The 57,671-nt window shown below is 37.2% G+C and carries 50 protein-coding genes, 1 pseudogene and 1 riboswitch (2 of these 52 running past the window's edge); of the genes and pseudogenes, 23 read left to right on the top strand and 28 right to left on the bottom strand.

Annotated elements, in window-relative coordinates; all coding sequences use genetic code 11:
- Positions 1-507 carry the 5' portion of an RNA polymerase sigma factor gene (locus ESZ36_RS09125; RefSeq protein ID WP_425457379.1) on the bottom strand. The gene continues 108 nt to the left of window position 1, outside the view, so the window shows 507 of its 615 coding nt (coding positions 1-507); its start codon is at positions 505-507; its stop codon lies beyond the left edge, outside the window.
- 232 nt (positions 508-739) lie between these two features.
- Here ESZ36_RS09125 and ESZ36_RS22515 point away from each other — a divergent pair, with 232 nt between their 5' ends.
- On the top strand, positions 740-877 hold the full coding sequence (locus ESZ36_RS22515; RefSeq protein ID WP_170235812.1) for a hypothetical protein: 138 nt from the start codon (positions 740-742) through the stop codon (positions 875-877).
- Positions 878-913: 36 nt separating this feature from the next.
- Here the strand turns inward: ESZ36_RS22515 and rpmE are convergent, their stop codons facing one another.
- The gene (gene rpmE / locus ESZ36_RS09120; RefSeq protein WP_146787350.1) at positions 914-1,126 is read right to left on the bottom strand and encodes a 50S ribosomal protein L31; all 213 of its coding nucleotides are present in this window, start codon (positions 1,124-1,126) and stop codon (positions 914-916) included.
- A 318-nt stretch (positions 1,127-1,444) separates the two neighbouring features.
- Here rpmE and priA point away from each other — a divergent pair, with 318 nt between their 5' ends.
- From priA to ESZ36_RS09095, 5 genes are all read left to right on the top strand, one after another.
- Positions 1,445-3,655 (top strand): primosomal protein N', encoded by a 2,211-nt coding sequence (gene priA, locus ESZ36_RS09115; RefSeq protein ID WP_146786638.1) that lies wholly within the window; start codon positions 1,445-1,447, stop codon positions 3,653-3,655.
- Positions 3,656-3,740: 85 nt separating this feature from the next.
- Positions 3,741-4,316: an SPOR domain-containing protein gene (locus ESZ36_RS09110; protein WP_146786635.1), complete on the top strand. Its 576-nt coding sequence runs from the start codon at positions 3,741-3,743 to the stop codon at positions 4,314-4,316.
- 131 nt (positions 4,317-4,447) lie between these two features.
- Positions 4,448-4,966 carry an ATP-dependent protease subunit HslV gene (gene hslV, locus ESZ36_RS09105; RefSeq protein ID WP_101227872.1) on the top strand — a complete coding sequence of 173 codons (519 nt, stop codon included), beginning with the start codon at positions 4,448-4,450 and terminating at the stop codon, positions 4,964-4,966.
- 230 nt (positions 4,967-5,196) lie between these two features.
- A complete protein-coding gene (gene hslU / locus ESZ36_RS09100; RefSeq protein WP_146786632.1) occupies positions 5,197-6,528 on the top strand; it encodes an ATP-dependent protease ATPase subunit HslU in 1,332 nt (443 codons plus the stop codon).
- A 98-nt stretch (positions 6,529-6,626) separates the two neighbouring features.
- Positions 6,627-7,004 carry a gamma-butyrobetaine hydroxylase family protein gene (locus tag ESZ36_RS09095; protein ID WP_146786628.1) on the top strand — a complete coding sequence of 126 codons (378 nt, stop codon included), beginning with the start codon at positions 6,627-6,629 and terminating at the stop codon, positions 7,002-7,004.
- A gap of 109 nt (positions 7,005-7,113) precedes the next feature.
- Here ESZ36_RS09095 and ESZ36_RS09090 read toward each other — a convergent pair whose 3' ends face one another.
- Both ESZ36_RS09090 and ESZ36_RS09085 read right to left on the bottom strand, forming a co-directional pair.
- A complete protein-coding gene (locus ESZ36_RS09090) occupies positions 7,114-8,973 on the bottom strand; it encodes a methyl-accepting chemotaxis protein (protein ID WP_146786625.1) in 1,860 nt (619 codons plus the stop codon).
- A 333-nt stretch (positions 8,974-9,306) separates the two neighbouring features.
- Positions 9,307-11,199 (bottom strand): putative bifunctional diguanylate cyclase/phosphodiesterase, encoded by a 1,893-nt coding sequence (locus tag ESZ36_RS09085; RefSeq protein WP_170235811.1) that lies wholly within the window; start codon positions 11,197-11,199, stop codon positions 9,307-9,309.
- 336 nt (positions 11,200-11,535) lie between these two features.
- On the opposite strand from ESZ36_RS09085, the gene rraA reads away from it, so the two are divergent.
- Positions 11,536-12,021: a ribonuclease E activity regulator RraA gene (gene rraA / locus ESZ36_RS09080; RefSeq protein WP_146786619.1), complete on the top strand. Its 486-nt coding sequence runs from the start codon at positions 11,536-11,538 to the stop codon at positions 12,019-12,021.
- 67 nt (positions 12,022-12,088) lie between these two features.
- On the opposite strand, the gene ESZ36_RS09075 is transcribed toward rraA, so the two are convergent.
- The 5 genes from ESZ36_RS09075 to orn form a co-directional block, all read right to left on the bottom strand.
- Positions 12,089-13,702 carry a GGDEF domain-containing phosphodiesterase gene (locus tag ESZ36_RS09075; protein WP_146786616.1) on the bottom strand — a complete coding sequence of 538 codons (1,614 nt, stop codon included), beginning with the start codon at positions 13,700-13,702 and terminating at the stop codon, positions 12,089-12,091.
- A gap of 99 nt (positions 13,703-13,801) precedes the next feature.
- Complete coding sequence (locus ESZ36_RS09070; protein ID WP_146786613.1) at positions 13,802-14,338, bottom strand: hypothetical protein; 537 nt, start codon at positions 14,336-14,338, stop codon at positions 13,802-13,804.
- Positions 14,338-16,248 (bottom strand): tetratricopeptide repeat protein, encoded by a 1,911-nt coding sequence (locus tag ESZ36_RS09065; RefSeq protein WP_246129041.1) that lies wholly within the window; start codon positions 16,246-16,248, stop codon positions 14,338-14,340. Before ESZ36_RS09065 ends, ESZ36_RS09070 begins: the two co-directional genes overlap by 1 nt.
- 148 nt (positions 16,249-16,396) lie before the next feature.
- A riboswitch (cyclic di-GMP riboswitch) is annotated at positions 16,397-16,479 on the top strand.
- A gap of 272 nt (positions 16,480-16,751) precedes the next feature.
- The gene (locus ESZ36_RS09060) at positions 16,752-18,539 is read right to left on the bottom strand and encodes a DUF885 domain-containing protein (protein ID WP_146786607.1); all 1,788 of its coding nucleotides are present in this window, start codon (positions 18,537-18,539) and stop codon (positions 16,752-16,754) included.
- 82 nt (positions 18,540-18,621) lie between these two features.
- Positions 18,622-19,167 carry an oligoribonuclease gene (orn, locus tag ESZ36_RS09055; RefSeq protein WP_146786604.1) on the bottom strand — a complete coding sequence of 182 codons (546 nt, stop codon included), beginning with the start codon at positions 19,165-19,167 and terminating at the stop codon, positions 18,622-18,624.
- Between the two features lie 115 nt (positions 19,168-19,282).
- Between orn and rsgA the strand changes: the two genes are divergently transcribed.
- The 5 genes from rsgA (at position 19,283) to ESZ36_RS09030 (ending at position 25,009) form a co-directional block, all read left to right on the top strand.
- Entirely contained in the window at positions 19,283-20,341 is a 1,059-nt protein-coding gene (rsgA, locus tag ESZ36_RS09050) for a small ribosomal subunit biogenesis GTPase RsgA (RefSeq protein WP_146786601.1), read from the top strand.
- Positions 20,342-20,405: 64 nt separating this feature from the next.
- Positions 20,406-21,245 carry an archaetidylserine decarboxylase gene (gene asd, locus ESZ36_RS09045; protein ID WP_146787346.1) on the top strand — a complete coding sequence of 280 codons (840 nt, stop codon included), beginning with the start codon at positions 20,406-20,408 and terminating at the stop codon, positions 21,243-21,245.
- 146 nt (positions 21,246-21,391) lie between these two features.
- Positions 21,392-21,772, top strand: coding sequence for a BlaI/MecI/CopY family transcriptional regulator (locus ESZ36_RS09040; RefSeq protein WP_146786598.1), 381 nt, complete (start codon positions 21,392-21,394; stop codon positions 21,770-21,772).
- 18 nt (positions 21,773-21,790) lie between these two features.
- Entirely contained in the window at positions 21,791-23,908 is a 2,118-nt protein-coding gene (locus ESZ36_RS09035; protein ID WP_146786595.1) for a M56 family metallopeptidase, read from the top strand.
- A gap of 96 nt (positions 23,909-24,004) precedes the next feature.
- Complete coding sequence (locus tag ESZ36_RS09030; RefSeq protein WP_146786592.1) at positions 24,005-25,009, top strand: alpha/beta fold hydrolase; 1,005 nt, start codon at positions 24,005-24,007, stop codon at positions 25,007-25,009.
- 34 nt (positions 25,010-25,043) lie between these two features.
- Here the strand turns inward: ESZ36_RS09030 and ESZ36_RS09025 are convergent, their stop codons facing one another.
- Positions 25,044-25,949 carry a cation diffusion facilitator family transporter gene (locus ESZ36_RS09025; RefSeq protein ID WP_146786589.1) on the bottom strand — a complete coding sequence of 302 codons (906 nt, stop codon included), beginning with the start codon at positions 25,947-25,949 and terminating at the stop codon, positions 25,044-25,046.
- 592 nt (positions 25,950-26,541) lie between these two features.
- Between ESZ36_RS09025 and trmL the strand changes: the two genes are divergently transcribed.
- Positions 26,542-27,006, top strand: coding sequence for a tRNA (uridine(34)/cytosine(34)/5-carboxymethylaminomethyluridine(34)-2'-O)-methyltransferase TrmL (gene trmL / locus ESZ36_RS09015; protein WP_146786586.1), 465 nt, complete (start codon positions 26,542-26,544; stop codon positions 27,004-27,006).
- A gap of 108 nt (positions 27,007-27,114) precedes the next feature.
- Here trmL and gpsA read toward each other — a convergent pair whose 3' ends face one another.
- From gpsA to ESZ36_RS08995, 4 genes are read right to left on the bottom strand one after another with little or no spacing between them, the layout of a single operon-like run.
- Positions 27,115-28,119, bottom strand: coding sequence for an NAD(P)H-dependent glycerol-3-phosphate dehydrogenase (gpsA, locus tag ESZ36_RS09010; RefSeq protein ID WP_146786583.1), 1,005 nt, complete (start codon positions 28,117-28,119; stop codon positions 27,115-27,117).
- Between the two features lie 48 nt (positions 28,120-28,167).
- Complete coding sequence (secB, locus tag ESZ36_RS09005) at positions 28,168-28,662, bottom strand: protein-export chaperone SecB (RefSeq protein WP_146786580.1); 495 nt, start codon at positions 28,660-28,662, stop codon at positions 28,168-28,170.
- A gap of 38 nt (positions 28,663-28,700) precedes the next feature.
- The gene (gene grxC, locus ESZ36_RS09000) at positions 28,701-28,961 is read right to left on the bottom strand and encodes a glutaredoxin 3 (protein ID WP_146786577.1); all 261 of its coding nucleotides are present in this window, start codon (positions 28,959-28,961) and stop codon (positions 28,701-28,703) included.
- A 55-nt stretch (positions 28,962-29,016) separates the two neighbouring features.
- Positions 29,017-29,442, bottom strand: coding sequence for a rhodanese-like domain-containing protein (locus tag ESZ36_RS08995; RefSeq protein ID WP_146786574.1), 426 nt, complete (start codon positions 29,440-29,442; stop codon positions 29,017-29,019).
- A 210-nt stretch (positions 29,443-29,652) separates the two neighbouring features.
- Here ESZ36_RS08995 and gpmI point away from each other — a divergent pair, with 210 nt between their 5' ends.
- The 3 genes from gpmI (at position 29,653) to ESZ36_RS08980 (ending at position 33,405) form a co-directional block, all read left to right on the top strand.
- Positions 29,653-31,215 carry a 2,3-bisphosphoglycerate-independent phosphoglycerate mutase gene (gene gpmI / locus ESZ36_RS08990; protein ID WP_146786571.1) on the top strand — a complete coding sequence of 521 codons (1,563 nt, stop codon included), beginning with the start codon at positions 29,653-29,655 and terminating at the stop codon, positions 31,213-31,215.
- 185 nt (positions 31,216-31,400) lie between these two features.
- On the top strand, positions 31,401-32,507 hold the full coding sequence (locus ESZ36_RS08985) for a murein hydrolase activator EnvC family protein (RefSeq protein WP_246129040.1): 1,107 nt from the start codon (positions 31,401-31,403) through the stop codon (positions 32,505-32,507).
- Between the two features lie 187 nt (positions 32,508-32,694).
- Entirely contained in the window at positions 32,695-33,405 is a 711-nt protein-coding gene (locus tag ESZ36_RS08980; RefSeq protein WP_246129039.1) for a divergent polysaccharide deacetylase family protein, read from the top strand.
- 56 nt (positions 33,406-33,461) lie between these two features.
- Here ESZ36_RS08980 and ESZ36_RS08975 read toward each other — a convergent pair whose 3' ends face one another.
- Complete coding sequence (locus ESZ36_RS08975; protein ID WP_146786563.1) at positions 33,462-34,226, bottom strand: S1 family peptidase; 765 nt, start codon at positions 34,224-34,226, stop codon at positions 33,462-33,464.
- A gap of 390 nt (positions 34,227-34,616) precedes the next feature.
- Between ESZ36_RS08975 and ESZ36_RS22645 the strand changes: the two genes are divergently transcribed.
- The 3 genes from ESZ36_RS22645 (at position 34,617) to ESZ36_RS08960 (ending at position 37,682) form a co-directional block, all read left to right on the top strand.
- On the top strand, positions 34,617-35,030 hold the full coding sequence (locus ESZ36_RS22645; RefSeq protein WP_211357776.1) for an AMP-binding protein: 414 nt from the start codon (positions 34,617-34,619) through the stop codon (positions 35,028-35,030).
- 119 nt (positions 35,031-35,149) lie between these two features.
- Positions 35,150-35,974: a PEP-CTERM/exosortase system-associated acyltransferase gene (locus ESZ36_RS08965; RefSeq protein ID WP_146786560.1), complete on the top strand. Its 825-nt coding sequence runs from the start codon at positions 35,150-35,152 to the stop codon at positions 35,972-35,974.
- Positions 35,975-36,008: 34 nt separating this feature from the next.
- Positions 36,009-37,682: an FAD-binding protein gene (locus ESZ36_RS08960; protein ID WP_146786557.1), complete on the top strand. Its 1,674-nt coding sequence runs from the start codon at positions 36,009-36,011 to the stop codon at positions 37,680-37,682.
- Between the two features lie 113 nt (positions 37,683-37,795).
- On the opposite strand, the gene ESZ36_RS08955 is transcribed toward ESZ36_RS08960, so the two are convergent.
- From ESZ36_RS08955 to arfB, 3 genes are all read right to left on the bottom strand, one after another.
- The gene (locus tag ESZ36_RS08955) at positions 37,796-38,647 is read right to left on the bottom strand and encodes an HDOD domain-containing protein (RefSeq protein WP_146786554.1); all 852 of its coding nucleotides are present in this window, start codon (positions 38,645-38,647) and stop codon (positions 37,796-37,798) included.
- A gap of 116 nt (positions 38,648-38,763) precedes the next feature.
- On the bottom strand, positions 38,764-39,615 hold the full coding sequence (locus tag ESZ36_RS08950; protein ID WP_146786551.1) for a DUF2797 domain-containing protein: 852 nt from the start codon (positions 39,613-39,615) through the stop codon (positions 38,764-38,766).
- 77 nt (positions 39,616-39,692) lie between these two features.
- The gene (arfB, locus tag ESZ36_RS08945) at positions 39,693-40,106 is read right to left on the bottom strand and encodes an alternative ribosome rescue aminoacyl-tRNA hydrolase ArfB (RefSeq protein ID WP_146786548.1); all 414 of its coding nucleotides are present in this window, start codon (positions 40,104-40,106) and stop codon (positions 39,693-39,695) included.
- Positions 40,107-40,160: 54 nt separating this feature from the next.
- Here arfB and ESZ36_RS08940 point away from each other — a divergent pair, with 54 nt between their 5' ends.
- Both ESZ36_RS08940 and ESZ36_RS08935 read left to right on the top strand, forming a co-directional pair.
- Entirely contained in the window at positions 40,161-40,448 is a 288-nt protein-coding gene (locus tag ESZ36_RS08940) for a GIY-YIG nuclease family protein (RefSeq protein WP_146786545.1), read from the top strand.
- A 96-nt stretch (positions 40,449-40,544) separates the two neighbouring features.
- On the top strand, positions 40,545-41,267 hold the full coding sequence (locus ESZ36_RS08935; RefSeq protein WP_246129038.1) for a DUF3581 family protein: 723 nt from the start codon (positions 40,545-40,547) through the stop codon (positions 41,265-41,267).
- A gap of 6 nt (positions 41,268-41,273) precedes the next feature.
- Here ESZ36_RS08935 and ESZ36_RS08930 read toward each other — a convergent pair whose 3' ends face one another.
- Positions 41,274-41,804, bottom strand: coding sequence for a hypothetical protein (locus ESZ36_RS08930; protein WP_246129037.1), 531 nt, complete (start codon positions 41,802-41,804; stop codon positions 41,274-41,276).
- A 131-nt stretch (positions 41,805-41,935) separates the two neighbouring features.
- Between ESZ36_RS08930 and ESZ36_RS08925 the strand changes: the two genes are divergently transcribed.
- On the top strand, positions 41,936-42,805 hold the full coding sequence (locus ESZ36_RS08925) for a DNA ligase (RefSeq protein WP_146786542.1): 870 nt from the start codon (positions 41,936-41,938) through the stop codon (positions 42,803-42,805).
- Positions 42,806-42,834: 29 nt separating this feature from the next.
- Here the strand turns inward: ESZ36_RS08925 and ESZ36_RS08920 are convergent, their stop codons facing one another.
- The 9 genes and pseudogenes from ESZ36_RS08920 to ESZ36_RS08880 form a co-directional block, all read right to left on the bottom strand.
- Positions 42,835-43,734, bottom strand: a complete 900-nt coding sequence (locus tag ESZ36_RS08920) for a class I SAM-dependent methyltransferase (RefSeq protein ID WP_146786539.1) — start codon at positions 43,732-43,734, stop codon at positions 42,835-42,837.
- 340 nt (positions 43,735-44,074) lie between these two features.
- On the bottom strand, positions 44,075-45,499 hold the full coding sequence (locus tag ESZ36_RS08915) for a sodium-dependent transporter (RefSeq protein ID WP_146786536.1): 1,425 nt from the start codon (positions 45,497-45,499) through the stop codon (positions 44,075-44,077).
- Between the two features lie 341 nt (positions 45,500-45,840).
- On the bottom strand, positions 45,841-46,683 hold the full coding sequence (locus ESZ36_RS08910; RefSeq protein WP_146786533.1) for an HDOD domain-containing protein: 843 nt from the start codon (positions 46,681-46,683) through the stop codon (positions 45,841-45,843).
- Positions 46,684-46,825: 142 nt separating this feature from the next.
- The gene (locus tag ESZ36_RS08905; protein WP_146786530.1) at positions 46,826-47,302 is read right to left on the bottom strand and encodes an Lrp/AsnC family transcriptional regulator; all 477 of its coding nucleotides are present in this window, start codon (positions 47,300-47,302) and stop codon (positions 46,826-46,828) included.
- A 155-nt stretch (positions 47,303-47,457) separates the two neighbouring features.
- Positions 47,458-51,297 (bottom strand): annotated as a pseudogene (gene putA / locus ESZ36_RS08900) (bifunctional proline dehydrogenase/L-glutamate gamma-semialdehyde dehydrogenase PutA).
- Between the two features lie 511 nt (positions 51,298-51,808).
- On the bottom strand, positions 51,809-54,436 hold the full coding sequence (locus ESZ36_RS08895) for a sensor domain-containing phosphodiesterase (protein ID WP_246129036.1): 2,628 nt from the start codon (positions 54,434-54,436) through the stop codon (positions 51,809-51,811).
- Between the two features lie 66 nt (positions 54,437-54,502).
- Positions 54,503-54,805, bottom strand: coding sequence for a hypothetical protein (locus tag ESZ36_RS08890; protein ID WP_146786527.1), 303 nt, complete (start codon positions 54,803-54,805; stop codon positions 54,503-54,505).
- 150 nt (positions 54,806-54,955) lie between these two features.
- Positions 54,956-55,678 (bottom strand): 16S rRNA pseudouridine(516) synthase, encoded by a 723-nt coding sequence (locus tag ESZ36_RS08885; RefSeq protein WP_146786524.1) that lies wholly within the window; start codon positions 55,676-55,678, stop codon positions 54,956-54,958.
- A gap of 22 nt (positions 55,679-55,700) precedes the next feature.
- The gene (locus tag ESZ36_RS08880) at positions 55,701-56,129 is read right to left on the bottom strand and encodes a hypothetical protein (protein ID WP_146786521.1); all 429 of its coding nucleotides are present in this window, start codon (positions 56,127-56,129) and stop codon (positions 55,701-55,703) included.
- A 429-nt stretch (positions 56,130-56,558) separates the two neighbouring features.
- On the opposite strand from ESZ36_RS08880, the gene ESZ36_RS08875 reads away from it, so the two are divergent.
- Positions 56,559-57,671 carry the 5' portion of an efflux RND transporter periplasmic adaptor subunit gene (locus tag ESZ36_RS08875; protein ID WP_146786518.1) on the top strand. The gene runs 126 nt beyond the window's last position, so 1,113 of the gene's 1,239 nt are visible here — the first part of the coding sequence; it begins with the start codon at positions 56,559-56,561; its stop codon lies off the right edge, out of view.

The raw sequence follows: 57,671 nt of genomic DNA, 5'->3' as shown, positions 1-57,671 counted from the left end.
CATCTTTAACATTATGGAAATTTCCTCATGACGATAGCCTTCAACAGCAAACAAAACAAACACTAAGCGTGCCCGTTCAGGTAAGCGGGCAATGTGCTGGTCTAATAGAGTGAGCGTTGAATCATCAGTTAAATTAACACTCGGTTCTTGGACACTTGCCCCTTGTTCTTCAATACTAAAAACACGCTGTAACCAGTTTTTATGTTTACGTAGGTGCCCCAGCACTACATTTGTTGCAACACTATGTAGCCAAGTACTAAATTTACTTTCACCACGAAAATTATTAATCTTTTGCCACAACACAACAAAAACTTCCTGGCAGACATCTTCAGCACTGTCTTTATCTGCCAACATTCGCCAACACAAAGCATAAATTCGCCGATGATATTTTTCATAGAGCTGATAAAAAGCGGTTTGAGACCCTTGCTTAGCTTCTGTTATCCATAACTGTTCATCATCACTATCACCGAAGGGATAATCTTTATTGGCACTAAAGCGCGCTTTTATGTCAATGACTTGTTTATCTTGTTTTGTTTGGCTATCCAAAAGCTAAAGCCTCTATCTGGTTCAAAATAATTATCCATTATGGCTATCTAAAATAATTGTCTAAAATAGTATCTAATATTAACTAAGATACCTTACGTGGTAAAAAGGTTTAAAGAGTATTTGATTAAATTAAGAAAATGAGAGAAATATAATCATCAGTATTAGGCTTGTTTACTTTTTATCAAGATAAAAAGTGAGTGAAAGTCTATTTGACGCATCTTTTTATCTCGATGATAAAATTGTCGCCAAGCTAGCTGATACAGGTGATTTCAAAGGAGGTATCGAAGTACAAAATCCTATCAATGAGCAGGCACAAAAAAAGCGCCAATAGGCGCTTTTTTTTACGTTTATTACAAGGGAGAAGTATTTACTTCTTACCGATTGCAGCAAAACGTTTGTTGAATTTATCAACACGACCACCGGTCTCAGCAGCTTTTTGCTTGCCAGTGTAGAATGGGTGACAAGCAGAACATACGTCTAGGTGAATGTCTTTACCTATAGTAGAACGAGTTGTTACAACATTACCACAAGAACAAGTTGCATTGAATTCAACGTATTTAGGATGAATATCTTTTTTCATGGGAACCTCTATCTCTTTAAAGAGAAATTGGGCGCATCGCCACTTAGCCATTTACTTATTGTTTACTTTCAAGAATATACTCCTCAAGAGTTTACTCTACCAAGAAAACCGAAATGCCAAGCACCATACGTAGTTAAAAATTAATGGGGGCGAATAATAAATGATAGCCTAAATAACTGCAACATAAATAAGCCAAAATAGACTAATAAAAGGCTAGTTTGGCTTATTTAGAAAGAAAGCAATATTGGTACTTGGCAGTATTCATTACACGGGGCAAAATAGCACTAACCATTGTTAACCAAAATCTGCTGATTAAAAGTGTCTGAACAATACATTCAAGTTGCGATTCCTGTCCCTATGCGACAGCTATTTACTTATCGAGTGCCAGAAGCACTATCCGATCCTGCTATTGAAGTTGGAGAGCGTGTTGCTGTACCTTTTGGCCCGCGAAAAGTTATTGGTATTGTTATTGATGCACAAGCACAATGTGATTTCGAGGTGAGTAAAGTTAAAAACATTACCGCCCGTCTTAATGATAATTTTAATCTAAGTAAGTCACTGGTTAGCTTTTTACAATTATGCGCTCATTATTACCACCACCCCGTTGGCGATGTTTTCCAGCAAGCCTTGCCTATTTTGCTTCGAAAAATAGAAAACATTACCTTAAGCCCACCTATGGTATGGCAAGCGCAACCCTCAAATGAAAATAACAAGAACCTATTATCCAAATTAGAAAAAAAAGCCGCAAAGCAATACGCGCTATATCAAATAATTAACAGTCACCATGGCATCAGTTGGGTAGAGCTGCGTACATTGGGGTATAGCAAAGCGCAGTTAAACGCTTTACAGAGTAAAGCGTTAATCATTGAACAAGAACAGGTAGCTAGCCAGTATACTTGGCAAGAAAATACCCTCAACAAAGCTGACCGGTTAGTACTTTCAAGTGAGCAAGCCATCATTGTCAGTGCTATAAATCATTCCTTAGCACAGTTTTCTTGTCATCTTATTGATGGGGTTACTGGCAGCGGTAAAACAGAAGTGTATTTGCAAGCAATGGAAGAAGTACTTGCAAATAATCAGCAAGTATTAGTAATAGTGCCCGAAATCGGCTTAACACCACAAACATTAAATCGCTTTGAACAACGTTTTAATGTGCCTATTGCTCTGCACCATTCAGGGCTAAATGATAAAGAACGTTTAGCCACTTGGTTAAGCGCTCACCAAGGCAGTGCGGCTATTGTTATTGGCACCCGTTCGGCAGTTTTCACTCCCTTACATCGCCTTGGTTTAATCATTATCGATGAAGAACATGACTCGTCATTAAAACAGCAAGATAGCTTTCGTTACCATGGTAGAGATATGGCGATTCTTCGCGCTAGACAGCTTGATATTCCTATTGTCTTGGGCACCGCTACGCCAAGCTTTGAGTCGTTGCAAAATGCTTTGTCAGGGAAATATAGTTACCATCAACTTCATAATCGAGCAGGTAAAAGTAATAAAGCTAAAATAGCCCTTATTGATATGAACCAGCAACAAGTTGAGTTTGGTTTATCTGGCACACTTAAACATGAAATGAAAAAAACCTTAGCCCGTGGTGAGCAAGTATTATTGTTTTTAAACCGAAGAGGTTATGCGCCAGCAATTAATTGCCAAGAGTGTCATTGGCTTGCTGAGTGCCTGCGCTGTGATAAACCTTATACCTTGCACCAAAAGCAGCAATTGCTGATTTGTCATCATTGTGGCAATCAACAGCGCATACCTCCGCAGTGCCCTAGTTGCGGCAGTGTTCGTATAGCACCACTAGGTCAGGGTACAGAGCAATTAGAGTTTCGGTTAGAAGAACTATTTCCTGATAGTTCTATTGTGCGTATCGATCGAGATAGCACCCGTAAAAAAGGTGAATTAGCAAAATTATTACAAGAAGTCACTGATAAGAAACATCAATTACTGGTTGGTACACAAATGCTAGCCAAGGGACATCATTTTCCTGATGTCACTTTAGTGGCTGTGCTTGATGTTGATGGCGCTTTATTTAGTTTTGATTTTCGCGCCAGTGAGCAAATGGCTCAGTTACTGATTCAGGTAGCAGGGCGCGCCGGACGGGCAAGTAAACCCGGAAAAGTATTAGTGCAAAGTAACTTTGTTGATCACCCTTTGTTGCAAGATTTAGTACAAAATGGTTATCACCATTTTGCTCACCAAGCACTCACTGAACGAAAGCAGGCACTACTGCCACCTTTTACTTTTCAAGCGTTGTTGCGAGCTGATGCAAATTATCCTTCTTACCCAGAAAAATTTTTACGCGCCTTAATACAACAACGACTAGATGGCTGTGAGTTTGCTGGCCCAGTGCCAGCTGCAATGGAGAAAAAAGCAGGTAAATTTAGATATCACTTAATCATTCAAGCGAAATCACGAAAAGATTTACACCGTGCTATTTTGCAGTTGCTTACACAAATACCCAACAATGAATGGCAAAGTAAGGTTCGTTGGAGTTTAGACATCGATCCTATCGATCTTAATTGGTAACAAAAAAGCCTGAGGTAACCGTGTTTTTTTATGTCAGCTCGGTTACACTAGCTAGAATTTCCCTCTTAGCGACTCTCCGCATTTCATGGCTAATCAAGATTACGTTTCCCGCGCACCTGCAAAAAAGAAAAAGAATAACCGTAATGGTAAAAAGCCATCTAATAATTCCAGCGCAGTTCCACTTAAAGCAAAATTAATCAGCCTATTACTTCTCATTCTAATTGCTGCATTCGCATATGGTTTATGGTCATTGAAAACTGATCCCAGCACTAAAACGCCGTTAGTTGAACCAATCAAAACCGTCAACGAAAAAAAACCGTTAAACAAAACAGATGAATTACCTAAGCCACCTAAAGAAAAATGGACTTACGTTAAGGATTTAGAAACCAAAGAAATCGAAGTAGGAAAATATGAGGTCAAAGAAAAAGGTCCTTATAAAATGCAATGTGGTTCATTTAAAACACAGAAACAAGCGGAAATATTAAAAGCACGAATAGCCTTTTCAGGGCTCGAAGCACAAATCAAAAGTGTAACGGGTAAAAAGGGTACCTGGCATAAAGTATTCTTAGGCCCCTACCCCCGTAAACGCCTTGCTGAAAATGATAAACATAAGCTAAAGCGTAACAATATTAATTACTGTCAAATTTGGTTATGGCGATAACAATGCCATCCGGCATAAAGAAGTGACTACGTTCTTAAACTGATTGGTATAATATTACCCTTAATCCTTGAAAAAATCATAAAGACCCCAATTACATTAACATCAAAGAATTGAGTTAAAATGAGGTTAATATGACTACTATTGTTTCAGTTAGACGTAATGGCAAAGTGGCTATTGGTGGTGATGGTCAAGTATCACTTGGCAATACCGTAATGAAGGGAAATGCCCGTAAAGTGCGTCGTTTATATAATGGCAAAGTACTCGCTGGTTTTGCCGGTGGTACAGCCGATGCTTTTACATTATTTGAGCGTTTTGAAAGTAAACTTGAACAACATCAAGGTCATTTAACCAAAGCCGCCGTCGAGCTTGCTAAAGATTGGCGAAGCGACCGAGCGTTAAGAAAACTTGAAGCCTTACTTGCTGTCGCTGATGAAACAGCATCATTAATCATTACCGGTAACGGCGATGTTATTCAGCCTGAACATGATCTTATCGCTATAGGTAGTGGCGGTAATTTTGCCCAATCAGCCGCAACAGCTCTCTTAGAAAATACCGAATTAAGTGCCAAAGAAATAGTAGAAAAATCACTTACTATTGCTGGTAACATCTGTGTATTTACCAACCAAGAACAAACTATAGACGAATTATAGCCCTAAGTAGAAATTGATTAACATGCTGCCTGAGTATGGGTAAAGCACTCCTATAGCAATTAAATTAATAGAGCCATTTTTAGTGAGGATAAATTTTCAAAAATAAAGCACTTGATTGAGCGATAGCGAGCTATTGGGATTGAAAGTAACGATGTTATTGGAAATTTAGACCATTTAAAAAAATCACTTAGTTAGCTTAATTGATATTCGGCAACAACGAGGAATAAATAATGTCAAATATGACCCCACGTGAAATTGTTCATGAATTAGATAGCCACATTGTTGGCCAAAGTGATGCCAAACGCGCTGTTGCCATCGCCCTTAGAAACCGCTGGCGTAGAATGCAGCTTGATAAAGATCTGCGTAACGAAGTTACTCCTAAAAATATCTTAATGATAGGGCCAACGGGTGTTGGTAAAACTGAAATAGCTCGCCGCTTGGCAAGACTTGCCCATGCACCATTTATCAAAGTGGAAGCGACTAAGTTCACCGAAGTGGGCTATGTTGGTAAAGAAGTAGAAACTATTATTCGTGACCTTGCTGATATGGCAATAAAGATGGTTAAAGAAAGTGAGATGGATCGTGTTAAACATCTTGCTGAAGAAGCCGCTGAAGAGCGTATTTTAGATGTACTTCTCCCTCCTGCTCGTGACGGCTTTGGTAATGATGAAAAAAGTGATGACACGAATACTCGTCAAATTTTCCGTAAAAAATTACGTGAAGGTAAATTAGATGATAAAGAAGTAGAGCTTGACTTAGCAGCGCCACAAGTTGGTGTTGAGATCATGGCACCTCCAGGTATGGAGGATATGACTTCACAATTACAAAACATGTTCCAAAACATGTCTAGTGATAAAACTAACAAGCGTAAACTTAAGATTAAAGATGCTCTAAAAGCGTTGCAAGAAGAAGAAGCGGCTAAAATAGTTAATCAGGATGACATTAAACAAAAGGCTATTGATGCAGTAGAGCAAAATGGTATTGTCTTTATCGATGAAATTGACAAAATTTGTAAGCGTGCTGATAACTCAGGCGGCGGTGATGTTTCTCGTGAAGGTGTACAACGCGATTTACTGCCTTTAGTTGAAGGTTCAACTGTTAGCACTAAGCATGGCATGATAAAAACAGATCACATTCTATTCATTGCCTCTGGTGCCTTTCAAATGACAAAGCCATCTGACTTAATCCCAGAGTTACAAGGTCGCTTACCTATACGTGTAGAATTACAAGCATTAACCGCTGACGATTTTGTTCGTATTTTAACAGAACCTTTTGCCTCACTTACTGAGCAATATATAGCGTTACTTGCTACAGAGGGTGTGTCAGTGACCTTTACCGATGATGGTATTAAGGCTATTGCTGATTCAGCTTGGCAAGTTAATGAGACAACTGAGAATATTGGTGCCCGTCGTTTACACACGATGATGGAACGTTTGGTTGAAGACTTATCATTTAATGCTGATCAACGCAGTGGTGAGACCATCAGCATAGATCAAGCTTATGTTACTAAGATATTAAGTGAAGTCGTTAAAGACGAAGATTTAAGTCGTTTTATTCTTTAATAGCTAGAGACTTACTAGGTGATACCAATCGGACTAATTTACTGATCCTTTTGGTATCCGATTAAATAATTAAATAAAAGGTTAGGTGGTTTACTACAATGAAAGTTACCCGTTTTATTATAGATAATACCGTACACAGTCTAACTATTGAGTTCTCTGCTAATGAGAATATAGCTAATACTCAATTAAGCTTTGAATATTTGCGTATTAGCTCTGATGCAAACTCAGCTAAAAAAAACAAAGCTGGCCAAGTTCAAGTAACTAGCCATAAAAAGAATGTGCTTTTAGTCAATATTGAGAGTGTCGCTAAGCATGGTTATCGCTTGATTTTCAATGATGGCCATAGCGCTATTTTTAGTGAAGAATTTATCCAAACGTTAGCACTTGAATATGAAACTCGGTGGCAGGACTATTTAAGCGAATTAAAAGATAGCGGTCACTCCCGTGAAGCGATGATTGATTTTAAACAGTTATAAAACAGTCAACTTACCAATTCTATGTCGGCTTTACGTTTCACGTACAATAAAAAGGCCCTAACTCTCAAATAGTTAGGGCCTTTTTATTTACATCATTGCAAAGATAACCCTATACGGTAAAGCGGCTAACCTCTGTAGTTAGGACTTGGGCCTGTTGTGACAACTCTCCACTCATTTTCTCATTTTGTTTAGCCGAATCACCTGATTGTTCTGTCACATCTCTAATCATCACGACATGTTGGTTAACTTCTGATGCAACAGTACTTTGCTCTTGAATCGCCGTAGCAATGGCACTATTCATATCCATAATCAAAGCGACGTCTTGTGTTATCTCATCAAGCATTGCTCCCGCAGAGCTTGCTTGCTCCGCACTCTCTTCGCCCTGATTACGACATTCCGCCATTAGAGTGACTATCTCTTGAGTACGTTTTTGCAATAAGCCAATAATTGTTTCTATCTCTTGCGTTGAATCTTGAGTTCTACTGGCAAGTGTTCTAACTTCATCAGCGACTACAGCAAAGCCGCGCCCTTGCTCTCCGGCTCTTGCTGCTTCAATTGCTGCATTTAACGCCAATAAATTTGTTTGTTCGGCAATGCCACGAATAACACCTAATACCGAGGCAATAGTGACACTTTCTTTTTCTAATTCTTTAACTACGTTTTCTGAATCCAATAGTTTTTCTGATAATTGGCCTATTTGGTTAATGGTCTGTTCCACCCCTGCTTTACCTTTACCTGCATTACTATTTGTTACCTCAGCTTTATGCGCAGCTTCTCGCGTATTAGTCGCAATTTCATCTACTGTTGCCACCATTTCGGTTACTGCGGTTGCGACAAGATCCGTTTGTTGCATCTGAGTTTCCACACCTTCGTTAGCATTGTAAATATTTTCAGCCAAGCTGCCTGTAGCGGTATTGAGTGTGTTTACTGAATGATTTACTTCTACAATAAGTGATCTAAAGTTAGTCAACATATGGTTAAATACTGTTGCCATTTCAGATAGTTCATCCCCACCACTAACATCTACTTCAATCGTTAAATCATTACTCTGGGCGATACTATTCATACTACTTTGTAAGTTGCTAATTCGATTCAAAATACTTTTTCCAATTAACCAAGCACTTACTAAAGCAACGACCAGCACAACTGTAAAAAGACTATAGGCCAGTGTATTAATAAAATTAACATCTTCTTTTACCGCTGCCTCACTATGCGTCAATAGCTTTTTAAGCTCAATATCAACTTGATAAACAACATTGCGCATTTCATTCATGACTCCCATTTTATCGTTATAACCGAGTTCTTTTTGGGACATGACTAAATTTGAGAACGCATTTTGGTAGGCTTTGATAAGGTTGTTAACTTTCTGCTTTTTAGAGGAAGAGAAATCACTCGCTTGGACAGTGGTAAGTAATTTGCTAACATTTTTATTAAGTTTATCTACATACTTATCATCAAGGCGTAACATAAAATCTTTTTCGTTTCGTCTAAGCTGTAGCATTTCACTTCGTAAACGGTAATTATCGTTACCAATAAGCGTTTCAACACTATGCACGGCAACACGAAGCTCACCGTACAAACCTGATTTAGCATCAAGGCCAATTTTCTTTTGTAACCTTACAATATTAGTAAATTGAGTTTGATATTGAACAAGGATATTTCCCATACTTGTTAATTCAGGCATAGATAAGTTAACCGCAGCAAAGTCATCGGATAGCGTATTAATCTGTTGCTGAACGTTTTTCATTTGTTTATTGAAGTGGTCTGAATATTTTAATTTCTTATGAGCTGAGAAATCTTTTTCGTCGTGCCTTAATTCAAGTACTGAAGCTTTAATATTACCTATACTTTTTGCAATATTAATATCATGTTGTAAAGCCGAACTTTCATAGTTCAGCAACACTAACATTAGGATCATGGCCAGTACTAAGATTCCAGTATTGGCGATTAATTTGTTCTTGATAAGCATAGGGTTTAACCTTAAAAATTTAACATATATTGTATAAAGCGTGAATTAACGGAAATTTAACGTATTATTAGCCAATTTCTCTTTGTCTTTCAATGTGATTTAGTGCGATGGGGACAACGTAGTACAAAGTTACATAGACATAAAGTGAACCAATGTTGCGTTTTCGCTTCTATTATAGATCTGTATCGGTAAGTATCGCTTTATTTTTAGTTTTAAATTCTAAACTACAGGCCTCATCCATTCATTGTCAGTTATAACAAAAGAAAACCAACTTCATTATTCCAACAATAACAGTAGCTTGCGATTACTTCACTCCAAAAGATTGTACCTGAATTATTTTTTCTTAAGGTATCGTACTAACTTACTTTCAGGGAGTGGTTTGCTGATAAAATAACCTTGCACTGCATCACAACCTAAATGGCGAAGCAGATTGAGTTGATCGATAGTTTCAACACCTTCAGCTAAAACCCTTTTACCTAAGCCATGTGAAAGGTCGATCATGGACTTAACAATAGTGAGGTCAGAATCATTGATAGCCACTTCATTAATAAAACTACGGTCAATTTTTATCTTATCTATTGGCAAGTCTCGTAAATACGCTAAAGATGAATAACCTGTACCAAAATCATCAATAGAGACTTTAATGCCCATACTTTGCAGTTTCACAATGCTATCCATTGCTCTAGTAATATCAGTCATAACTACATTTTCAGTAATCTCTAATTCAATATATTTAGAGGGGATACCATATTTATGCAATAACATTTGAATATTCGTAACCAGTTGTTCGTTCTGAAATTCGACTGCCGTTATATTCACAGCAATGGCGACACGTCGTTGATATAACTTGAACCAACGTTCACTCGCTTGACAAGCTTTGGCTAAAATATAGTTATCAAACTCATTATGCATGCCTAACGTTTCGAGTTCCGTTAAAAAATCACCGGGAGAGAGCAACCCCTTTTCAGGATGCTGCCAACGTACTAAGGCTTCTACTCCTTCAAGTTTATTGGTAAATAAGTTTAATTGTGGCTGGTAATATAAAATAAACTCATCATTAGCTATTGCAGATCTTAGCTGTTTCTCCATCAAGACTAAATGTCGTCCCTGTGCCTGCATCCCCTCTTCAAAAGCAACAGAAGCAATATTATTGGTTTCGGCGTGATGTAGGGCAAGGTTGGCTTTTTGTAGCAAATCTTCCGATTTATCAGCATCATCAGGATAAAAACAATAACCGATGCTTCCTTGAATTGTTATTTCCTGTTGCTCATAGCGGAAACAACGCTCAATAAGTTCATGAATATGATTTACCGCTCGGTCGACATGCGATGATTGTTCAAATTCAATGACAAACATAAAGGAGTCACCACTTAAGCGACCGACTGCTTGTGGTATGAATACACTATGATTTAGACGACTGGCAATTTCTCCTAATATATAATCCCCTACTTTTAAACCATAAGTATCATTAATAAATTTAAACTGTTTTATATCAATTAAAAAAACTGCCAACTTCACCTGATTCTTATTTATTTTATTGGCATGTGTTAGCTCTTGCATTTTATCTGACAACTTAGCCATCACTTGTTCTCGGTTAAGTGCCCCGGTCAAAGAGTCATGTTTACCGAGGTACTGCGCTCTACTTATAGCACTCAACGTGGCAAACCTTTCAGCTCCTTGCATCCAAATAAGTAATGTAAAGCCCAGGATACTATGTGCGGCAACATCGAAATACAATAGGAACAGCTCTAATTGACGGAACCAAGGTTCTGTTAAAGCGACAATTGAAATAAAAGAATGCATTAAGTACCGCAAGCCAAAAATGGCAGAGAAATACATTAAAACTTGACTTGAGAAGTAGCTTTTTTTGTCAAATAAAAGATAACAAGCTAATGAAAGAAAAGTGCAGCCAAAAATAAAGCTAGGGAGGCTTATAGTTAAATAGAAATGGTTAAATGCCTGGCTTGGGTCAAAGGCAAAAAACATTGTCGAGATAACACTGAGTATTACAATTACAGCAATGCCACTCGTTAATATTTCTTTAGACAATTCCTTATTTTTTTTTGCAATATAAACGCCAAAAACCAGGAAAATCAAGAACGAATATTGGCAAATTTGTAGTAATAACTCAGCTAGTATTTGCCAAGAGTCACTTGAAAAATTACGACTAGAATACGGTACTAAAGACTTAATCAGATAACTTAAATTTAGTGCACCTATGCTCATTAGCCAATATTTAACATATTTACGCGAAAAGGTGCGATAAAAAATATAAAAGACAAATAATAGTACTGAAAAAACCACTGTTTGTGTCGAAAATAAAAAAGTTCGAGGTGTTATAAATTCGATCATAAAAATTTTTTAATCATGGCTATTAATATACCTGTCTGGAACGTGTAATTTGCTAAAATACTTTAGGTTAAACCAGTAAACATGAGTGCTATTAAAAAGGCTTTTACCTTTAAATTCAAGTCATACCCGATAAATATATAATAGGTTTTATTTTTAACATAACAATATATACTGACATAGCCCCTAATTTTCAGACGAAAGAGAACTAACATGCAATATAACACCTCTGAATTATGTGACTTTTATGCCGATTTGATTGATGTTGTTGATCCGATTTTTTGTAATTATGGTGGTCGCAGTTCATTTGCTGGCAAAGTTGTTACGTTAAAGTGCTTTGAACATTTAGGCTTGATCAATGAACTCGTTGCTATAGATGGCACGGGTAAAGTATTGGTCATTGATGGTGGGGGATCCACCAGACGAGCTCTGATTGATTTAGGTATTGCACAATGTGCGGCTAACAATGGCTGGGAAGGGATTGTTTGTTATGGCAGTGTACGTGATGTAGATGCTTTAGATGGAGTAGATATTGGTATCCAAGCGCTCGGAGCAATTCCTGTCGGGGCAAGTGAGCAAAATATTGGAGAAACTGATATGGCGATTAATTTTGCCGGTGTGACATTATTACCTGATGATTATATTTATGCTGATAATACCGGTATTATCCTGTCGCCTGAAGCACTCGATATTGCATAAAGTAAGGCTTATGTAATAAATTAGCCTGATACCTAATACCATAAATTTAATACCTAGCACCTAAGATTTAATAGATAGATGGTCTGAGTTCTGGGGGTATTGATGCAGGGTGCTGTAAATACCACTTCTCTAACCAAATTTCTATCTCTTCAGGTACGACTCCTGGATGAATAATATTACCTTGAATTAATTCTCCCCCCATAGCGGTAAAAGCTTCCGAAGCTTCATGTCTGTCAATATCAGTACCTACCAGTGGAATTTTCATACTGCGAGTCAACGTAACAAGCGCATTAGTTATCGCCTTATCTACCCGGTTACTGCTATCGTTTGTTAATTGCTGACAGTTTATTTTAAGTTGATGAATAGCCATTTTTCTGACATAACGTAACGATTCATAACTGCCTGAAAAATTAGCAATGGAAATATTTATATCCAATGATTTTAGCTGATCAATAATGGCTTTTACGCGATGACTCGCACTAAGTAAGACTTGCTCACTTAGCTCAATCATTAAATATTTACCGGCAATATTATACTGTATTAATTGTTGCTCAATATAATCAACCAAATCCACTTCAAATAAGCTTTCACTCGACAAAGTTACAGAGATACGTTGGTGTACTCCTATTCTATGCAAGGTATGTAGAGTTGAAAGTGCTTTGTTAAGCATATACTTTGTCAAAAAATATAATTCACCACTATGCTCAGCAAGATCGGAGAACTCAGATAACTCCAAAGGTTTAACCGAGTCATTCTCATACCAATGAACCTTTAATTGAAAACCGACAATATAATGATTATTAATATTTACTTGGGGCTTTAAATAACAAAACAACTTCTCTTCTTTAATATCTCGACGTAACGCTTCCATTCGAGCAAGCTGAACTTGGTTATATGAAATACTGCTGTTATCAAAATAATTAATTTGCTGTTGTGCCTTTAAACCATGAAGTAAAGCATCACCTGCGTGATCAATAATTTCATCAAAGTCATCTCCATTATCCCCAGAAATAGCAATACCAAAAGCGAGTTCAAAATTGACAGAAAAACTCTTAAAGCTCATAGCATCAGGCACAGCGTCAGCTAATTGATGACACAATTCATTTATCATGCTTTTATCATCAAAACGGCTATCAGTTAAATTATAAACCACCAAGAATTGTAGGCTTTGTAAACGAGCTATTCTCACTGGTTTAGGATTAAGTCCAAAGCTTAATAAACTTGTATTATCCTCTATTCTTTGCTGTAAACAGTAGGCAAACTGCAATAATAACAAGTCAGAGTTATGATAGCCCAGCAAACTATTTACTTGTTGAAAATTGATAGGCTTGAATACTACAGCAGCATAACGTTGTCCGGTGTCAGACTTGATAGCAACGTCAAAAGCTCTTAACGCTTGCTGTGTTGTTGGTAAGTTTGTTGCAGGGTCATGAGTATAAGAAAATAACTCTTCAACGCTAATGGTTTTAATATCATCAGTTAACGGTGTGGGGATAAGTAGCTTTTGAATGAAGAATAAAACTAGAATACTAGCGGCAATAACCGTAGCAACATAGCTAACTATAGCGATCAAATTAAGCGGGAGTTTATCACTATAAAGTTGCGCAAAAAGAGCCGACAGGGCAATAATTATAATTACGATGATAAGTAATACAAAGTACTTAACGTTAAAACGATTCATATTTAATCACCTATCCTAGGAGATTTTATCAAAGCAATTAGTTAGCCTAATAAAATTATTATCTTTTGTACAGAAATACTAAGTTATAAAGGTGCCCTTTTAAGATAGACAGCTACTTTTCTGATCTGTTGCTAATGCGTGGGCGTAATCACCGTCAAAGGTTAGTAGGGCTTCAACTAAAAAAAGAAAACCATTTAAATTATCACTAGACCAGTAGCGTTTTAATTGTTTATTACTTGTAACTAGCATAGCAACGAATTTTTTATAAGCTGAGCTGTCTTGATTTTCAAAACACTTCTGGCTAATAGCTTTAAGGCGACCTTTTCCTTTTAAACATTCTTGGAAGATAATACTGTAGTTATTAATTAATGGACTAATTAATTCTGTATGTATTAAAAGTTGCTCATGCTCATTCGCTTTAGCATAAGCTATTAAACGCTTTAATCTTTCTTTAGCAAATTCCTGCTCACGTGTAGCAACGAGGGTCATCGACTCTACTAACACTTTATTTTCTTTGCGAGTAGATGAACTTTCTCGTTGTTGAGTTATTAGCTTTCTCTGCAATTTTTCTGCACGAAAAAAGAAGTAAATACTAATGAATACAAAAATAAGCGTTATAACTGAAACAAAAAACATTAAGGTGCCTTAGACGGATTAACTTGCGCAATATTAACAGATTCAGCAATGCGTGCCAAAAATAGATACGGATCAATATCTTTAAAACCTGCCATATTTAACGAATATTTCATTGTCACTGAAAAATCACCTAAATTTGCAAAAGCTCTTGTATTGACTGCTTGTACTAGCTTCTCTAATTTTTCACTAGCTTCTTGATTACTTTGGTGCTCAAAAAGCAGTAAATACTCACCTTCATTTAACAAACCCACATAATCAAACTCTGTTATATGTTCATTAATTACACTGGACAAACCTTTAGTCACTTCACTAATCGTTTTACTATTAAAATGAAAAATAAGCTCCTGCCAATTCTCAACAACAAGATAACCAACATTGAAAGGGTATTGAAACTTTCTTGCCTTTTTAAAGGCCAATTGATAAGCAAACTTTGTTTGCATGGGGCTCGCCATACTTTGGCTTGGCTTTTCAAGCTCTTGATATGCTCTATTTATTCTTTGAGCCCTTGACCTCAAGAACAAGCCAATCAAGGTGAGTATTAATAAACCAACCAATACCGATAAACTTATAATAATGGTTCGTTGTTTTTCATATTTCCCAGCAAAGCTACTTGATAGCTCACTGTTTTCTGCTAATTTTACGGCAAGCCTTTTTGACTCTTCAACAGGCTCTATTTTAGGTGTTTTCCCTACGGCCAAATGAGATAAACCTTGCACTATGCTGAAGGATTTCTTCTTCTTATTAAGCTTATAAAATAATATTTGACTATATTTTTCCCGCCAACGATAAGCAAGTTGATAATTTTCTTGTAAGAAGTGCATTTCAGCAACCATTCGATAAAAGCCAGTATATTCTAACGAAATATCCTTGCCATTAAGTAGGCGTATCACTTCATTTAATAAATCATAACCTTCAATTTTTTGTTCAACGCCTAATTTAGCACTTGCCAGAGCAACAGACGTTTCTATACGTTCAGAAAGCATATTATGTTGATGAAAGACTTCTATTGCTTGTTGTAGAGGCTCAAATGCATCACTAAATTTTTTTTGTGATATTGATACTAAACCTAGCCCTTTATTGGCGTGAGCAACATAGATAGGGACCCTATTTTTTTCTGCAGACTTTTTAGATTCCCAAAAAACATTATATGCATCATCAAAACGTTGTAAATAAAAATAGGCATACCCTAAATATAAATAGGTTTGAGCAATATTTCTTTTTTGATTCATTTCAAATCTTAGTTTTAATATTTTTAACTGCATTGTTAGTGATGTTTGATAATCACCTAAATGGTGATAAGCCAAAGCTAAAATAGTCAGTAATTGAATATGCTCGGTTAGTTCACTACTACTGATACCTAGCTCAACTTGTTGTAGGTCGGCCAAAGCCTGCTGATGTTTTCCTAGCATTGCAAACGCGACGCTACGATAACTTAGTGACAATAGTCGACACTTAACACTACGACTAAATTCACTATTCCTTACTGCTTCTTCAGTTACTTCTAACAACTGGTTGTATTCTTTTCTGGCTACATATACATCCGCTAATTTGAATAACAGCGCCAATTTAATTTTTTTATCCAGGCTATTTGCTGCTAAACCCTTTTTAGTAAACTCAAAAACGTTGTTAATGTTTCCTTGATTACTAGCAACCTTTGCAGAGAGCAAATAGACTTTCGCGAGAATATCGTTTGAGTAATCGTGGAGATTATTGATGATTTTTTCTGACAGGGTCTTCACCATATCAATGTCAATCATTTCATTGTTTACTTTCAATAGTTGCTGTACTTGATTACTTAACACAGCTTGTTCAGACGCGGCTTGTGCTAGAGTAGTACTGACTAAAAGAAAAGAAAGTAACTGCACTTTAAAAGTAAAAACTATAAACAGAAACAATCGTTTTATCGTCATATATATACCGTTAGTAATTGAAAAATAAAACATTAGAGGTTATCCAATATTACTCATCACTCTTTTTACCTCATAAAGGTAAACAAAAATAGCCTTTTCTGTTTACATTTATGGAATTCATCTTATAATAATGGAGTTAAGCTACCAAGCTTGATAAGGGCAAATCTAATGAAAGTTAGAGACGCAAAGTTACCGGTCTAATGGGAAACCTATGATAGCGGGACTGCAAATTTTAGATATAGTGGGGGCTTATCTTAATTCGATAGTTCACTATCTGTTTCTTCCGTTTTCTTTGCGTGGCCTCTTCCTCTATATTTCTTAACTCATACCCATCTTTTCGTTACTGTTAAAATATTAAACAATTCTTAGAAAATCACTATTAAAATTAGTGTTAGTACGTCTACACTTGAAAATATGAGCCTAACACAAAGTTCTCTGCATCAGGCTCTTCTATAAATAAACGTCCGTTAATGTTTAGATTGCTTATTTTGTGATGTATTTTCTCAACTATTTTTATCTTTAATATCTTTGTCTTTAATATAATGCGTTATTACTTTATCTAACATAGATAATGGCATTGAACCATGCTTCAATATTTGATCATGGAAATCTCGTAAATCAAAATCTTCACCCAATGTTTGTTCCGCCTCTTTTCGTAAACGCTTAATCGTTAATTCACCTATTTTGTAAGATAAAGCCTGCCCTGGCCATGAGATATATCGATCTATTTCCGTTTTTACATTATGCAGTGACAATGCCGTATTACTGGCTAAAAAGTCCATTGCTTGTTCTCGACTCCATCCTTTAGTATGCATTCCAGTATCCACAACTAAACGACAGGCACGCCACATCTCATAGGTCAAGCGACCAAAGTTATGGTAAGGATCTTCATACATACCAGCCTCTATTCCTAAATATTCAGAATATAATCCCCAACCTTCACCAAAAGCAGAAATGTAGGTTCTGTTTCTAAATTTCGCTACATCCTTCATTTCTTTTGCTAATGATATTTGTAAGTGATGTCCCGGTACGGCCTCATGTAAAGTTAGTGCTGTTAAAACATAAAGTGGACGACGGTCTAACCTATAAGTATTGACCCAATAATTTCCTGGTTGATCAGCTCGTGATGAACCGGCATATCGTCCCGTTGTGTATTTAGGTGCTATATTCGCAGGTACTGCCATAACACCATAGGGTGTTCTTGGTAATGTTTTAAATAACGGAGGTAATTTAGCATCCATTTTTTTAGCAATAAAAGAAGCTTCTTTTAACAACTCAGTTGGTGTGGTTGCATAGAATTGAGGATCCGTACGTAAGAATTGGACAAAGTCACTGAAATTGCCATCAAAATCTACTTGTTCAATAATAGCGTCCATCTCAGCCCTGATACGCTTTACTTCTGCTAGCCCCTGCTGATGGACTTCCGTTGCCGTCATAGGTAGCGTGGTATAATGCACTAATCTATTTTGATAGTATTCCTTACCGTTAGGTAGCGAACTAGCAGCAATATTATCACGAGCATTTGGCTGATATTCATTAACCATAAAATCATAATAAGCCGTATATGCAGGCATCACTTTAGTACTTAATACTTGCTTAGCTTGTCGCTGTAAGTCTTTTTTCTGGCTCGGAGTAATAAAAGCAGACATTTTACTAAATGGTTGATAATACGAACTTTCAGTGACATCTTCTTTTATGTAAGCCGCAATAGATTGTTCAAATCCCATAAGTACGATTTTCGGTTGGCTAATACCATTCTCCAGCCCTTTCTTCATCCAATAAGTTTGTTGAGCAAAGTACGCTGGAAGTAAAGATAAACGCGTTAAATAATCTTGATAATCAGTAAAGGTTTTAAAGTCGACTTGCTTAGAAATATTTGATATCCATACATGAAAGCCCGACTCTGCCGTGAGCGGCATGTAATGTTCTTTATTAGTGTAACTATCTAGCTGGTTTTTAAGACTATAGGTGAGTACAGAGAGGTTTATTTGATTTTCTTGTGTTAGCTTTTCATTATTTAATGCGATTAACTGCTGATAAATAGCCAAACCTTGTTGATATTGCGCTAGCAAAAAATCAGCTGACAAATCAGGTAACTTAGCGTTATTACCTATAACCTCCGGCTGATTAAACGGGCTTGATTTTAGATAGAAAGCTTCATGAGCTTGGATAATATTTGCTAGTTGTTGATCTGAACTAAAGGTGTTTTCTGTTGAGTTGGCAGCATAACTGTAATTTATCAGGCAGATATTGATCAGCATAAGCACTAGGTAAGTGGCTACATTTTTCATTAAAATCACTCAAAAATAGGAAGGAGCACGATAATAGCGATGTATTTATTATCATGCCTTAAATATAGTTTTAATAATAAAGCTATAACTTGAAGAAAAGCTCTTTATATACTTTTAGCTCAGCGATGGATTCTTTGATGTCATCTAGGGCCAAGTGAGCACCCGTTTTAACAACAGACTCTAATACTTCTGGTTTCCAACGTCTAGCAAGCTCTTTTATAGTACTGACATCTAAGTTTCGGTAATGAAAGTGATCTTCAAAATCAGGCATGTATTTATTAATAAAGCGTCTATCCTGACCGATACTATTACCACACATAGGTGACTTACCTTGAGGTACCCACTCTTGAACAAAAGCTAAGCTCTTTTCAGTTGCATGAGCCAAGCTCACGTCACTATCGCGGCAACGCTGGGTTAATCCTGATTTTCCATGATGCTCGATGCACCACTGATTCATATTATCTAACACATCATCACTTTGATTAATGGCAAATATTGGCCCTTGCGCTAAGATATTTAAATGACTATCGGTGATAATGATAGCGATCTCTAAAATAACATCTTCTACAGGCTCGAGTCCTGTCATTTCTAAATCAAGCCAAATTAAATTATTGTCATTATCCGCCATAAACTTTCCTTAAAAAAATGCACAAACATTGGTGTATAATTGTTAGTATAATACGCCAGAACCAAGTCGGGTCAAATTAAATGTTGGATCAAATTAAATCTTATGAATAAGTCACTTGTCTAAAGTAAAAAAACTGACCAAAGGTCAGCAAAGGCGCATTAAAGCCAATCATGATAAAAAATTGCAAGGGAAAAACACTAAGAGTAAAGATAAAGTGCAATGGGATGATGACGACTTAGGCGCTCCTCAACAAGGCGTTATTATTAGTCGATTTGGCCAACATGCAGATGTCGAAAACGATCTTGGTGAAATATTTCGTTGTAATTTACGCCGCTCCATTGCCTCACTTGTCTGCGGTGATAAAGTGTTATGGCGTCTCGGCAGAGAAACCCAACACAGCATCACAGGTATAATAGAGGCAGTACATGACCGTGATTCTGTGCTAAGTCGTCCAGATGTTTATGATGGTCTTAAGCCAATCGCGGCAAATATCAGTCAAATTCTCATTGTCTCTTCAGTGTTACCTGTTTTTAATAGCGATATTATTGACCGCTACTTAGTGGCTGCAGAGCAAACGGGTATTACCCCTGTTATTGTACTGAATAAAACTGACTTGTTAGATACTATTAGCTCTGACGAACAAGAGAATATAGCCAAACAGTTGAAAATTTATCAAGATGTTGGTTATCAAGTGCTTTACGCGAGTAGTAAGTCTCGCGATGGCATAAGTGAACTCAAAATGCAGCTTGCCCAACATACCAGTATTTTTGTTGGTCAATCTGGTGTTGGGAAGTCAACGTTAGTTAATGCTCTTATGCCAGATTTAGGAATATTAACAAAAGAAGTCTCGGATAACTCAGGTTTAGGGCAACATACCACTACAGTGGCACGCTTATACCACTTTAATGAAGGCGGGGATTTAATTGACTCACCGGGTATTCGTGAATTTGGTTTATGGCATCTAACGCCAGAACAAGTTTGTCATGGTTTTATTGAGTTCTCAGAGTTCCTTGGCTTATGTAAATTTAGAGATTGTAAACATCAAACAGATCCTGGTTGTGCTCTAATCGCTGCAGGAAAAAATGAACAAATCAATCCAGCTCGCTTAGCAAGCTTTCAACGTATATTATCCAGCCTAAACGATAATAAATTAACCTCACGCTTTAATAATTAAGGAAAAATGAGTGTCTTCAAAAAATAGTCTTAGCGATAAAATTAAAATCACCTTGCAGTACATTATGCCTAAACACGCTATTTCACGTTTAGTTGGCAAGTTAGCCGCTGCAAAAATGGGTTGGTTAACCACTAAGCTGATCAGTATGTTTATTAAGGCTTACGGCATTAATATGAATGAAGCTAAGCTTAAAAAGGCCAGTGACTTTGATACCTTCAATAATTTTTTCACCCGTGAATTAGAAGAGGGTGCTCGAACTATTGATAATGATGAGAATACAATCTGTTATCCGGTTGATGGTGCAATCAGTCAACAAGGAGATATTATTGATGGGCAACTTATTCAAGCAAAAGGATTCAACTATAGCGTCACCTCCTTGCTCGGTGGTGACGAAAAAACAGCAGCGCCTTTTCAAGGCGGAAAATTCTCTTGTATCTACTTGGCACCAAAAGATTATCACCGTATACATATGCCAATGGCAGCAACGTTACGTGAAATGATTTATGTTCCTGGCGAGTTGTTTTCAGTTAACCCTCTTACAGCTCAAAACGTGCCCGATCTTTTTGCTCGAAATGAACGCGTAGTTGCCATCTTTGATACTGAAATGGGTGAACTCGCCATGGTATTAGTCGGTGCAACTATTGTTGCCAGTATAGAAACAACTTGGGGTGGCACTATTACTCCTCCTGCTGGAAAAGATATCTTTAGATGGCAATATCCTAAAGATGGAGCTGATGCGATTACTTTTGAGAAAGGTGATGAGATGGGGCGCTTTAAACTAGGCTCGACTGTTGTTAGTACCTTCGCACCTAACATGATTAGTGAATTTGCAACTGATGCTGGCCCAGGTACTGTCACTCGTCTTGGTGAAATTTACGCGGCACTAGATAAGAGCGAAAAATAGTTACCAAAAAACGGTCAACGAACAAAACTGTTGCTCATTTAGTGTACTCAATATAAGCTTAGAGGAAATACGATCAAATTCGTATCTCTTCTAAAACTTATATTCAATAAAAGTATAACTAAAACAATTAAATAAGGGACAAGTACATGGCACAAGAAAATTCCACAGTAAAACCTACACAGGCTGAGTTAACTTTACTTAATGTGCTTTGGAAAATGGGCCCTGCAACCGTAAGACAAGTTCATGATGTAGTGAGCATAACGCAAAAGACTGGCTACACTACAGTATTAAAAATACTTCAAATAATGCATGAGAAATCACTGGTCATCCGTGATGAAAGTAATCGTGCTCATGTCTATGCTCCTGCCAATAGCCAAACACAAACACAATCATCACTTATCAAAGACTTAATTAGTAAAGCTTTTGGCGGCTCTACCTCAAAATTAGTAATGCGTGCTATTGACGATTCAACTAGCGAGCAAGAGATTAATGATATTCGTCAGTTACTAAACTCTTTAGAAAAGTAGGAACTCTACACTTTAACTATGTTTGAACAATTATTTAGCAGCCCTTTTTTATATAGCTTATCGCTAACCTTAGTGCATTTTTTATGGCAAGGTTTACTGGTGGCGTTTATCTTAAAGTCCCTGTTATATATAATTGGTAAAAACAAATCAAAACTGCGTTACACACTAGCTACGTTTGCAATGTTCTCAAATGCAATACTTGCCGTGCTGACCTTTACCATGGTTTACCCTGACACAAGCTCAGGCATAAATAGTTATCTCAGTCCCATTCCCTTGACTAGTTTAGTAAATGAGTTAACCCAACAAAATGCCCTATTATCTTATCAGGAATTATTGCCCTCAATTTTAGCCTATTCATTACCTTATCTATCATTATTATGGCTGGCTACCATTGCTATTCTTTCCAGTAAGCTACTCATTGAAATTCGTAATGTAAATAAATTACCTATGCATTCGAGCATTTCTCCCTCTTTGGCTTTATCTGCCCGCTTTGATGAATTGGCTAAACAAATAAAGTTAACTAAAACACCAAGATTACTTATTTCATTAAAAGCTGAAGTACCTATGGCAATAGGATGGCTAAAACCTGTGGTATTGCTACCCGCTACTATGGTAACCGGCCTAAATGCGGCTCAACTTGAAATGCTTATTTTGCACGAACTTGCGCATATTCGTCGTCATGATTATTTAGTTAATTTTTTACAAACACTCATCGAACTACTCTTTTTCTTCCACCCAAGTGTGCATTGGATTGGCAAGCAAATGCGTAATGAACGTGAATATTGTAGTGATGATATTGCTGTTCAACACTGCGGTGATGCCATAGCTTACGCACACACCCTAACTGATACCGCCTCTTTATGTGCTAAAAATCACTTCCATACTATTCCGACCATGGCAATGGCAGCATCTGGTGGTGATTTAAAAGAGCGAGTGCTTCGCCTTGTTGACCATCATTGTGCCCCAACAAATAATACAAGCAAATGGTTAGCGGCAGTAAGCCTACTTTTAGCACTTGCATTATTGAGCATGAATCAATTATTAACCATGCCTTTTGCTCAACAACTAAACAACAAATTCCCATGGCAAGAACAAAACAATATTAACAGTAATATTGCTAGCACAGCGATTGCTGCAATGAATTTTAATAAAGGCAACATAGGCAATCAGGCCACAAGACTAAACAGTGATTCGATTGCTCAGCAACTACTCCGCCGCGAAGAGACATTTCCTCAAGCTTCTGTTGTAGAGTTAGAGAAAAATCAGAATGCTATTACCTTGCGAGTTAAAAACGAATCTGAGCTAACAACTGCTATTGTTGAACCTTTGGCTATCAGTAATTATCAAGACATTATCAAAACAGAAGAAACGGCTCAGCATATTCAACTTGCCACAATAAAGAGTAAAAATCAGATAATTGAGGATGATAACGAAGTACTAACTGGTGAAGGGATGCAAGTTCAGAGTGATAGCAGAGCAATAACTCAACTGACTTCAGCAACATCCGAGCAGCATATAGCAGAAGGTAGCTTACCATCAACAACTCATATGCAGCAGTTAGCTATCACAAAACCACAAGGTCAATTAGCATTACCATTGATACTAGCAAACAAGTTCGATACTCAAGCAACTACAGCTAATTCGTCTCAAGAAAGTAATAAGCAATTATCCCTCGTAAACGATAAAGCGTTGAGTAGTAAAAAAGACTCATATCGCAAACTTGCTTACAACCAAGAAGTTAACAAATTAGCCGAACAAAGTGAATTATATAAAGCTTCAAACACAGTTAAAACTGAGAAAAGCCTCACAGTAAAGACAACCAAAATAGAGCAGTCAAAGCAAGAAGTAACACAAATACCAACCTCATTTGAAGCAAAATTACTTAACTCTATTAATCCAGTATATCCAAGCCTTGCAAAACGCCGTGGTCTTGAGATGGAAGTAAAAGTAAATTTCATTATAGATCGTAATGGTAAAGTAAAAGATATTAGTTTCGCCCAACAAAGTAAGCTTATTTATTTCAAATCAGCTATTCGCTCAGCTATTCGTAAATGGCGATTTAGCCCTGCTACAATAAACAACCGAAAGGTTGAAAGTAAGATGACAAAGATATTCTCTTTTAGCTTGCATGCCTAGTAGTCATAACGAATAAAATAACGCTCCAACTCGTCTCATCTTAACTGTCTATTTATATATAACTACAACTAACCATAAGCATACAAAGGGATATTTTTGAGTAAATACCACTCGTTTAATTCAGAAAATAACATCGAATATAACCTACCGAATGAGATTACCTCATTTTGGAAAACAGGCCTATTTGACTCATTTTTGGGGATTGATAGAGTAAATATTCACTATGCGCAGTTTATGCAACAGCAGGCAGAATCTTCTACGATAGTCATTGTGCCGGGGCGCTGTGAAAGCTACTTAAAATACCAAGAACTATCATTTGATTTATACCAGCAAGGGTATAATATTTTTATCATAGATCATCGAGGTCAGGGGCTTTCAGGACGAATGCTGCTAAACTTAAACAAAGGCTATGTTACAAAGTTTCAAGACTATGTAGATGACTTACAGTCTTTCATTGAAAATATCGTGACTCCAAAATCTTCAGAAAAACCATACCTCATAGCGCACTCAATGGGTGGGACCATTGCCACCCGATTTATGCAAGACTGCCCCGACGCCATTAAAGCGGCGGTGATATCTTCACCTATGTTAGGTTTTTATTCTGGTTTTTTACCAACGAGCATAGCTAAAGTACTGGTCGCCATTAAGCTGAAATTCAATAATATTATCAGCAATACTCCATGGTATTTTTTAGGGCAAAAAGACTACTCCCCTGTCAGTTTTTCTGATAACAAATTAACTCATTCATTACAGCGCTATCAATACTTTGTTGATTTGTATAAAAAGAATAAAATCATCCAGCTTGGTGGTGTTACTACTCACTGGTTAGCACAAAGTATCGCTGCTCAAAAAGAGCTGTTCGCTAAGATTGTTCAGCTTAAAACGCCTATATTGTTGCTTCAAGCTAGCGGTGATACTATCGTTTGCCAACAAGCACAAAATGATTTTTGCCAACAGCTACATACATTACAACCACAATCATGTCCAAATGGCTTCCCCAGTAGTATTGATAATGCTTTCCATGAGCTATTTTTTGAGACCGATGATCTTAGAAATAGAGCAATAACACAAAGCCTTGCTTGGTTTGAACAACATATTTAACGCTTTAAGGTGATGTAAATTAACAGGTAATAGCCTATTTTGACTGCTCACTTTGCACTACAGAGCTAGGATCCTGATGAATAAAAACTTCGCAAGGAGCTAACACTTGGCAAATTTCCGCCTCAATTTCATCGCCTATACTATGTGCTTCTAATAAAGATAAGTTGTCACTCAACTCCAAATGAAACTGTATAAATTTCTGCACGCCCGACTGTCTAGTGCGAAGTTCGTGAATGCCCATTGCTTGTTTATGTTGCAAAACAATCGTTTTTATTTTCGCCAATTCTTCATCACTTAATTCGCTATCCATTAACTGAGAAACACTTTGAATCATAATTTGGCCAGCACCAAATACTAGATAAAGAGCGACCAGTATAGTGAAAGCACCATCAGCTTGTAACCATATCCCCTGACTCAATATAATTGCCGCTAAAACCCCTAAATTTAGAAATAAATCAGATTGGTAATGCAATGCATCACCACTGATAATAATAGAGCCAGTACGCTTTATTACGTAACGCTGAAAAACAACTAAAATAAGAGTTAACACAATAGAGATAATTGTGACCCAAATAGCGACTTCACTATGAACTATCACTTGTGGATTAAGAAGGCGAGATACACCACTAAAAATCAATAGTATGGCAGAGCCAAGCACGAAAGAAGCTTGTACCAACCCAGCTAAACTTTCAGCTTTACCGTGACCAAAACTGTGCTCTTTATCTGCAGGAGCTAAAGCAAAGCGCAAGATAACAATACTCATTATCGAAGCAAATAAATCTAAAATAGAATCAGTGGTGGAAGCGAGCATGGCGCTAGAGTCAGTCACTAACCAAGCATACAGTTTAATCACCACTAAGATGAAAGCGATAGAAGTAGAAAACATTGCCGCTAGTCGCACCCAAAATGCATAATCGTCTGTTGAGCTTTTTGTAGCCATAGCTAATCCTTGGAGAAAAATTTAAACATGAAAGTTATTATTCGTTAACCTGAACTCTACTGAAGAGATAGTTAAGATGTTGAATTATAACATCTAAGCCATTGTAATAACGCTAGCTTAATATTTTTTATTAGTTCAGAGTAAATTTACATATCAATACCTGAGCAGCTGTAAGTAACTTTAACAATACAGTTAGTTAACACAGCTGCGATACCCAAGCTACTTGAAGATACATGTTTCAGGATGCCTGAGCGATTCATGATCAAGACGCTTCCTTTTATTAATGGCCATTCCCTTAAAAAAGGAAGCAACGAATAACATCATTTTCTCAGACGTCCCCGCAGGACTGGTTTAAAAACGCTTTAAGCTACATTATTGATTTTGACAAGGACGCTGCATGGATGCAGCTTATTAGAGAATGCAGGAGCATATTCTCCTGAATAACCTTTCTCTTCAATCAATGCCTTGCCTAAAAGCGTTTCTAATTCCAGCTGAAATCTGCATCTTCATGTAGTTCGGGTATAAATAAATATATATTAAGCAGAGTTCAGGTTCGTTATAATAACAAAAATTTTATTACATGATGATTGTTATGCTAGATGTTGTTCTTTTTCAACCCCAAATTCCACCAAATACCGGTAATATAATTCGCTTATGTGCAAATTCAGGCTTTCGCTTGCACTTAATAGAACCATTAGGATTTGATTTAGATGATAAAAAATTACGTCGTGCCGGTTTAGACTATCATGAATTTGCCGCTATACAGCGCCATGCAAACTTCAATGCTTTCATTGAAAAAGAGCAGCCAAAACGTGTGCTAGCGATTACCACTAAAACTAATAATTTTTATGGTGACATCAGCTTTGCAGCCGGCGATTATTTATTATTTGGTTCAGAAACAGCCGGGTTACCAGAGGAAGTTCGTTCACAAATTCCTGATGAGAATAAACTTAGAATTCCAATGCTAAAAGAAAGTCGAAGCATGAATTTGTCAAACGCCACAGCAGTAATCGTTTACGATGCATGGCGCCAGCTAGGTTTCCCTAACGCAGTATAATGAAACCTTATATGATTATTATAAAATAACTGTAAATTAAACTATTACCAAATTTACAGTTATTCTTTTCAATCTTTCTTTAAAATATTTCTTTTCAATGTGATGAGGTTACTCGAACTTCTTATCACGCGAAAGTAAATCAGCCGCTGCTAACTTTGCATCTTTTCCGCAATAAAGTACCTGATATACTTGTTCAACAATAGGCATTTCAACATCATGTCGCTGGGCAAGCATATAAACTTCTTTAGTATTTCGGTAACCTTCAACGACTTGACCGATATCAGTGATAGCTTGTTCAACTTCTTTGCCCTGACCTAACGCTAAACCAAATCGACGATTACGCGATTGATTATCCGTACAAGTCAGTACCAAATCACCTAAACCTGCCATGCCCATAAAAGTAGCTGGCTCAGCGTTTAACGCTAAACCTAAACGGGTCATTTCAGCCAATCCACGAGTAATTAACGCTGTACGTGCATTTGCGACAAAACCAATACCATCAGCTATACCTGCGGCAATAGCGATAACATTTTTAACCGCTCCGCCGAGCTGCACGCCAATAAAATCTTTGTTAGAGTAAACTCGAAAACGTTTTTCACAATGCAGTAAATCAGATAATTCAGCAACAAACTCATCATCCTCAGAAGATAACGAAATAGCCGTTGGTAATCCTGAGGCCATTTCTTTAGCAAACGTTGGACCTGATAAAACAGCTAAAGACACACTATCACCGAGTACTGTTCTTGCAGCGTTTTGCAATAAATCACCGGTTTGTGGATCTAGCCCTTTAGTCGCCCAAGCAATTTTAGCATTGTCTGTTAACATTGGTTTAATTTGCTTTAGCATATCTGCAAAAGCATGGCTTGGCACTACCACTAAGAGATTATCACTCGCTTGCACTGCTTTTGCTAAATCAGCCTCTAGAACCAAATTTTCAGGAAACGGGCAATCAGCAAGATACTTATTATTTTCTCTATCTTGCTCCATTGCAGCAACATGATTTACATCACGTCCCCATAACAAGGTTTTATGACCATTTCTGGCTAAACAAATTGCTAGAGCGGTGCCATAAGACCCTGCACCTAACACTGTAATTTTTGCAGCTAAAGACATATAGAACCCTATTTATAAGCTAATGTTACTTTTGAAGATTGCTACTAACTAGTGTGTTTCGCTACTTTGTGCCACGTTGTCTTGTGTTGCACGTTGTTGTACATATGAAGCGTATAAGCCTTCAAAGTTAACCGGTGTTAAGTTAAATTGAGGGAAAGAACCACGGTTAACTAAACTTGCTACCGTTTCACGAGCATACGGGAACAATGTCGTTGGACAGAAAGCGCCAATTGTATGTGCTAATTGTGCTTCAGGTAAGTTGCCAATAGTAAAAATACCCGCTTGCTGTACTTCAGCTAAAAAGGCAGTTTTATCTTCTACTGTAGCAGTAACTGTTACCGATAAAACAACTTCATAAGTGTTTTCAGCTAGCTTAGTTGAACGTGTATCAAGATCTAATTGGATTTCTGGTTTCCAATCTAATTGAAATACGGCTGGAGAATTAGGCGTTTCAAAAGAAACATCTTTAGTGTAAATACGTTGAATTGCGAATTCTGGAGATTGTGCTGCTTCAGTGTTCTCTACTTGATTTTCTTCAGCCATGAGTGGCTCCTTTATTATATTTTTTATAATTGAATTTATTATTTTGCGTCTAATAGCGCGTCTAATTGAGTGTTTCTTTCTAAGGCGACTAATTGATCGCAACCGCCAATATGAACATCATTAATAAATATTTGTGGCACTGTATAGCCACCATTACTACGTTCAATCATGGTGCTACGCATCTCCATATCACCATCAATCTTAATTTCATTATATTCTGTCTGCTTACTTTTTATTAAGGCAACAGCATGAGTACAATAAGGACAATATTCTTTGGTATATATTTCAACTTTTGCCATTTTAATCACTCTTTATTTTCTATCTTAACGGATAGCGAAAATTGCAGTAAACATGCTATTTAGCTACAGGTAAACCTGCACTAGTCCAGCTATTCATGCCACCTTTAAGTACGCTAGCTCGAGTGAAACCACCTTTATATAAATCATTAGCAATTTGCACAGCACTCATACCTGCAGCACATACTACTATGATGGGCTTGTCTTTATATTTTTCAAGACTAGTAAAGTCATTTTTATCAATTTTTTCACTTGGTAAGCTGATTGCATCAAGAATATGTCCCGCTTTAAATTCCTTTTCCTTTCGGATATCAAGCGCAATGCCTTCTTCCTTGTTCATCAAAAAAGTTAGATCTTGAGTACTGATTTGTTTAATCGGTGACATTTGCATTTTAACTGTCGTGACGATTATCATTACCACTAAGGCAACCCAAACCGCGCTCAGCATGCCATTATCGCTTGCAAAAGTAATTAATTGTTCCATAAATAAATGCCCATTTTATCAAATTTCGAATCGGCACATTATACGCAAATGACTTAGAATTGCGAGCATATACCGCCAGCTTATACTTAGTAACCCTTTATGGAACATTTCAATGATAAATCCTTAGTGAATAACGCAATCTGAGGGTGTACAATACTTGCTCATAAACTATATAAATCACATAAGATACTAAATTTAAAGGGTAAAACAATGGCGAATAAGAAATCAACGGTACTGATGATTCTAGATGGTTGGGGATATAGAGAAGAAACGAGCTCAAACGCGATTCATCAAGCGAACACACCAGTATTAGATGATTTAAAAGCCAAGTACCCAAATATGCTTATTGATACTTCAGGCATGGCCGTTGGCTTACCTGAAGGACAGATGGGCAACTCAGAAGTAGGTCATGTGAACTTAGGTGCTGGTCGTGTGGTATATCAGGATTTCACTCGTATCACTAAAGCGATAAGTGATGGTGACTTTATTGAAAACCCTACACTTTGCCAAGCAGTAGATACCGCTACATCCAGCAATAATGCTGTGCACATTTTCGGTTTACTTTCTCCTGGTGGCGTCCATAGCCACGAAGAACATATCTTCGCCATGATGGAACTAGCCAAAAAACGTGGTGCTCAAAAAGTTTACTTACATGCATTTTTAGATGGTCGCGATACACCGCCACGCAGTGCACAAGCTTCTTTAGAAAAAGCTCAGCAAAAATTTTCAGAGTTATTTACCGAAGCCGATACTGGTGAAGGTCAAATCGCTTCAGTTATTGGCCGATATTATGCCATGGACAGAGATCAACGCTGGGAACGTGTTGAAGCTGCTTATAATTTGATGGTCAATGGTGAAGGTTTACACCAATATAATAGTGCGTTGGATGCTCTTGCTTCGGCCTATGAACGTAATGAGAATGATGAGTTTGTTGGTGCCAGCGCTATAGTAACTCCATCAGGTAAAACCATTGAGATAAATGATGGTGATGCAATGATCTTTATGAACTTTAGAGCAGATAGAGCGCGTCAAATTAGTCGTTGTTTTACCGACAAAAATTTTAATGGCTTTGAGCTAAAGCGTATTCCCGCAATAAGCAATTTTGTTATGCTGACACAGTATGCTGCAGATATTGATGCTCCATCAGCTTTTTCTCCCACACCGCTCAATAACGTCATGGGTGAATGGTTAGCTAAACATAATAAAACTCAATTACGCATTTCTGAAACGGAAAAGTATGCCCATGTCACCTTTTTCTTTAGTGGTGGTAAAGAAGACATGTTTGCTGGCGAAGAGCGTATTTTAGTTCCCTCACCTGATGTCGCAACCTACGATTTACAGCCTGAAATGAATTCCACTCTACTTACCGATAAACTCGTTGGCGCTATTGAAAGTGGTAAATATGACTTTATCGTTTGTAATTACCCTAATGGCGACATGGTTGGCCATACCGGTAGTTTTGATGCTGCAGTAAAAGCCTGTGAAGCGGTAGATACTTGTGTTGGTCGTGTTGTTAAAGCTGCGCAAGATAACGGTGGTGAGTGTTTAATTACTGCGGATCATGGCAATGCTGAACAGATGCAAGATACAGTATCAGGGCAGGATCATACTGCTCATACCTGCGAACCGGTACCCCTTATTTATGTTGGTAGAAATGCCTCGCCAGCCGCCTCAGGCACCTTAAGTGATATTTCGCCAAGCGTATTACACTTAATGGGTATGGAACAACCTGAAGAGATGACTGGATCGGTACTAATGCAGTTAATTAAGTGATAATAAATGAATAAACTATAACTATGTCACCTCAAGAGATGCACTTCTTGAGGTGACATGGGTTTAAGTGATACATTGGCTTTGATTTATTTCCATCACCAATTATGAGATTGTTTATCCACACGTATTTAGCAAATAAGCGCCTTCAACATATAGCTACCGCAATCATATTAATACTAAGTTTTATGTTTGCTTTTCCCTTGCAAGCTGAACAAAGTAACCGCAATGAAAGTGCGCAAAAACAGAACCGTGCAAAACTCAGTGATGTTCAAAAGGCCATTGCCAAACAAGAGTCGAATATCTTTGATGCTAACAAGCAACGTAGTAGTTTAGAGCAACAGTTAAAAAATGATGACTTAGCGATTGCGAAAGTAGCCAAAGCAATTAATAAAATAGAAACTGATTTAGAAACCACTCAAGAAAAAATTTCTGCCTTAGCGATAAAGAAAAAACAGCTAACCATTGCCAAGCAAAGACAAGAACTTTTACTCGCACAACAACTTAGAGCTGCCTACACGACCGGTCAACATGATTACCTCAAATTGTTACTAAACCAAGATCAAAGTGAGAAAATCCAGCGTACCATCAGCTACTATCAATACTTAAATCAAGCACGAACTAAAGAGATTGATAATTTTCAAGTGACCATCGCACAACTCCTACAAGTAAGCACTGAACATCAAACACAAGTTGACCAATTACAACAGCTCAAAGACGAACAATTACAGCAAGATACCCAATTTCGAAGTAGTAAATCACAGCGAAATAAAACCCTAAAAAAATTGAGCCGTAAGTTACTTTCCAGCCAACAGCAATTGAATAAACTTAAGGCAGAAGAAAATAATTTAAACCAAGCATTAAATAAGCTAGCCGCACTTATCCAAGCCGAAATTGATTTAACCGGCTTAAGTAAGTTAAAACGAAAGTTATCTTGGCCTGTTAAGGGCCGTATATTGCATCGTTTTGGCACACGAAAACAAGGCTACTTAAAATGGAAAGGTGTATTAATTAGTGCCCCGATAAGCCGCCAAGTACAAACCATTCATAATGGTAAGGTATTATTTTCAGATTGGCTTAAAGGTTATGGCTTATTGACGGTGATTGATCATGGTAATGGTTATATGAGTTTATACGCCCACAACCAAACCTTATTGAAATCAGTCGGTGATCGCGTCGAAACAGGTGAGCCTATTGCGTTAATTGGCCAAAGTGGCGGTTTAGGGCAATCAGGTCTTTATTTTGAAATTCGCCACCAAGGTAAAGCGCTCAATCCTAAACTTTGGTGTCGGTAATTATTGAATCATCTATTAAACAAGATCTATAAACATCATTGCGTTAACTTTTTATATTTTTAACTAAATAACTGCTACGCTTTCTTATTATAATAATTAAAAAGACAAATATTACCCTGTGCTAAATTCTCTTTTAAAAATCATCTCTATACGCTCTTTTATAATCCTTTATTTAACGCTATTTAGTGTGCATAGCATTGCTCAAGCTAGCCAAGTTGCTATCGTCATTGATGATATGGGATATCGTTATACCGATAAAAATGCGTTAACTTTACCTGGAGCAATAACCTATGCTTTTCTACCTCATACCACCTATGGTAAAACACTTGCCATGCAAGCAAATAGCACTAATCATGATGTGCTGATTCACATTCCAATGGAATCTGAAAATAGAAAGAAATTAGGTCCTGGTGCGCTAACAAGTAATATGAATGAACGAGCATTCAGTCGAAGCTTAACTAAATCCTTCGCTGAAATTCCGTTTGCGATTGGTATTAATAATCATATGGGGAGTTATCTCACACAATTATATCAACCCATGGCTTGGACTATGGCATTTTTAAAACAGAATGATTTGTTTTTTTTAGACAGTAAAACCAGTCCTCATTCAAAAGCACAACAAGCTGCTATCGATTTTGGCGTACCGGTTAAAGCAAGGCATATATTTTTAGATAATGAATTAACTGAACAGTATATTAGTCAGCAATTTAAGCAACTCATTCATTTCGCCCAAAAACACCAAACCGCCATTGCTATCGCCCATCCTCATCCTGAAACCGTAGCAACATTAAATAAGCTAATCCCTACCTTAAAGTTACACGGTATTGAGTTAGTACCATTATCACGTTTATACCCAACAACGATCAATAAGGTAACTATCGCTACAGTAACTGAGTAAATTATGATTTGGACAACAAACTCTCTACCTCCAAATTATTCAGTGTAAAATATCACTTAAAGTTTGATATTATTTTCTCGTAAGACTTGATGCAGGTATTTAACAGGTATTGCGTAAGTGATACCACTAGGGTTACTGATTACCGCCTCTTTCGTTGCTTGTACAAAGACTTTATTAATTATGCCTACTACTCTCCCTGTTTTCATATCATACATAGCACTGCCACTGTTTCCAGGATAGGCCGTCGCATCAAGCTGATAAACCAAATAAGGATTTCTCATACGTTTGAGCATTTTTAAATTAATTTGCCCCGCAGATGCAGCAGGAACAACGGTAGGAGTGATACTGGCAATCATTCCTCGATGGGTCACGGGGTAAAGACCCAGTACACCGCCAATGGGAAAACCGGTGAAAGCAATGAAACTACCATCTGCGTACAAATCTGAACTCGCTAAAGTCATCGCGGGTAAGGCAGGCCCTGAGACTTTTAAAATGGCTAGATCATATAAACTTGACGTTGCAACAATTTCAGCTTCTCTTACCTTAGCATTTTTACCAGAACCAATAAAAACAGCCATTTTCTGTAACAAACTTTCGTCTAATAAGGTCGGCAATACATGGTCATTAGTGACAATGTAACGACCATCACCAATAACAAAACCTGTGCCACGTAGGATATTTTGTGGTCGACTCGTCGGTGTATGTATACCGATACCAACGACGGACGGCTTGATTTTAGCAACAACGTCAACAAAATCGGCTTGAGCGTATGGTGTAAATAAAGACGCAAGAACTAGCAGTAAGGGAATATGTATGGACATAAATTTTTCCTAAGTAAAGTGAGCTATAGTTGTTATCGATGACAAGTACTATCTTAAACCATGCTTCCTACAAAATGCTTTAATATTATAGTTGGCAAACAATATTTTTCACGAATATATCATCAAGCAGTTTTGGCTTGATACTATTGTAATGAAAATAGATAAATATTCAGAGCTTAATTTTAAAGTGATCAAAAAAGAAGTTTGAGCTGTATAAAATTGGAGTTAAAACTGTAATGGAAGTTATTCAAATCAAGGTTAACATCACAACTCATGATATAGCTCATTAAATTATAAGCATTTATTCTATCTCGGACTTGCCTAAATAATACTTTCACAGTCATAATAGCGCTGCTAAGAACTGCCTCATATTAATTTTCAGGATGATAAATGATTACCTTTGTTCACGAGCTTATAAGCCACAGTGTACAACGCTCTCCCGAAGCAATTGCGCTGCAAGTTAAAAATATTAGTCTAAGCTATGCTCAGCTTAATGAAAAAGTAGCAAAGGTAGCGCAAGGTTATGCTTCACTCGCCATTACACCCGGCGATCGCATTGGTATTTATGTTAGTAAAGTTGTCGATAAAAAGGTGTATCGTGGTACGAGCTCTTTAGTTTGTGATGGCGGCCTACACCACCACTTAGGTAATTTTGGTCAAGTAATCCGAAAAAGCTATCCCGTAGCTATTGGAAATAAACTCAAGGGGGATGTTCAAGAACTAGTTAATATCATTGGGCGATTATGTTGTTGTCTTTCAATCGGGGGCCTATGGTGCGACAGCCAGCCCAAAGGATTTCCTTAGTCAGCCACAAGTAAGTGAACTATTAATTTAAATATTATCTTCGCATAATTACAGATACCTTGTCTTAAAGACTATACTGAAATTAGCCTAGTTATTTACAATTTCACCATGGAATAAAAATGAACTGGAACAAACGATTATTAGACACCCCCATTATTGGTGATATCACCAAAAAAATTGTCTCAGCTAAGGCGAGTAGAGAAGCGCATAGTATATCGGATCATTTTACGCAATTTTTACAGCCTTGTGTTGCCGTCAGCCAAACCTTAAAAGAAGAAGCATTTAAAATTCGTCATAATGTTTACTGTGAAGAACTTGCTTTTGAAGAGATTAGAGACAATGGCCAAGAAACGGATGAATTTGATCGCCAATCAATGTTTTCTTTAATCAAACATAAACCGTCAGGGACATTCACTAGCTGTGTACGCTTAGTCACTTCAAGTGGCCCTGATGAATTACTTCCCATTGAGAAATATTGTATGGGGTCGATCACTAACGAAGAACTTAGCCCCAAACACTTTAATCGCAATGAAATAGCAGAAATATCACGCTTAGCCGTGAGGTCTGATTTTCGTCGCCGTAAGGCCGATAACTATAAAGGCTCAGGTACTGGGGTTATCAGTGAAATTACCTATTCAGAAACCGAATTACGTTGCTTCCCCTTCATAGCCATCGGCTTATATATGGCGGCAGCCACAATGGGCATGAATTCCGGCATTCGTCATGTTTATGTGATGATGGAGCCAAGACTTGCTCGTAGCATGAAATTTATCGGTATTAATTTCCAGCAACTCGGTGACCCTGTTGATTATCATGGTTTACGCGCTCCTTATTATATTAACCCTGAAATTTTTATGAAAAACCTCTCTCCTGGTTTTAAAAGTCTTTTTAGTACCATTGAAAAAGATATTTGCTCACAACTGAATCAATTAGATTTAGCCTAACAACAATAAAGCGAAAAGCCACTAAGCACCTCTTATGCCACAGAAACTTATTTCTCTCATTGAAAATGTATTAACAACTGATTCGAGCTTATCATTTGATCCTCAGCAACTTTCCCGCTTTATGCTTGGCACCGAAGGATTAGCGTGCTTTGAAAATAAACAAAGAAGTATACTTGCCGTTATCACACTAACTCAATCCCATGAGATCAAGGCACTACTTGATTTGGCCAACCACTGTGCGACAGATGAGGAACTCGCTTTTTCTCTTTATCCTATTAGCACAGGGAAAAATTGGGGTTATGGAACTAGCCAACCGGCTGGCACAGCTAAAAACATTATTCTTTTGGATTTAGGTCAGTTAACCGATATAAAGCACTTTGATAGTGAACTAGGTTTGGTAACAATTGAGCCTGGTGTCACTCAACAACAACTAAGTGATTATTTACTGCTAAACAATCATAACTATATGGTGCCTGTCACTGGCGCAGGACCAGACTGCTCCATACTAGCCAACGCCTTAGAACGTGGTTACGGTATAACACCTTATACAGACCATTTTGCTGCCGTTAACAGTATTCAGGGTTATTGGGCCAATGGCACACCTTATCAGTCAGCCGTCAATGAACTAGATGCCAGTGATGATAAACTTGTCGATAAAACCTTTAAATGGGGACTTGGTCCCTATTTGGAAGGACTATTTACCCAGTCTAACCTTGGCATAGTGAGCCAAATGACTATTCGATTAGCCAAGAAGAAAGCTGATTTCACTTCCTTTTTTATCCAAATGGAAGATGATGCCTTACTTGAAGAAGCGGTTCCCTTAATACGACAAGTATTACAAGACTATGAAGGTATTGTTGGCTCAATTAACTTAATGGATCAACGCCGTTTATTATCAATGTTTGCCAAGAACCCCAATGGTAATGACGCCCATCAAGTAATGGAAAATCAAGATGTTGAAAGGCTAGCTAAAAAATTACAAGCACCTAATTGGACCATTGTGGGTAGTATTTACGGCAGTGTCGGCGTTGTCAAAGCCGTTAAAAAAGAAATTAATCGTATTTTTAAACAATTGCCTTGTAAACGAATCTATTCAAATAGCTTAATAATCGTTGTAGCGAATAAAGTTATTAAATACATCCCCTCGTTATTGATTAATAAAGTGCCACCTTTATCCGTGGCGGTAGAGCAACTTGATTCGTTTAATAAGGGTAAAGAGATTATGCTGGGCAAGCCGAATAAGGTTGCTCTAAAACTTGCTTACTGGCGTCATACCGAGACTGCAGGTTTTGATAAAAATGAATTATCACCTGGAAAAGATGGCTGCGGTTTACTTTGGTATGCTCCATTAGTAACGATGAAAGCAAAGAAAATGCGAGAGTTTGTCGAGTTTGTTAGAGAAACTTGTCCAAAATATAATATTGAGCCTTTTATCACCTTTACTAATCTAAAGCACGACTGCGTTGACAGTACAATTCCTATCGTTTTCGATTTAAGTAATCCTCAGGCAGTTATCGACGCTCATAATTGCTTAAAAGCACTAGTAACTGAAGGGCTAAAAAAAGGATTTGTACCCTACCGTCTTAACATAGATCAACAACAGTGGTTACTCGACAAGGACAGCGATTTTTGGCAAACAGTCAATAAAATTAAAGCCAGCTTAGACCCACATAATATTCTCAGCCAAGGAAGATACAATCCTCACTAGCTGTTCTTATCAACGGTAAATATTACCCTTATATATTTTAATTAAAAAAGCCCGATAAGCTAATGCTTATCGGGCTTTTTATAATGTAATTTTACTTAAGTGAATACTTTGTACTAATAAAGCATGCAAGCGCTAGGGTTTAATATTGACAACAAACCTAAACGTTCTAAATCACAATAATCAACAGCATTTTCTAACATATTTTGATCAAGGCGAATCGGATCTAACTGCTCTTTGGTTAACAAGTCACTGTAATCGAGGTTTTGCCCTTTAAACACTTGTTGCATACTCATTACCCGCTTAGCTATATATAATAGCTGTGTTTCTACGGTGTATTGACTTAAATCGTCAACATCTTGATCACGAATAGGAGCAAAAATGCTATAGGGTAGTTGCCATTGTTTTAATAATTCCGCAGAACATTCCCCAAAAGTAAATCCTAATACATCTTGTTGCTTCACCCAAGGTAATAAATGGATATCCTGACTATCACAAGCACGCTGTTTTTCCGTGGTAATTTGATGAACAACTAATTCACCTAAATTATGTAATAAGCCTAAAATAAATAAGCGTTCCGCATTAACAATACCTAGGCTAGTCCCTAAGAATTTCATCAACAACGCGCAATCAACACTTTTTATCCAAAACTCATCGAGGTAATCTTGGTTTGCATCAATATTTTTGAAAGCTTCCGTCGTAAAGTAGGCAATAACGAGATTATAGACTTCGGTGATGCCTAACACTAAGACAGCCTTAGAGATGGTATCTATTTTTCCAGGATAACTAAAAAAAGGGCTATTCGCTAATTTTAATACCGTACCAGAAAGGGCAGGATCGAGCAGGATGACTTCTGAAATATCATCTATGGTCGATGATTCATCATCAATTAATTCCCTAATTCTGATAAAAGAATCGGATAAAACAAAAATTTCACTGGCTTGTTCTACATAATCATCTGCGGTCATCTTGTTACCTTTAATACTGCAGTCTAGAAATTCGACATATTAAGTTGCCGAACAAATAAATTCGATCGTTAGCTAAATATAACTACATACAAAGCGTTATTCTCAAGTTCAAGTTACTAATAGTCAATACTTATTTGATATGAGCTAAACTTCCTCATGTTAATTACACCTTTATCGAAAATTAAATACTGACCTTTAATACCCAAAAGTACTCCTGATACCGTTTCCGTTTTATCAAAATTAAAAGAACTAATTTTGGTTAAGTATTCACTTACTGGGTAATGAATTTCTTGCACATTTTCATTTAGCTCTTGAACTGCATCACTACCAAACTTAAGTCTAAGTTGCGATAAGCGTAAACTAATTTCTGGGATTAACTCTTCCGCTTTAGCCTTCAGGTCTATAGGCTCTGGCTCACCTTTTAACATAGCGCGCCAATTGGTTTTATCACTAATGAATTCAGCTAATGCAGTTTCTACTAAACCTGATTGTAAGCGAGTACTCACCTTAAATATAGGGAGGGCTTGGCAGGCTCCTTGGTCAATCCAGCGGGTTGGTAATTGGGTATGTCGGGTTATGCCGACCTTCAAGCCAGAACTATTGGCCAAATAAACATAATGGTCAACCATACAATGACTTTCACCCCACTCAGGCTCACGACAAGTTCCTAAATGAAAGTGACAGGTTTCAGGTTTCATAATACACAGGTCGCATTGAGCTAATTTAGCCATACATGGATAACAATATCCCTGAGAGTAGCTTTTTTTAGTGCGCTTTCCACAGTGCTTACAGGCTATAGTGCCAGAAAAGTGTAGGGTTATTTGCTTTCCTATTAAAGGGTTTAGCTCGATACTCTGTTTAGTGCCATCACCATTAAGACTAACTAATGGTAATTGATACTGAACTAAATTATTACTATCAAGTTGTGCGGTAAGTTTTTCTACTGCACCGACGTCACTAATTGGCATAGTTGCTCTCTATTTTATATTAGGTTTTTATTTTTATTTTTCGTAAAGGGGTTTAAATATATACTCATTACCGACCACTAGAATTGTACTTTTTTCCGTGTTTGCTTAACGTCTTTACGATTAGCCTTCCCCGTTAAGCGCCTTTGCACTGAACCTTTGGTAGGTTTTGTCGCTCGTCGATTTTTTTGTACTACCATGACAGCTTTAATAAAATCTTTCAGTCTAGTTAGCGCATCGTCTTTATTCATTTCTTGTGTTCTAAAGCTCTGGGCTTTAATGATGACCACACCATCTTTGGTAACTCGACTATCTTTAGAAGCAAGTAACCGCTCTTTATAAATTGCAGGTAAAGAAGATCGCTTAATATCAAACCGTAAGTGAATAGCTGTGGCCACTTTATTTACACGTTGACCGCCATTTCCCATAGATCGGATAGCACTAAGCTCTATTTCCCAGTCAGCCAAGCTGACATTGTTTGATATCTCAAGCACTTTTATTTACCATTTAGATACCTTCAAAATAGTTAATAGTAATTATCACGTTATATGATTGAAAAAAATAAGACAGGTACCTGGTGGGTTTATTTATTACGCTGTAACGATAATAGCTTATACGCAGGCGTTACCACAGATATTAATCGTCGAATTGGCGAACATAATAACAGTAAACTTGGTGCGAAATATACCCGAGCAAGACGCCCAGTTAGCTTGGCCTATCTCGAAGAGGCTAACGACAAAAGCACAGCATGCCAAAGAGAGTATCAAATTCGCCACCTAGCAAAACTTAAAAAGGAGCAGTTAGTAAGCAAATATAGCCAATCACAACAGATCTGACCAGTAAGCTATATACACTTTATTTCGATTTAACACTGAAGTACTGTTAGAATGCTGCGATCGAATATAGTTTACTCACAAAATGAAGTTGCATAGATGTCTATAAAAGAAATGTTTATTGAGAATTATTGCCCTATCAGTGCTGATAAAATCAGCTTCACACGTCAGCAAGGTAGTAATTTTGCCAAACAAGTAGCAGATGACTTTAATCCACTACATAATATTGATGCTAAACGTTTTTGCGTGCCTGGAGATTTGCTTTTTTCAATAATAATAGCTAAATCTGGACTACATAAAAATATGACCTTCGATTTTTCAGGCATGGTTAGCGATGATGTTTATCTTACTTTTCCTCAGGAAATTGATGATAGTTTTGATATAAAGGATGATAAAGATAAAACCTGTCTAAGTGTTCATGTTAGTGGCGATAAAACGCATGATTCTGTACTGATTAATGCGCTGACAAAGGCCTATGTCGATTTTTCTGGTCATACTTTTCCTGATATTTTAGTAAAATTAATGGCTGACAATAGCGTTATGATTAATCCTGCTCGCCCTATGGTAATGTATCAATCAATGTCTATTGATTTACATACATTAGCGGCTGAAACGATCACATTACAATTAGCTAAAACCAGTTTATCAATAGAAGGAAAACGCGGCGATGCATGGCTTGAGTTTGACTTGTTATCAAATGATAAAGTTATCGGCCACGGTAAGAAACATATGCTTTTGAGCGGTTTGCGTACCTATGAGCAAGAGACAATTGACGCTATGGTAAATCAGTACCGCGACAGTAAAAAGAATTACCAAGCGTAAAGTCATTTACTGAATATATTTCCGCTCAAATGCGTCTCGCTGTTGTAATTTATCTTCACTACAAAAAGCAAAAACGTTAATATTTTTAGGGCGCTGGCATTTAATAGGTTGTTGATAAAACTGCAACCAAGCCAGCTTTTTATCTCCTTGACATTTTGATTTAATCACAATTGCACTATCGTGGTTAAACGTTACCATCTTCTTTGGTAACTTGAGTTTTGCTTTATTCAATTTGACATAATGGGTAGTGCTATTCTTCTTCTTCGCTTTCTTTTTTTTTGTACCATATTTCGACTTGAACGCAGATAAAGAGCTATTTTCGCACTGCCACCACTTATCTCTCGCTTTATCTTCCATTTCTCGCAAAGATTGCCCTCTTTTTAAAGAGTAGCTTTTACGTTGCATCATTTGAGCATTATGTAGTTTTTCTAATAAAGGTTTACACCTTTTTTTAGCGGACGAGTTTGTGCTAAAAATTAACAAAAATATTGCGATAACAATATAAAGAATAAGAGGGAAGGTAAGTTTTCTCATCATAGCAATCCTTGCTAATGCAATTAACTTCGCCAAATAAAATTTAGCAAGTCACCTTAAAATCTAAGGTCTCCATTTTTCAAATATAGACTAGACTTTACCTTTTGCCAAGTCTCATTACATGGAGTTTAGTGATGAATAAGTATTTTCTATTGGTTTTATTTACCTTCATTTTATCAGTCCATTGCTCTTCAACTGCACAACAAACACCTCAAAAATTTAAGCCTAATATTCAACATGGCGTGAGCTACCAAAAAGTCGATGACATCAGTCAATATTATGTTTCTGAAAAACTGGATGGTATTCGTGGCTTTTGGGATGGAAAGCAATTGTTTACTCGCCAAGGAAATTTAATCAATAGTCCTAGCTGGTTTACTCAACATTGGCCTGCACATCCTATGGACGGTGAACTCTGGCTTGATAGAGGGCAATTCCAACCATTACTTTCTTGTGTAAGTAAACGAATAGCAGTCGAAAGTAAAACGACTAGTTGCTGGAGAAAAGTACGCTTTATGATGTTTGATCTTCCCAAAAATCCAGGGGATTTCAATGATCGAGTAAATAGAATGCAGGCGTTATTAGTACAAATTCCTTCAGTTTACTTAGCTATGATAGATCAGGTGAAACTGAAAGAATTAAGTGATCTTGATCACAAACTTGATGAAGTCATCGCAGCCCAAGGTGAAGGCCTCATGTTACACCTCGCCAGTGCTCACTATCAAAAAGGCCGAAATCCCGCATTGATGAAGCTAAAGAAACATCAAGATGCCGAAGCAACCGTCATTGGTCATACGGAGGGAAAAGGTAAGTATCAAAACCAACTAGGGGCAATTAAAGTTAAAACAAGCGATGGAATAATTTTCAAAATTGGATCGGGATTTAGTGATGTTCAACGTGCCAATCCACCCAAAGTAGGCACAGTCATTACCTTCAAATACAATGGGCTCACACAAGCGGGTATACCAAGATTTGCCCGTTTTTGGCGTATAAAAACTAGAGGTTAACTCTCATAAGCTAACTCTCAATTTCTAAATTATTTTGGCTGATAAGTAAAAATCAAAACTTTGAGGCCTTTGCCTTCATGCGCTTCCTTGAAGACTTCAGGATTCTCAAGGTGTTGTTCGAAGTGACAATCCGGGCATTCTCGCTCAACCTCTGCTTTTAAGAAATTTTCATCTAAATCTGGTGAATTTAAACATAACATCAAGCTAGCGCCCGGATTCATCCACTGTGGAATACGGCGAATTATTTTAGCGTAATCACGTTCGATATTAACACTACCCTTTTGAAATGACGGGGGATCACAGACTAAAATATCATACGGTCCATACTTTTTGATGCGGCTATTCGATTTAAAAATATCAACACCTTCGAAGACAACTTGCTTGCCTTGTTTTTTAGCCAATAGGTTAAGTTGATGATTTTCTCTCCCCTTACTTAAGGATGATTTGCTTAGATCAATATTAACCGCTTTACTGGCTCCACCTGCTATGGCACTTAAGGAGAAGGCACAAGTATAGGCAAATAGATTAAGTACATTTTTACCTTCTGCACGCTGTCTTAACCATGTTCTTCCATTACTCATGTCCAAAAACAAACCACTATTTTGGGCTTTACCAAACTCAATATGATAATTAAGGCCCTGCTCACTCACGATAGTATGACTTACCGAGTCGCCTAATAATAACTCGGTTGGCGCAAATTTTTCATAACGATGTTGTACTTGCACCGAGCGACATTCTTTAATCAAGTTTTTTAATGCGCCTGCTTGTTCTGCTAACCATGTGCTATCAACAGCTTGATATAAAGTGATTAGAATAACTGGAGATAACCAGTCAACATTTACATGACTTAAATTGGGATATGCGTGCCCTCGGCCATGAAATAATCGTTGGGCATCGGTAAAGTCTGTGCTGGTAATATGTTCTATCATGGCTAAGGTATCTGATAATTGATAATAAAAAAACGCCCAATAATAACATTGATTATTGGGCGTTTATATCTGTTAAGACGTTTTAATACCAAGTTGATTAAGTTCTTTCCCACTCAGCGAGAATTAAAAGGCTTAGAGGCAAGGCATTGATTGAAGAGAATGGTTATTCAGGAGAATATGCTCCTGCATTCTCTAATAAGCTGCATCCATGCAGCGTCCTTGTCAAAATCAATAACGCAGTATGTAAGCCTTTTAAACACGCCCTCTGGGAGCTTACTCGATGACCACTATCATCGAGCAGAGCCCTGAGTTGGGAAGAAATTTAATCAAATGGGTATAACTAAAAACCAAAAAGATTAACTGCAAAAAACTTGGTTGCCACAGTATTAATAAAAATAAGCAGCACAATAACAGGGATAAAAGTACCTAGTGAAAAGTTAATATATTTTTCCACCCATGAACCTTTATAGTTTTCATTGCCGATACTTAGCTCTTCAGATAATTGCTTTTTCTTCCAGCGATAACTAACAAAAATACACAGTAAAAAACCATTAAGTGGTAAAATCGTATCGTAAAAAACATCATAAATAACATCGAATAAGGACTTAGTCCCGCCAGCGTATGAAGTAAACTCAGTAAAAAATGGCACCATACCAAATGATGCTGTGGCAAATAAGGTTAGCACACCAGCAGTAAGTGTTAAGTAACCTAATGCCTTTTTACGGCTGTGCTTTTTCTCAGTGACTAAATATGAGACCGGTACTTCAATAATGGAGACTAACGACGTAATTGCGGCAAAAAAGACTAATAAGAAAAAGAATGCAGCGACGGCACTAGCGCCAACATAACCCAATGAGGTTTGTAGAGCTAAAAATATTTTAGGTAGAAAAGTAAAAATCAATGATACTGAGCTGTCACTTAACTCACTTGGATTAACTTCAGGATTAAATGAAAACACCGCAGGTAGAATCATCAAACCAGCAATAAAGGCTACGCTGGTATCCGTAATAGCCACTAATTTAGCAGAATTAGGGATGTTGGTCTGTTTATTTATATATGAGCCATAGGTTATTAATATGCCCATGCCCAAAGACAATGAGAAAAAGGCTTGTGATAAGGCGCCGTTAATTACGCTTGGCGTTATCTTATTAATATCGGGTACTAAGAAAAAGGTAACACCTGCCATGGCATTATCAAGAGATAATACAAACAAAACCATAACAATCAGCATGCCGAGTAAGGCTGGCATTAATATTTTAGCGGCTTTTTCAATACCGTCTTTTACTCCTGCCGCCAAAATAAAACTGACAATACCTGCAACCGCAACTAGAGCAACGTATAAGTACGGACTGTTAATAAACTCACCAAAACCCGCACTACTTGCTAAGTAGTCTAAATGGCCCGTGATCGTTAAAGCAATATAACCAAAAAGCCAAACGGTGATCACCATATAAAAAACAGCAATCATAAAAGGGGTTAACACCCCTAAAAACCCAGCTGCTCCCCAAAGTTTACTGCCTTTACTCAATGTTTTGAATGCGCCTACAGGCTCTTTGGCCGTATTACGTCCAACAGCCATTTCAGCAATCATCACAGGCAAGCAAATAAGAAAAACAAACAGTGCATACATTAACAAAAATGCTCCGCCACCATTTTTAGCGGCGTTAACCGGAAAACCAACTAAATTACCTATACCTACTGCAGAGCCTGCAGCGGCTAAAATGAAGCCAATTCGTGAGCTGAAATGCTCTCTAGAAGCTGACATACTTACCCTTTTTATAATTATTATGATAACGCGATAAACTAGATCTCTCGATGCTAACAAGCTTTACTAACTTTGTCTTCTTTTTAGCTAAGCTTTGCTATTACCAAGCAAATAACAATGTGTAAATTTGTAAAGTTACATTGAGTATACTCTCAACAGATAATGTCAAAATATCACCCTCAATTAACTTAAACCGTGAATGCGGCCCTGTAAACAGAAGCTAACACTACTCGCTTATTAATGAAGCGTTAAGAGGTTATTCAACAACCACTCACTGCGTTTTAGTTACTTACTACTACAGATATAACCAATTTTATCAGTGTTAGTTAAACCAACTTACATCACTTAGAAAAAAGTTTAGGATTCATAATAGATAAAATACTAGTCGCTTCTTTTTCAGCAAACTCAGCAGCTTGTGTTAAATCTTCCACTGATAACCCTAAAGGTCGGCATAAAGACTCATCAATTACATCAGCATAAGAAAACTCGTCACTGTGACTATCCATAAGAGCCAGCCTAGAAGCTAAATTCAAGATTTTTACATCTTTATTAATTTCTATAGATGATGCGGCATTGAAGTGCCTAATTGGTAAGATAATTTTTTCAGGGATCTGCCATATTTTTAATAAATCAGCAGAGATTTCAGTGTAAGTATAACCCAACACATGTTTTTGCAATTGCCATGGCAACTGGTTTTTATTGTACTTTTCACATTGCTGGGCAAGTTCAGGGCTTATTTTAGCAACTAATAGCTCTCCAAAGTTTTGTAACAAGCCAGCAACAAATAAACGCTCTATATCACGTATGCCAGCACTAATAGCTAGATTCTTAGATACCAGTCCACAATAAACACTCATACGCCAAAAACGTTTTAAATCAATTGCCTGGTTTTCAAAATGCTTAAAAGCGGTGGCAGCAACATCGACTAGCATCATATTATAAATGGCTTGCGTGCCAATGATGGTAATGGCACGTGAGATGGTACTGATTTCACCTGGGAAGCTATAAATGGCACTATTTGCTATTTGTAGCAAACGAGAAGTCATAGAGGGGTCAATACCAATAACATCGGCAAAATCTGAAATTTCAGAACTTTCATCAGCCATCAATGCTTTAACTTTAAAACAAGCATCTGGCAAAGCAAACGAGCCGTTAGCTTGCAATGCATAATCATGTGCGTTCATAGTCATCCTTAGAAGTTGAACCCTTAAAATAAGGCCCTTAAATAAGACCTTATCAATGTAAACAGTTTAAATATTAGTAAACCTTGTTGGCTTAATAACGTTGATTTTTACTTAAAATGACTCAATACGAGGTTTAAATTTCCTAGTTGAAAGGTAAACCACCATCTTGCTTTATATGTTCAGTTACTATGTAAGTACTTGTTTGCGCGACATTAGTCAGTCTGCCAATTTTTTCTAACACAAGTCTATAGCTTTCAATATCGGCAAACCGTATTTTCAGCAAGTAATCATAACCACCTGCCACTAAATGACACTCAACGACTTCCTTAATAGTCACGACTTCTTTATTGAAGAGTTTGAAAGAATCTGAAGTTGTTCTGCTTAAGGTGACTTGAACAAAAGCACTCATACCAAAGTTTAACTTTCTCGCATTTAAAAAGGCACCATAACGCTCAATATACCCTTCAGTTTCTAAGCGTTTGACTCTATCTAAACAGGGACTAGCACTGAGGTTTACTTTTTTGGCCAGATCCACATTTGAAATTCTACCATCTGACTGTAAAGTAGAAAGGATCATAAGATCAATACGATCTAAGGGTTTTGTTTTGTTATTACTCATGTTCACACTACTTAGTAGGGAAGATAATTGATGTTGCCACAGTAAACTCAAAAAAAATAGCAAAAAAAACGCAAACGTTACCTTAAGGTATTCATTCGCGTTTTTATTTAATTCAAATTTATAGCTGCTTAATAACTACAAAGTACTTCAACAAATTAGTCTTCTTCTACCAGAGTCATCAGTGAAGTATTGCCCCCTGAAGCTGTAGTATCAATACTAATTGTTTTTTCTGTTACCAAGCGTTGAATCATACTATCAAAATATTCAGAAGTTATTACCGGTAAAATAGCCCCGTGACGTAATGCTAGTTTTTCACTAATGTAATGCTTGATTTCACAACCACTATCGACCACAACACCAGACAAAGCAGGGTGTGCCAACATAGCTTATAAATGACATTGTTTAGCTACCTGGAAAACATCTTTACCGGCGCCTGTGGCAACAAATTTATCTCTAAATTCCAATGCTTCTTGATAAAACAAATCAGAAACAACAGCAATAACGGTATTACCTGTAGCAAGTGACGTAACAATAGATTGCACCCAAAAGTGAAAACTAACATTTTCATCCGCATAACAAATAATATTACCTCGGTTTTCCAAATAAATAATATTTGATTCACCTGTTGGGCCTGGTAATTGTTGTGGTTTTTTCAAACGTTTTTCAATATCAATAAGCTGTGAACGCGCCAAGACTAAGGTATGGTTTAAATCGTCAGCCAAATCATCAACAATTTCAACGTGAGCTATCTTGGCCAGTAATTGGCGAACACAAGAAATTCGAGTATTTAATTCAGTTGAGCGCCACTCTTTCTCAGCCCAATTAGCTTTATCCATTAAATGATTTGCTTGATGATTCTCAGCAGCATCACCTGATAAGGTAATCGTTTTATCTGCAGGAAAATTAAAATCTTTTTCATCTGGCGTTGCTTTTTCTTTAACTAAACGAGTTAAATAATTTGGACCACCTGCTTTAGGACCTGTCCCAGAAAGACCTCGACCACCAAAAGGTTGTACACCAACAACAGCGCCGATCATGTTACGGTTGATATAAATATTACCCGCACGTGACAATTTGGCTAAATTAATAGCTCTATGCTCTATACGCGTATGAATACCCATAGTTAAGCCAAAGCCAGTGCCATTGATTTTATCAACAACACTTTCTATTTCATTACCTTTAAAGCGAACTATATGAACACAAGGACCAAAGACTTCTTGCTTTAACACACTGATATCATCAATTTCATACAAGCGAGGTGCAAAGAAGAAGTGACCATCTTCATCTACAACATCGTCAGAGAACTCACATTGGTAAAGTAACTTACCATGTGATTTCATATATTCGGCATGAGCATTTAGCGCGTCTAGGGCTTTTTGGTCGATGACTGGGCCAATATCAGTACTTAATTTTGCAGGATTGCCAATATGTAACTCCGCCAATGCACCTTGGAGCATGGCAATAACATTATCTGCAATATCTTCCTGTAAAAAGAGTACACGTAACGCTGAACAACGTTGACCTGCACTTTGGAAACCTGATGAAATAACATCATCAACAACTTGTTCAGGTAATGCCGTCGAGTCAACAATCATACAATTTTGACCACCGGTTTCAGCAATTAGCGGTACTTGATCACCACCACGGTCAGATAACGTTTGTGAAATACGTGTGCCCGTTTCTGTAGAGCCGGTAAACATGACTGTTTGAATACGACTGTCTGGAATAATCGTATTACCTACGGCACTTCCGCGCGCAATAACAGCCTGTACTACGTTTTCAGGTAAACCAACTGACTTCATCAATTCAATTGCACGAAGCGCAATTAAACCTGTTTGTTCTGCTGGTTTTGCTAATACAGTATTACCCGTGGCAATTGCCGCAGAAACTTGCCCAAGGAAAATAGCCAAAGGAAAGTTCCATGGACTGATACAAAGTACCACACCACGTGCTTCTAATCTTTCATCACCGCTTAATTCAATGGCGCGAGCTGCGTAGTAACGACAAAAATCAACAGCTTCACGCACTTCATCAATACCATCTTGCGCGACCTTACCGGCTTCTTTGATACACATTGCGATGAGCTCATCCATATGACGCTCTAAAATATCACTAATGCGGCAAAGCAAGGCAGCACGATCTACTGCAGGTGTTTTTGACCAAGTACTATAAGCTGTTTCGGCCTTATCAATCATCACTAACATTTCATCATGGCTGGCATGTTGATGAAAGCCGATTATTTCACTACGATTCGCCGGGTTCATTACTGCATTGCTACCATCAGGCACTTCATTTTTATTCAATAAATGGTCGACAAACCAATTATCTAAAGCGGCTTTTAACGGGATAATTTCATTAATATCCGTTAGATCTAAACCTTTTGAGTTATCACGGCCTTTCTCGCCTTCGCCTTTCCCTTCTCCACGATAGAGGTCAATTGGCATAATTATTTGGTTATTGTACTTAGCTTTAAGACGTTGAGTTTTTTCTACTGGATCTTCCAATAATGATTCAACTGGCTGATCTTCATCAACAATAGCATTAACAAATGACGAGTTAGCGCCATTTTCTAATAAACGACGTACCAAATAAGCAAGTAAGTATTCATGATGGCCTACCGGCGCATAAATTCGACATTGAATACTTTCTTCTTTAACAATTTGGTCGTACAAAGAATCCCCCATGCCATGTAAACATTGAAATTCAAAACCTGCCTTATCATCGCCAGCTAACTCAACTATAGTTGCTGCAGTATAAGCATTATGTGTCGCAAATTGTGGATAGATAGTATCGCGATATTCTAATAATTTATTGGCACAAGCATGGTAAGAAACATCAGTAGATGACTTACGAGTAAAGACATGGAAATGATTCAAGCCATCTTTTTGAGCATTTTTAATTTCAGTGTCCCAATAAGCACCTTTAACAAGACGAACCATCATTTTTCGTTCAGTACGCAACGTTAAGTCACGTAACCAGTCAACAACATGAATTGCACGCTTCTGATAAGCTTGCAGTGCTATACCAAAACCTTGCCAATCTCCTAGTTCGCTATCAGAAAAAACCGCTTCTATGATATCTAATGAAATATCTAAACGCTCAGATTCTTCAGCATCAATCGTTAAACCAATATTGTATTGCTTAGCCTGCAAGCATAGTGCTTTTAATTTAGGTACTATTTCTGACATTACACGCTCTTTATGAGAGAACTCATAACGTGGATGAATCGCAGAAAGTTTAATTGATATACCTGGTACTTTACGAGGGTCGTTCTTACCCGAAGCAACAGCAACATAACCAATAGCAGTAATAGCATCTTGATAGGCTTTGAGGTACAGACCGGCATCAGCCATAGTACGGGCACCTTCGCCGAGCATATCGTATGAATAAACATAACCTTGCTGTTCTTTAGTGGCAGCGCGTACAGTAGCAGCTTGAATGGTTTCACCCATAACAAACTGTTTACCCATTATTTTCATGGCATAGTTCATTGATTTACGAATAACTGGCTCACCTAAACGACCGACAGTTTTCTTTAGTAAACCAAATTGTTCTTTTTTACGCTTATCGGCGTAATTAACCATAGAGCCAGTAAGTAATAACCCCCATGATGAAGCATTAACAAATATTGAATCACTGGCACCTAAATGTGAACTCCACTGACCTTGGGAAATTTTATCGCGAATAAGTTCATCTTGAGTATGTTTATCTGGCACACGCAATAACGCTTCGGCCAAACACATTAAGACCACACCTTCCTCTGAAGAAAGTGAATATTCATTGAGTAGCGAATCAATTGCGCCATTACCTTCTTGGTCTTGACGAATTTTTAAAACCATTTTACGTGCGCGTTCCCATGCACGGCTTCTTGCGCTAACATTTACTTCTGCAGCAGGTAAAATATGATCAACGGCAACATTTTCGTCAATTCGATAAAACTCACGAATTTTTTGTCTTATTGGACAATCTGTAATCAATGAACCAGTAAATAGCATAACCATTCCTCAAAGTGCGACAGGTAAAAATCCTGCTTTAGTTATAGTCTTTTTTTCCACTAATATATATATATACCCGCTCCACTTGAAGATGCTCGTTTCAGGAAGTCTGAGCGATTCATAATCAAGGCGCATTTTTTTATTAAGGGTCATTCCCTTAAAAAGAAAGGTAACGCAGAGTATGATTTGCTCAGCCTCCCCCAAAGGGCTGATTTATAAACGCTTTATGCTACTTTATTGATTTCGACAAGGGAACACCATTCTCTTCAATCAATACCTTGCCTAAAGGCGTTTCTAATTCCAGCTGAATCATGCATATTCAAGTGGAACGGGTATATTATTAGTGGGTGACGATATTAAATTTATGAGCGCATTCTAGGATAACAACCACAGGATGTGCTGGTTATTTTCAGGATTTAAAACACTTTTATATGGAGAAGCACGAGTTAAGCAGTATAAAGTGCTGCAAATCGTTTGCGGTAATTTGTAAGGAGTGTTCTTGGGTTATTATTTACACATTTTTTGAGTAATATAATTTTTGAATAATATAGTCTTTTGTATCTTGAGACGACATAGGTTTGGCAAAATAGTAACCTTGACCGTATACACAATCCATTTGTTGTAATAACTCGGCATCGGCTAAGCTTTCAATTCCTTCACCAACAGTAGACATTTGAAGATTATTAGCCAAATCAACAATAGTCCTAATTATGGCTCGATTATTATTATGCTCGTCGACATTACTAATAAAGGAGCGATCTATTTTCAGCACATCAATAGGGAAACGATGCAAATAGCCCAAGCTTGAGTAACCGGTTCCAAAATCATCGAGTAATATTTTTACCCCCATATTTTTCAAGGCTTGCATATTAGTAAGCACTATCTCAGCATTTTCCAACAAGGCACGTTCCGTTAACTCAACACGTAGATGATGGGGAGCTAAGCCTGTTCTTTTTAATACCTTTTCAATATCTTGCGGTAAGCTTGTACTAAAAAATTGCTTGGAAAATAAATTACAACTGACATAAAGATCATCACAGCCTAATTCATCATGCCAATGTTTCAACTGCTGACAAGATTTTTCAATAATTTGAATATCAATTTCTTTAATTAAATCAGTTTCCTCAGCCAGCGGAATGAAGTCATTAGGATAAACAAAACCACGCTTAGTACTCTGCCAGCGAGCTAGCGCTTCAAAACCCTTAAGTTTTTGGTTATCCAGTTTAATAATTGGTTGGAAATAAGGGATAAACTCCTGCCAACCAATCGCTTCTCGAATATCTGCTTCAAGGCTTAAAGCATTCTGTACTTTTTGATGCATACTGTCGTCAAAGACTTCATAGCGCCCTCTGCCATTGTCTTTAGCATGGTACATAGCTGTATCTGCATCTCTGAGCATAGTATCAGCATCAGAATATCGTTTATTGCTAAACGATATGCCAATACTAGTGCCTGTGTATACTAACTGATTGTCGATAGTAAAAGGCTGTTGCAGAAAAGCGGTGATGCGCTGCGCGACTTCAAAGGCTTCATTGTTACTTTTCAAGTCTTCAATTAATATGACAAATTCATCGCCACCTAAGCGAGCAACGGTATCTACTTTACGCACAATAGCCAATAATTCTCGCGCTATTATTTTCAATAAAACATCACCAGCATGATGCCCTAAACTATCGTTAACTACTTTGAAGCGATCTAAGTCTAAAAACAGTACAGCAAAAGAAAAGTCATCTTTTCGTTTTGCACAGGCTATCGCATGGTTAAGTAAATCAAGGAATACAGTTCTATTGGGTAACCCGGTTAAACTATCATGGGCGGCGGTGTGTTTTAATAATTTTTCAGCTTGTTTACGATGGGTAATTTCATCTTCAAGGGCAAGTGTGCGGAGTTTAACTTGTTGCTCTAATAACTCATGACTGCGCCTTTCAAAATCAGCGAGTTCTCGACGTTTAATCGCTGCCGAAACGTGGTTAGAGACAAAATTAAGTAACTCGGCATCTTGTTGATTGTAAGTAGTTTTATAATAATAACTCTGTAAAACCATGACTCCAAGTAACTGGCCTGAATAGATTAATGGTACTCCTAACCAAGAATGGATGTCATCCTGTGGTTTTTTAGTTTCACCTTCCAGATGTAGACTCATCATATCTTGATAGGTGAGTAATACTGTTTCTCGACGGCGTAGTACTAACTCGGAATATCGATTTGAGAGCTTCCTTGGTTTAAAATCTTTGGCTAAATTAGAGGTTTTTTCATCAACATAATAAGAAAAACTTAAAGTGTCTGACTCTTTTTCATATTTAGCAATAAAGAAGTTTTTAGCATTGATCAACTGTCCGATTATATTGTGGACCTTACTATAGAAAGTATCTATATCGAGCTCAATATCCGTGGTTAATTCCGATATTCGATATAAAGATTCTTGTAGTAATTCGGATTTTTCTCGCTCACGAATTTGTGCCATCAATTCTTTGGTACGTGCATTAACCGCATTTTTCAAGCGTTGTTGATCTTGTAAACGTACCATAGCACCAACAATGTGCTGGGCGGCAAAGGTAAGTAAATTCAAGTCATTTTCATTATATCGAATTTTTTCATCATAACTTTGTATGGTGATGGTACCGATCACTAAGCCATTTTGGAGTAAAGGCACACCCAGCCAGTCAGTGCCGCGGACACCAAATTGTTTGATTTTATAATTATCAAATAGCTGTTTTTCTAATTCTGGGGTTAAGAGAAGTGGCTGTTTTGATTCAATAACTAAATTAGTAAATGAACCATCATAATCTTGGTAATCTATGATGCCTGACGGTTTTTCATCTTTTTCATCAAGATAATAAACAAACTCTAAGGTTTCAAACGTTTGATCATAGAGCACGATAAAGAAGTTTTTCGCGGTCATTAACGACGCGATAGTACTATGTACTTGCGGATAAAAGCTCTCAAGATCATTACATTCTTGTGATAGCTGGTTTAATTTAAAGAGTGCGGTATAGCGAGCTTGTAAGTCAGCATTTTTTTTCTCTAGAAAATCCACATTTCCAGAGAGATCAGCAATGCTTGCCTCTTTGGCACGTATTAACAGCTCTGCTGCTTGAGTCGTGTTTACTTGTTGAGTTTCTGGTTTCAAAATTGCCATACCGTTTAGTTATTTGCTCGCTCATCTATCAAGTACTTAATAAAACGATTATTAAGAATTGCTTACCTATTGCTGAGCGTCAGCTTTAGCTGACTTACTAATTTCTTTAACTTTATGCTTATTACCACAAATAGCTGCTTGTTTTTCATCTCGATAATAACGAATATCAATACAATCTTGCTGATAGCGAAGTTCTAATTCCGTACGAATAATTACATCACCTTTAGTATTAATAATGCGTTTATGTAAAGCTTGGCACTCTTGAATTTGTTCAGAGGCTAAAGTGACATCTTCGCAAACATTATCAACACTTGAACAACTTGCCAACACGCTGATAAAAGGTACCACTAATAAAACTATTTTATTCATTTAACTATTCCATTACATTAAGAAACAACTTGTTACTGCAAACTATTATACCCAAGCAAGACCAAATTGCGAGAGCCTATATAGTTATTAATAATATCAACTGATTAGTATAAATATTCACTTTTATTGTTTTATTTTTCACCACTTACATTAGCTATTTATGCTAGACACCTCTGAAATATTTAAAACTCTACTTTCACCGTATTTAAGTGACTCATCTAAGTGTAAACTTCCTATTGAGTAACGATGCAATGCAATAACAGGGTTACGAAAACGGCCAAACATACGCTTTATTTGATGATAGCGCCCCTCGGTTAAGATCACTTTTGCTTCAAAGAGAGAAACAATCTGCAAAATTGCTGGTTTTGTCGTTATGTTCTCATAAGAAAAAAACATCCCTTTTGCAAAAGCATTTATATAGTCTGGCGTTAAAGCGTTTTGTAATGTCACTTGATAACATTTAGAGACTTTATTTTCAGGTGACGTTAGTCGCTCAGACCAACGACTATCATTCGTTAGTAACACCAGGCCTGACGTATTTAGATCGAGTCGTCCGACGATATGTAAACTATCCAAAATGTCTTGGTCAAATTGTCCCGCAAGTAAATCAATCACCGTCTTATGTATTTTATCCTTGGTCGCACAAACCACACCAATAGGTTTATTCAGCATAATATAATATGCCCGATTAGCCTGCAGTACTTCATCATCCATAATAACGTGTGAAAATTGATCAACAAGCTGCGCAATATCTGTTGCTAATACGCCATCAACATAAACTCTTTTTTGCGCTAAAATCAACCTTACTTTTTTGCGGTTAATTTGATGATAATCACTAATAAAACGATCTAAGCGTGCAGTATTAATAGCCATGTTTTTTGAATAAGTCCATTACTTAGATACTAGCCAAAGATTGCTGCTGTGCAATTAAATTAAGTACTTTACGCAATTTAGCCTGAATATAACCCGCTAATAACGTTGGTTGTAATGTCAATAACTCCAATTCTGAAGCCGTTATCGCAATAGTACAAAGCAATTGCTGTTCGCCTTCGTTACAACAACAAATCACATCATCAGAGAAATGACTGATGTTAACGCCACGGTTCGATACCCTATCCAACGCTTCTTTACATTGTTCGAAACTTGCTGCTGTTTCTAAAGATAATTGAATAGTTAAAATTTCCTCTTCATCACCATACCAATTGGCTGTTAAGGTTTGAAAATTAAACTGCGCTTCTAATTTATTGCTCACTGATTTTATATTGGTAAATTTATCAAGTAAGTCTTTTGTTACGTTAATGATTATCGGTAGTGTATCGGTCATTATTTATGCTCTTCATCTTCTAAACAATAAAACTGCGATGTATTATCAACTACATCCAAACACAATTTTAATCGCTATTTGTTTTAGCCCATATCATAACCGCGTTGCATCCAAACTTCAGCTTGTTCGCTCAATATCATTAAAGTCATTCTACTAACCTACTTCAGATATTAAATGGTTAACATTACATCGCATTACAAAACCAAATAATGATAAGAATAAAGCAAGATAGATAGTTATCGGAAATGATTGCCTATTTCTATTTACTCAAAATAGAGTTTACTTTCGAACATCCTTCCTTTAAAAGCGAACAGACCTAGCCTTCCAAAAAACAATAAAAACATTAAGAAATTGATTTTAAACAACTTTAACTTTTGGCACGGTTATTTCATTACTTATAACATCAAGTAAAAATAACAGTGAATATTTATGAAAATTGCGCTAACTAAAAAACAACCTTGGAAGAAATGGGCAACCATCGCCAGCTTTACCTTAATTATGGGTTATGCCGGTTATAGCGTCAGTGGTAAAGCAATAAAATCAGTCCCTTTAAAAGACTTAAGCTTTCAAACGGTAGTTCAAGGCGACTTAGATATTTATGCTAATGCCTATGGTGAATTTGCTTCAGCAAAAGAACGTTTATTAACCGCACCAGCATTAGGTAAGGTATCTGAAATTTTAGTTCGTCCCGGCACTAAAGTAACACCTGACACTATAATTTTGCATTTATCAAATCCTAAATTAGTACAAGAAGTAAATGCTGCTAATGGCCAACTTGCCCAACAATTAGCGCAAAGAGAAGCATTCAAATACGAACAACAAAGTGAACGTTTAAACTATCAAGGACGCATTGCTGACATTGAAGCCGAGATTGAAAAAGCAGAGCTTGAGCTCTCGGTGAACATGAATCTGATGGACTTAGGTGTTTCTTCCAAAATAGAATTACAACGCGCTAAATTGGCCGTGAAACAGGAAAGTAAAAGGCTCGGTTTCGAAAAGAAGAAATATAAACAGTTTATCGAAATGCAAAGCCACCAACTCACGCAGCGTGATATCACTATCGAGCAGCAGCATGCACAGGTTAACTTACTTGAACAGCAGCTTGATGATATGAAGGTGAAAGCAGGTATTAATGGTTCATTGCAAACCTTAGAAATTGAACTAGGTCAAAGCGTTCAATTAGGTCAATCGCTAGCTAAAGTAGGTAGTGATGAAGTGTTAATTGCTCGCTTACGCTTACCACAAAACCAAGCAGACCAAATAGATATCAATGCTCTAGTATTAATTGATACACAAAAAGGCATTATCAAAGGTCACATCACGCGCATCGAAAGTGTTGTTAACAACGGGTCTGTGCTTGCTGAGGCTGTTATTGATGAAACCTTAACTTCTAATGCACGTCCTGCGTTATCAATATCAGCACAAGTATTTGTTAGACACCAACAAGCAATTAGCTACATAGAACAAGTACCAGGGTTTCGCCCGCGCAGTAAACAAAGCCTTTTTGTCCGAGACACTAACGACTCATTAGTGCAGAGAGAT

Source organism: Colwellia demingiae (assembly GCF_007954275.1).
GTDB lineage: Bacteria > Pseudomonadota > Gammaproteobacteria > Enterobacterales > Alteromonadaceae > Colwellia > Colwellia demingiae.
The sequence above is the reverse complement of the archived record's forward strand: the minus strand, read 5'-3'. Positions and strand labels throughout refer to the sequence as shown.

What these genes read in the sequence shown, in the direction of transcription:
- ESZ36_RS08960 (WP_146786557.1), top strand. Translation starts at nt 36,009, where the DNA reads ATGCCACAGAAACTTATTTCTCTCATTGAAAATGTATTAACAACTGAT.
- ESZ36_RS08895 (WP_246129036.1), bottom strand. Translation starts at nt 54,436, where the DNA reads ATGGCAATTTTGAAACCAGAAACTCAACAAGTAAACACGACTCAAGCA.
- asd (WP_146787346.1), top strand. Translation starts at nt 20,406, where the DNA reads ATGCCTAAACACGCTATTTCACGTTTAGTTGGCAAGTTAGCCGCTGCA.
- ESZ36_RS08920 (WP_146786539.1), bottom strand. Translation starts at nt 43,734, where the DNA reads ATGATAGAACATATTACCAGCACAGACTTTACCGATGCCCAACGATTA.
- secB (WP_146786580.1), bottom strand. Translation starts at nt 28,662, where the DNA reads ATGGCTGAAGAAAATCAAGTAGAGAACACTGAAGCAGCACAATCTCCA.
- ESZ36_RS08940 (WP_146786545.1), top strand. Translation starts at nt 40,161, where the DNA reads ATGATTGAAAAAAATAAGACAGGTACCTGGTGGGTTTATTTATTACGC.
- ESZ36_RS09090 (WP_146786625.1), bottom strand. Translation starts at nt 8,973, where the DNA reads ATGCTTATCAAGAACAAATTAATCGCCAATACTGGAATCTTAGTACTG.
- rpmE (WP_146787350.1), bottom strand. Translation starts at nt 1,126, where the DNA reads ATGAAAAAAGATATTCATCCTAAATACGTTGAATTCAATGCAACTTGT.
- ESZ36_RS08950 (WP_146786551.1), bottom strand. Translation starts at nt 39,615, where the DNA reads ATGCCAATTAGTGACGTCGGTGCAGTAGAAAAACTTACCGCACAACTT.
- ESZ36_RS08965 (WP_146786560.1), top strand. Translation starts at nt 35,150, where the DNA reads ATGAACTGGAACAAACGATTATTAGACACCCCCATTATTGGTGATATC.
- ESZ36_RS08930 (WP_246129037.1), bottom strand. Translation starts at nt 41,804, where the DNA reads ATGATGAGAAAACTTACCTTCCCTCTTATTCTTTATATTGTTATCGCA.
- gpmI (WP_146786571.1), top strand. Translation starts at nt 29,653, where the DNA reads ATGGCGAATAAGAAATCAACGGTACTGATGATTCTAGATGGTTGGGGA.
- ESZ36_RS09070 (WP_146786613.1), bottom strand. Translation starts at nt 14,338, where the DNA reads ATGTTTTTTGTTTCAGTTATAACGCTTATTTTTGTATTCATTAGTATT.
- ESZ36_RS09085 (WP_170235811.1), bottom strand. Translation starts at nt 11,199, where the DNA reads ATGAGCATAGGTGCACTAAATTTAAGTTATCTGATTAAGTCTTTAGTA.
- ESZ36_RS09025 (WP_146786589.1), bottom strand. Translation starts at nt 25,949, where the DNA reads ATGGCTACAAAAAGCTCAACAGACGATTATGCATTTTGGGTGCGACTA.
- ESZ36_RS09075 (WP_146786616.1), bottom strand. Translation starts at nt 13,702, where the DNA reads ATGAATCGTTTTAACGTTAAGTACTTTGTATTACTTATCATCGTAATT.
- ESZ36_RS08955 (WP_146786554.1), bottom strand. Translation starts at nt 38,647, where the DNA reads ATGACCGCAGATGATTATGTAGAACAAGCCAGTGAAATTTTTGTTTTA.
- ESZ36_RS08975 (WP_146786563.1), bottom strand. Translation starts at nt 34,226, where the DNA reads ATGTCCATACATATTCCCTTACTGCTAGTTCTTGCGTCTTTATTTACA.
- ESZ36_RS08925 (WP_146786542.1), top strand. Translation starts at nt 41,936, where the DNA reads ATGAATAAGTATTTTCTATTGGTTTTATTTACCTTCATTTTATCAGTC.
- ESZ36_RS08935 (WP_246129038.1), top strand. Translation starts at nt 40,545, where the DNA reads ATGTCTATAAAAGAAATGTTTATTGAGAATTATTGCCCTATCAGTGCT.
- ESZ36_RS08995 (WP_146786574.1), bottom strand. Translation starts at nt 29,442, where the DNA reads ATGGAACAATTAATTACTTTTGCAAGCGATAATGGCATGCTGAGCGCG.
- ESZ36_RS09095 (WP_146786628.1), top strand. Translation starts at nt 6,627, where the DNA reads ATGAAAGTTACCCGTTTTATTATAGATAATACCGTACACAGTCTAACT.
- hslU (WP_146786632.1), top strand. Translation starts at nt 5,197, where the DNA reads ATGTCAAATATGACCCCACGTGAAATTGTTCATGAATTAGATAGCCAC.
- ESZ36_RS08985 (WP_246129040.1), top strand. Translation starts at nt 31,401, where the DNA reads ATGTTTGCTTTTCCCTTGCAAGCTGAACAAAGTAACCGCAATGAAAGT.
- hslV (WP_101227872.1), top strand. Translation starts at nt 4,448, where the DNA reads ATGACTACTATTGTTTCAGTTAGACGTAATGGCAAAGTGGCTATTGGT.
- ESZ36_RS22645 (WP_211357776.1), top strand. Translation starts at nt 34,617, where the DNA reads ATGATTACCTTTGTTCACGAGCTTATAAGCCACAGTGTACAACGCTCT.
- grxC (WP_146786577.1), bottom strand. Translation starts at nt 28,961, where the DNA reads ATGGCAAAAGTTGAAATATATACCAAAGAATATTGTCCTTATTGTACT.
- rraA (WP_146786619.1), top strand. Translation starts at nt 11,536, where the DNA reads ATGCAATATAACACCTCTGAATTATGTGACTTTTATGCCGATTTGATT.
- orn (WP_146786604.1), bottom strand. Translation starts at nt 19,167, where the DNA reads ATGGCGGATAATGACAATAATTTAATTTGGCTTGATTTAGAAATGACA.
- ESZ36_RS08905 (WP_146786530.1), bottom strand. Translation starts at nt 47,302, where the DNA reads ATGAGTAATAACAAAACAAAACCCTTAGATCGTATTGATCTTATGATC.
- ESZ36_RS08915 (WP_146786536.1), bottom strand. Translation starts at nt 45,499, where the DNA reads ATGTCAGCTTCTAGAGAGCATTTCAGCTCACGAATTGGCTTCATTTTA.
- ESZ36_RS09110 (WP_146786635.1), top strand. Translation starts at nt 3,741, where the DNA reads ATGGCTAATCAAGATTACGTTTCCCGCGCACCTGCAAAAAAGAAAAAG.
- ESZ36_RS08885 (WP_146786524.1), bottom strand. Translation starts at nt 55,678, where the DNA reads ATGGCTATTAATACTGCACGCTTAGATCGTTTTATTAGTGATTATCAT.
- ESZ36_RS08880 (WP_146786521.1), bottom strand. Translation starts at nt 56,129, where the DNA reads ATGACCGATACACTACCGATAATCATTAACGTAACAAAAGACTTACTT.
- ESZ36_RS08910 (WP_146786533.1), bottom strand. Translation starts at nt 46,683, where the DNA reads ATGAACGCACATGATTATGCATTGCAAGCTAACGGCTCGTTTGCTTTG.
- ESZ36_RS09040 (WP_146786598.1), top strand. Translation starts at nt 21,392, where the DNA reads ATGGCACAAGAAAATTCCACAGTAAAACCTACACAGGCTGAGTTAACT.
- ESZ36_RS09060 (WP_146786607.1), bottom strand. Translation starts at nt 18,539, where the DNA reads ATGAAAAATGTAGCCACTTACCTAGTGCTTATGCTGATCAATATCTGC.
- ESZ36_RS08890 (WP_146786527.1), bottom strand. Translation starts at nt 54,805, where the DNA reads ATGAATAAAATAGTTTTATTAGTGGTACCTTTTATCAGCGTGTTGGCA.
- gpsA (WP_146786583.1), bottom strand. Translation starts at nt 28,119, where the DNA reads ATGTCTTTAGCTGCAAAAATTACAGTGTTAGGTGCAGGGTCTTATGGC.
- ESZ36_RS09065 (WP_246129041.1), bottom strand. Translation starts at nt 16,248, where the DNA reads ATGACGATAAAACGATTGTTTCTGTTTATAGTTTTTACTTTTAAAGTG.
- ESZ36_RS09035 (WP_146786595.1), top strand. Translation starts at nt 21,791, where the DNA reads ATGTTTGAACAATTATTTAGCAGCCCTTTTTTATATAGCTTATCGCTA.
- trmL (WP_146786586.1), top strand. Translation starts at nt 26,542, where the DNA reads ATGCTAGATGTTGTTCTTTTTCAACCCCAAATTCCACCAAATACCGGT.